Raw genomic sequence first — 54,733 nt, 5'->3', positions numbered from 1 at the left:
GGCCAGGTCGGGCACGTCGTATTCGTAGGTCGCCAAGTGCTCGCGCACCTCGACCGCGTACAGGGCATGGATCGCGGCCAGATCGCTTTCGGCCGCCGGGCGCAGTTGCAACGACGCGGGCGCGGCCGGGCTCAATCGCGGTACCGCTTGAGCAGGTCGGCGTAGGCGTCGATGCGGCGATCGCGCAGGAACGGCCAGATCCGCCGCACGTGTTCGCTGCGGCCCAGGTCGACCTGCGCCATCACGATCTCGGGCTCGGCGGTCTTGGCCTCGGCCAGGTACTCGCCCTGCGGTCCCAGCACATGGCTCGACCCCCAGAACTGGATGCCCGAGGCGCCGATCGGCGAGGGCTCATGGCCCACGCGATTGACGCTGAGCACCGGCAAGCCGTTGGCGACCGCGTGGCCGCGGTGGCTGAGGATCCAGGCCATGCGCTGACGGTCTTTTTCGTCCTGCTGATCGTCCGGGTCCCAGCCGATCGCGGTCGGGTACAGCAGCAGATCGGCGCCGGCCAGCGCCATCAGCCGCGCGCCTTCCGGATACCACTGGTCCCAACACACCAGCACGCCCAGGCGGCCGACCGAGGTGTCGATCGGCTCGAAGCCGATATCGCCCGGGGTGAAATAGAACTTCTCGTAGAAGCCCGGATCGTCCGGGATATGCATCTTGCGGTACTTGCCGGCGATGGAGCCGTCGGTTTCATAGACCACCGCGGTGTTGTGGTACAGCCCGGCCGCGCGGCGCTCGAACAGCGAGCTGACCAACACCACGCCGTGCTGCTTGGCCAACGCGCCCAGGCGCTGGGTGCTCGGGCCGGGAATCGGCTCGGCCAGATCGAATTCGCTCACCGATTCGTGCTGGCAGAAATACGGCCCGTTGTGCAGTTCCTGCAGCAGCACCAGCTTGGCGCCTTGCTTGGCCGCTTCGGCGACGCGGCTTTCGATATTGGCCAGATTGGCCTCGCGCGAGCCGTGGTCGCGGTCCTGGATCAGGGCGACGGGGAGGGTGGTGGGCTTCATCGTCGGGTCGCAATCACGAGCGTGGGGCCGATCATTGTAAAGCCGAAGACCGCGACTGCTCTGTCGCGCGATCGGCCTCGTGCGACGGGCGCCGGATCAGCCGGCGGCTTCGAGCGGACAGTTGCGGGGATCCTCGACGGTCAGGTCCGACGGCGCTGCGTCGGTGCCCTGGTCCAGCACCCGCAGCTCGCAGGTGTGCGGCCGGTGTTGCTCCTGGATGATTTCGTAGCTGTGGCCGGCCTGTGGAATGAAGCTGGCCAGATTGCGGCAGGTGCCGTGGGTCATGTACATGCCCCGCTCGCTCGATTGATCAGGCGGGCCTCCGACGCTGTATTCGTGCAACCCGGCGATAAGGTAGAGCCGTTGGCCGGCGTCGACCACGGCGGTCTTGTTCACGGTCGCGTAGGTGAACATCCAGCCCAGGCGGCCAGTTCCCGCCGATCGCGAGCATTGGCGGTCGCGATAACCGGCGTACACCTGCAGGGAACGAGCGCCCAGGTGCATGGCGCCCCGGCTCATGTTCAAGGTCGCGGTGCCGGCGCCCAGCGATTGCGGCTTGTAGTAGCGCGGGCCGCAGCCGCTGAGCAGGCCGGCCACGGCGAGAGCCAGGCCGGTAGCAAGGATGGTTCGACGCATGAGATCCCCTGAGCCGCGCGCGAATGGAGGGTGGCGTATAGATGCCGGAGAATGTCGCAGTGGTATCCGTTCGCCAAGCCTCGCGGCGGCTTGGGACGTGGATGGCCTGGAGCTAAATGGCCCGTGGCCCGTTACATACAAATCGGCCGCCGAAGCGGCGGCCGATGTCTGTGTTGGCTCAGGACGAGGCGAGACCTCAGCCCGCGACCACGCCCCGTGGCAACTGCATGGTCACGCAATGCAGGCTGCCGTTCTGCCAGATCAGCGGACGGCACGGCACCGGGACGATCTCGCGGTCCGGGAAGGCCTGCGCCAGCACCGCCTGGGCTTCGCCGTCGCGGGCGTCGCCGTAGGCCGGCATCAGCACGGCGCCGTTGACGATGAGGAAGTTGGCGTAACTGGCTGCCAACCTTCGGTTTTCGTCGATGATCGGCTGCGCCCACGGCAATGCGAACAGGCGATACGGCTGGCCATCGCGGGTGCGCAGCGCGGCCAGTTCGGCGGCCATGGCCTGCAGCTCGTCGTAATGCGAATCGGCCGGATCGTCGCAGCCCTGGTAGACGATGGCGTCGACCGCGGCGAAGCGGGCCAGGGTGTCGATGTGGGCGTCGGTGTCGTCGCCCTCCAGATAGCCGTGGTCCAGCCACAGCACCCGGTCCTGCCGCAGCCAGGCCGACAGCTTGGCGGTGATCTCTTCGCGGCTGGCGTCCGGGTGACGCTCGTGCAGGCACTGCCAGGTGCTCAGCAAAGTGCCCGCGCCGTCGGTCTCGATGCCGCCGCCTTCCAAAGCAAAATCAATGCTTTGGCGCTCACTGTTCGCGAAAATTCCCTGATCGCTGAGCCGTTCCACCAGCAGATCGTCCTGGCTGGCGTCGAACTTGCCGCCCCAGCCGGTGAAGCGGAAATCGAGCAGGCGGAAGCCGTCGCCAGCTTTCAGCGTGATCGGGCCGGAGTCGCGCAGCCAGGTGTCGTCGTAGGGCGCGTCGATGAAACGCACCGCGCCCATGTCGATCCGCGCCGAGGACAAGCGCGCGCGGGCATACGCCTGCACGTCGTCGTCGGCCACGCAGATCAGCACGGGCTGGAAGCGGGTGATGGCCGCGACCAGCGCGATGTAGGTTTCCTCGACCTCGCCCAGGCGATCGGCCCAGTCGGTGTCGGCGTTCGGCCACGCGATAAGAACCGCGGATTGGGGTTCCCACTCCGCGGGGAAGCGCAATGCGTTGTTAGTCATAACCTCAAAGGATAGGCGGTTTCGGCCCGACTTCGTTCGCGTCCGCCTTGTTCGCCACCACGTCGATCACCCGGCTCTTCTCGAAGTACACGGTGAAGGCCGGATAGACCCAGCGGTTGATCTGCGGCCACTGCCGCTTCTGACCGCCGCGCGCCTCCAGGCGCTGGGTCGGCTCGCCGTAGCGGGCCTTGACCTGGTCCATGCCTTGACCGCGCACTGGCAGCAGGGCCTTGCCCTCTTGCTGCACGCGCTCGATCAACAGGGTCTCGGCCGAGGCGGCGCCGGACAGGGCGAGCAGGGCAAGCAGGGGTGCAACGGCAATGCGCAGTTTCATGGCAAATCCACCTCGTCAAAGGACGCGGGATTCTAGGCACAAGGTGACGCTTAACGGCAGCGTGCGGCCGTCACGTTTTTGCGAAGCTGGGGGCGAAAGGGGTGGAAGAACGAAGAAAGCCGCCTTGCGGCGGCTTTCGACTTGAACCCGGTACGGCGGTTGGGCCGTCGGCGATTCTTAGCGCTGACGCGCCTTGAAACGCGGGTTCGACTTGCAAATCACGAAGACCTTGCCGCGGCGGCGGACGACTTTGCAGTCGCGGTGACGGGCCTTCGCCGACTTCAGGGAGGACAGGACCTTCATGACAGACCTCGGCAAAAAATAGGTGAAAGAAACGGGGTGGAAAAGTTAGCCCGCGATTGTACCGGATAAATCTTCGTCCGATCAAGCGCTTGCAGTGAAAAAATTCGCTCGGCGTGGGCGGAGCGGGGCGATAGAGCTCAATTCAAGGGACAATTGCGCCGTCGGGGGAGTTCGGTTGCTCGCCCCGGTCGCGTACCGGAGAGCGGCGCGGCGCAGGAATGCGAGGACCGATCCGCCGGTCGGGCCCGGGCCGGCTCAAGCGCCGGGCGGGCCGAAACCGCTTCCAGCCGCCGCATAATAGGCGCCATGAATAATGCATCCTCCGACAGCACCACCATTCCCGTCCTGACCATCGACGGGCCCTCGGGCTCGGGCAAGGGCACCATCAGCCGCCTGGTCGCCCAGCGCCTGGGCTGGCATTACCTGGATTCGGGCGCCCTGTACCGCGCGGTCGGCGTCGCCGCCGGCTGGGCCGACCTGGACCTCGCCGACCCGGCCGCCCTGGTCCGCTGCGCCTTCGACACCCGCATCGGCTTCCGCGACGACCCGTCCGGCGAGCTGCGGGTGCTGGTCAACGAACAGGACGCCACCGACGAGCTGCGCACCGAGACCGCCGGCGCGGCCGCCTCGGCGATCGCCGCGATTCCGGAGGTCCGGGCCGCGCTCAAGGACCGCCAACGCGCATTCAGGCAATCGCCCGGGCTGGTCGCCGACGGGCGGGACATGGGCACGGTGATCTTCCCGGACGCCCCGTTCAAGGTCTTCCTGACCGCCAGCGCCGACGAACGGGCGGAAAGGCGCTATAAGCAGTTGAAAGACAAAGGGGTTTGCGTTACCTTGGACGGTCTGCTGCGGGAGATTCTGGCCCGCGACGCCCGCGATGCCCAGCGCGCGGTGGCTCCGTTGCGACCGGCTGAAGACGCCGTCCGCATCGATACCACCGGTCTGGGAATCGACACGGTAGTCGAACAGGTGCTGGCTTTGTTGCCTGCGCGCTGAACGGCCATCGGCAACGGCGCGAGTCCGTCGTCCGCAGCGGAAGTGCGAAAAAATCTCAGCAACAAAAACCCCGTCGCAATCCTGCGCCGGATCAACCAACAACACATGGTGCGGCTCCATCGCGCCACATAACGGGTGGGTCGACCACGTTCTGCTTGCGTTGCCACGACGGCAACGATGTCAAACGGTGCGGCCCGTGTGTTCAACCGAGATATTCAATCCAATGACCGAATCATTTGCCGAACTGTTCGAAGCCAGCCAGCAATACCTGGCCAAGCTGAAGCCGGGCGCGATCGTCACCGGTACCGTTGTGGAAGTCCGCAGCGACGTGGTGGTGATCAACGCGGGCCTGAAGTCCGAAGGCATCGTGCCGATCGAACAGTTCCGTAACGACGCCGGCGAGATCGACGTTGCCGTGGGCGACGAAGTCAAGGTCGCACTCGACTCGATCGAGAACGGCTTTGGCGAAACCGTGTTGTCGCGCGAGAAGGCCAAGCGCGCGATGGTGTGGGACGAGCTCGAAGAGGCGCTCGAAAAGAACGAGACCATCACCGGCCGCATCAGCGGCAAGGTCAAGGGTGGTTTCACCGTCGACATCAAGGATGTCCGCGGCTTCCTGCCCGGTTCGCTGGTGGACGTGCGCCCGGTGCGCGACTCCGCTTACCTGGAAGGCAAGGAACTCGAGTTCAAGCTGATCAAGCTGGACCGCAAGCGCAATAACATCGTCGTCTCCCGCCGCGCGGTGGTCGAGAGCGAGTACAGCGTCGAGCGCGAACAGCTGATGGAGAAGCTGCAGGAAGGCGCGATTCTCAAGGGCGTGGTCAAGAACCTCACCGATTACGGCGCGTTCGTGGACCTGGGCGGCATCGACGGCCTGCTGCACATCACCGACATGGCGTGGAAGCGCGTGCGTCACCCGTCGGAAGTCGTGGAAGTCGGTCAGGAACTCGACGTGCGCGTGCTCAAGTACGACCGCGAGCGCAACCGCGTCAGCCTCGGCCTCAAGCAGCTGGGCGAGGATCCGTGGGACAACATCGCCCGTCGCTACCCGGCCAACACCCGCGTGTTCGGCAAGGTCAGCAACGTCACCGATTACGGCGCGTTCGTCGAGATCGAGCCGGGCGTCGAAGGCCTGGTCCACGTGTCCGAAATGGATTGGACCAACAAGAACGTCAACCCGTCCAAGATCGTGCAGGTCGGCGATGAAGTTCAGGTCATGGTGCTCGACGTCGATGAAGAGCGTCGTCGTATCTCGCTGGGCATGAAGCAGGTCACCTCGAACCCGTGGGAGACCTTCGCGGCCATCCACAAGAAGGGCGACAAGGTCGAAGGTCAGATCAAGTCGATCACCGACTTCGGCATCTTCATCGGCCTGGACGGCGGTATCGACGGCCTGGTGCACCTGTCGGACATCAGCTGGAACACCACCGGCGAAGACATCGTGCGCAACTTCAAGAAGGGCGACACGCTGGAAGCCGTTGTTCTGGCCGTGGATCCGGAGCGCGAGCGCATCTCGCTCGGCGTCAAGCAGCTCGAGCAGGACCCGATGGGTCAGTACGTCGCCTCCAACGCCAAGGGCTCGATCGTCAAGGGCGTGGTGAAGGAAGTCGACGCCAAGGGCGCCACGATCGAACTGGCCGATGGTATCGAGGGCTACGTCGCCGCGCGCGACATCGCCAAGGAACGCGTCGAAGACGCCTCCACGTACCTCAAGGTCGGCCAGGAAGTCGAAGCCAAGATCATCGGCACCGACCGCAAGGGCCGCAGCATGCAGCTGTCGATCAAGGCGAAGGACGAAGCCGAGCAGCAGGAAGCGCTGTCGGACTACAACCACCGCGCCTCGGAAGCCTCCAGCGGCACCACCAGCCTCGGCGCGTTGCTGCGCGAGCGTCTGGGCGGCAAGTCCGAGTAATCGCGGGCTTTACGTTGTATCGCAATACGGCCGGGATTCGTCCCGGCCGGCGGTATCCGCGTCGCGGTCCGGCCCAGCGCCGGCCGCGATGCGACACCGGGACGGTCCGGCCATGCCGGCCGTCTTCGGTCTGCGGCAGGGGATCGCGGCGTTCCGCGATGTCGCGGGCACTCTTCAACGACCTTCATAAGGCCAGGCAACACTCCGCATGACCAAGTCCGAGCTCATCGAGATCCTTTCGCAGCGTCAGGCCCATCTCAAGGGCGACGATGTGGATCTGGCGGTGAAGGCATTGCTGGAAATGATGGGCGGCGCCTTGTCGGCCGGCGAGCGGATCGAAATCCGCGGCTTCGGCAGTTTTTCGCTGCATTACCGTCCGCCGCGTCTGGGCCGCAACCCCAAGACCGGCGAATCGGTCGCGCTGCCCGGCAAGCATGTCCCGCATTTCAAGCCCGGCAAGGAATTGCGCGAGCGCGTCAGCGGCGTGACGCCGTTGGACGAGGAAAGCTGAAAGGTTCAAGGCAGGAATGAGTGGCGGCTGCGCCGCCTTGAGCAGTGAGGAACCAGCGGCATCGCCGCCGGCCCGCTCTCGATTCCTTCTCTATATAGGTACCGGCCGCACTGGCCGAGGGGGCAGGGCGATCGCGCCTTGACTCACTCCTCACTCCTCCACACTCGTTTCTGGCCCCCACACGCCGCGCGCATGCGCGTCCGTTAAGCTAGGACCGACACGCACGAGACCGTGCAAGACCGTTGGAACCCTCCCCATGCGCGTGATCCGCCTTCTCATCGCCCTGGTCTGCCTCGCGGCAGGGGCGATTCTCGGCGCCCTCAACCGCCAGATCGTCAGCATCGACCTGGGCGTGGGCTTCATCCCGGCCACCTCGCTCGGCATCGCCCTGATCGTGGCGCTGTTGATCGGCGCGCTGATCGGCGGCCTGGCGATCAGCGCCAGCGTGGTCCTGCCGCTGCGCCGCCGGCTGGCCCGCGCGCAGCGCACCGTCGTGGCGCCGCCCACGATCGCCGGCCCCGAGGTCTGAGCATGGAATTCATCAGCCAGTGGTTTTGGTTCTTCCTGTTGCTGCCGATCGCCGCGGTCAGCGGCTGGGTGGTTGGCCGGCGCGGCGGCGAGCGCCACAGCGACAACCAAGTCAGCCGCCTGTCCACCACTTATTTCCGCGGCCTCAATTACCTGCTCAACGAACAGCCCGACAAGGCGATCGAGCTGTTCCTGCATATCGCCGAACTCGATAAGGACACCTTTGAGACCCAGGTCGCGCTGGGCCATCTGTTCCGCCGCCGCGGCGAGGTTGACCGGGCGATCCGGCTGCACCAGGCGCTGGTGCAGCGACCGGGCCTGAGCGATCAACAGAAGGTGCAGGCGCTGCTGGCGCTGGGCGAGGACTACATGCGCTCGGGCTTGCTCGACCGCGCCGAGACCGTATTCAGCGATCTGGTCGCGCTGGACCTGGCGCCGCTGGCGCTGCGCCACCTGATCGGCATCTACCAGTCCGAACGCGACTGGGACAAGGCGATCGAGAACGCCCGGCGCTATGAAGCGGCGACCGGCGAGCCGATGGGCAAGCTGATAGCCCAGTTCGAATGCGAACTGGCCGACCGCCATCGCGCCGCCGGCGACAGCGAGGCCGCGCGCGCCGCGATCAAGCGCGCCTACGAGGCCGACGCCAACTCGGTGCGCGCCGGCATGCTCGAAGGCCGGGTCGAGGTCGAAGCCGGCAACGATCCCGCCGCGATCCGCGCGTTCGAGCGGGTCGCCCGCGCCGATCCGGATTACCTGCCCGAAGTGCTGCCGTCCCTGCTCAGCTGCTACGAGCGCGACGGCGACGCCACCGGCGCGCGCGCGTTCCTGGCCGAAATGTGCGAGCACTACCGCGGCATCGCCCCGGTGCTGGCGCTGACCCGGATGGTCGAGGCCGAGGACGGCGTGCCGGCCGCGCGCGCCTACCTGGCGCGGCAGCTCAAGGACCGCCCGTCGGTGCGCGGCGAAGCGGCGCTGATCGATCTGACCATCGCCGAGAACGCCGATCCGCTGGCGACGCTGCACGATCTCAAGCACATCACCGATCAGTTGCTGGTGCGCAACCCGAGCTACCGCTGCAAGAGCTGCGGCTTCGGCGCGCGCAGCCATCACTGGCAATGCCCGAGCTGCAAGGAGTGGGGCACGATCAAGCCGCTGTTGAACTACGCGGTGGTCTGAAGCATGTGGCAGTGGATCGCGATCTATGCGGCGCTGGGCGCGGCAGGGACCTGGCTTGCGCGCGTGTACGCATTGCGCAGCAACATGATCGACCAGCCCGGCGAACGCCGCAGCCACAGCGAGGCGACCCCGCGCGGCGGCGGTATCGCTATCGTCGCGGCGGTGTTGATCGCCGCGGTCGCGCTGGGCATTCGTTTCCCCTCGCACGCGCCGGTGGTGTGGGCGTTCGCGCTGGGCCTGCTGATGGTCGCGGCGATCGGCTGGGTCGACGACCATAGGCCGCTGTCGCCATGGCTGCGGCTGGGGGTCCATGTGGCCGCGGCGGCGGTGTTCGGTTTCGCGCTTTGGTACGTGCTCGGCGACACGTGGCTGGCGCTGGCCGCGTTCGTGCTCGCGGTCGGTCTGACCAACGTGTGGAACTTCATGGACGGGATCAACGGCCTGGCCGCCTCGCAGGCGGCGCTGGTCGGGTTCGCCCTGGTCGGCCTGGGCGGCACGGTCTGGAACTGGCTGGCGCTGGCCCTGATGGCGGCCTGCCTTGGCTTTTTGCCGTTCAATTTCCCGCGCGCGCGGATCTTCATGGGCGACGTCGGCAGCGGCGCGATCGGCTACGCCGTGGCCGCCTTGACCGTGGTGTCGGCGGGCATGCTGGGGCTGCGTTCACAGGGCGGGCTGGCGACTGGTTTGGTGATGGTCATGATCCCGCTGGCCGCATTCATGATCGATTCCTCGCTGACCCTGCTGCGGCGGGTGAGGCGCGGTGAGCGTTGGTGGACCCCGCACACCCAGCACGCTTATCAGGTCTGGGCGAGGCACATCGGGCACACGCGCGTGACCCTTGCCTATGCGGTTTTCACGCTGCTGGCCTTACTCTCCATGCGGCTTGTGACCGAAGTCCGAATCGGTTTCATGCTGTGTATGGGGGCCGGATGGTATATATCCGGCGCTTTTTTTTGGTGGCTGATCCAGAAGACCGGAACCCGACCCGACGGTCGCAGCCGCTGACGCATACCCAATCAGTACCAGTAATCAGGCGAGGCAAGAATGAGCTCATGGCGTGATCGTCTCAAAAGCGGACTGCCCCGATTGGCGGTGGTCGCGCACGATCTCGCGATGGTCTGGCTGGTCTGGCAAGCGCTGCACAAGCTGCGTTTCGGCATCACCGCCACGCCGCCGCCGTTGCCGCTGTGGTCGACCGAAATCGCCCTGGTGCTGCTCGCGCAGGGTCTGGTGTTCTGGCAGGTCGGCCTGTATCGCGGCCTGTGGCGCTTCGCCGGCGTCCCCGACCTTTGGAATATCTTCAAAGCCTGCATGCTCGGTTTGTTCGCGATCGTGCTCGGCTTGTTCCTGTACAACCGCGTCGAACAGGTTCCGCGCACCGTGCTGGTGCTGTATCCGCTGGTGCTGATGGGCATGCTCGGCGCGCCGCGACTGTTGTATCGCGCCTGGAAGGACAGCCGGATCGACAGCGCCAACGCGGTGTCGGTGCGCATCCTGATCCTCGGCGCTGGCCGCGCCGGCGAGGCGCTGGTACGCGATCTGCGCCGCTTCGGTACCTATCACCCGGTCGGGTTCCTCGACGACGCTGCGCGCCTGCGCGGCAGTAAGGTGCAGGGCGTGCCGGTGCTGGGCAAGGTCGATGACGTCGCCGAGATCGCCCGCGAGACCGCGGCCAAGCTGCTGGTGATCGCGATGCCGTCGGCCGATGCCAATGCGATGCAGCGCATTGTCATGGCCTGCGAGCGCACTGGCGTGCCGTTCCGGATGGTGCCGCGTCTGCAGGACGTGCTTGAAGGGCGTTCGCTGCCGGGCGAGTTGAAGGAAGTCGCGATCGAGGATCTGCTCGGCCGTAAACCGGTATTGCCGGATTGGAAGGCGATTCGCGGCTGGTTGGGCGCGCGCTCGGTGCTCGTCACCGGTGCCGGCGGTTCGATCGGTTCGGAGCTGTGCCGCCAGTGCGCGCGTCACGGCGCCGGCCGCATCGCCCTGATCGAAATCGACGAACTTGCCCTGGTCACCACCGAGACCGCGCTGCGCCGCGATTTCCCCGACGTCGAATTCATTCCGATCCTCGGCGACTGCGGCGACAAGGCCGTCATCGAATACGCGCTCAAGCTGGCCGAACCCGACGCCGCCTTCCACGCCGCCGCCTACAAGCAGGTGCCGCTGCTGGAAGCGCAATTGCGCGAAGCCGTGCGCAACAACGTGCTGGCGACCGAAACCGTCGCGCGCGCCTGCCGCGCCGCTGGTGTGGGCACCTTCGTGCTGATCTCCACCGACAAGGCGGTCGATCCGGTCAACGTGCTCGGCGCGACCAAGCGCCTGGCCGAGATGACCTGCACCTCGCTGGCCGATCAGCGCAAGACCCGCTTCGTCACCGTGCGCTTCGGCAACGTGCTCGATTCGGCTGGCAGTGTGGTGCCGTTGTTCCGCGAACAGATCCGCAGCGGCGGCCCGGTCACGGTCACCGACCCGGAAGTCACCCGTTTCTTCATGACCATTCCCGAAGCCTGCCAGTTGATCCTGCAGGCCTCGGCGATCGGCACCCACGAGGCGATCTACACCCTCGACATGGGCGAGCCGGTGCCGATTCGCTTGCTCGCCGAGCAGATGATCCGTCTGGCCGGCAAGCAGCCGGGCCGCGACGTAGCGATCGTCTACACCGGCCTGCGTCCGGGCGAGAAGCTGCACGAGACCTTGTTCCACGCCGACGAGCGCTATCGCCCGACCGTGCACCCCAAGATCCTGCAGGCCGAGCCGCGCGACGTGTCGACCAGCGCGCTGGAGCACTCGCTGCAACAGCTGCGCGAAGCCTCGATCCGCTACGACCGCGACGCGCTCGCGGTGCTGCTGCGCATCGCGGTGCCGGAGTTCCACCCGGTGGGTGAACACCCTGATTACAAAGAGTCGGCTACGGTGGTGGCATTCCCCGCCCGTAACGCCAGGAAGATTTGATGCCTCCACGTATTCGCAAGGCCGTGTTCCCCGTCGCCGGCCTCGGCACCCGGTTTCTTCCCGCGACCAAGACCGTGCCCAAGGAAATGCTGCCGATCATCGATCGGCCGCTGATCCAGTACGCGGTCGATGAAGCCATCGAAGCCGGTTGCGACACACTGGTGTTCATCACCAACCGCTACAAGCACGCGGTCGCCGATTACTTCGACAAGGCCTACGAGCTGGAACAAAAGCTTGAGCGCTCGGGCAAGTTGGAACAACTCGAACTGATTCGCAACGTGCTGCCGCCCGGCGTGCGCGCGGTGTTCGTCACTCAAGCCGAAGCGCTGGGCCTCGGTCATGCGGTGCTGTGCGCCAAGGACGTGATCGGTAATGAACCGTTCGCGGTGCTGCTGCCCGACGACGTGATCTGGAACCGCGGCCCTGGCGCGCTGAAGCAGATGGCCGACGCGGCCGAAGCCACCGGCGCCAGCGTGATCGCGGTGCAGGACGTTCCGCGCTCGCAGACCGCCAGCTACGGCATCGTCGCGACCGACGGTTTCGCTGCGCGCCAAGGCCGCATCCGCGCGATCGTCGAGAAGCCGGCGCCCGAGGTCGCGCCGAGCAACCTCGCCGTGGTCGGTCGCTACGTGCTCAACCCGGGCATTTTCGAACTGCTGGAAAAGACCACGCCGGGCGCCGGCGGCGAGATCCAGCTGACCGACGCGATCGCGACCTTGCTCGAACGCGAAACCGTCAACGCGTATCGGTTCCAGGGCACCCGCTTCGACTGCGGCACCCACCTGGGCCTGATCGAGGCGACCATCCGCTATGCGCTGGACCACGAAAAGCTCAGTGACGCGGCGCGCCAGTTGATGCAGAACGCGTTGAACGAACTGGGCGTGGAAGACCTAGCCTGAGCCACGTCCACCCGTCCGACTGAGCGAGTCAGCTCAACCACAGCCACACCGCCAACGCCGCCGCGACCAACAGTCCGGCGGCGTTTTGCGCTAAACGGCCCAGCCGTTCGCTGCGCCGCGACCAATCCAGGGCGGCGCGATCGCGCAGCACGTTCACGTCGCGATAGGTCTTCCAGTCGCGCGGCGGAAACCGGCCTTGCGCGCGCGCGGCCGCGCCCATGTGGCGCAGGCCGCGGCCCCATCCCAGCAACGGCAGCACCGGCGCCAGCAGCATGACCACGATCGCCTGAGCCAACCAGCGCCGCGCGTGTTCGGGCGGGCTGGCGACGACCTGATCGCGTACCGTCGTCAGCCACTCATGCCAATGCCACAGGCCGATCGCGCAGACCAGCACGGTCGCGGCGAGCAGCCACAGGCTGCGTCTGCGGTAGGCTAGGTCGGCGCGGTGGATTTCGCGGCTAGGCTGCATGGGTTCGCTGCATTCGTTCAAGGCATCCGTTCAAGGCATCGAGCTGACGGCGGCGCGGCGGGTCCGCGCATTGCGCGCGTTCGGCCGCCCCCATCAAACCGCTGCGCTTCGCCCATGTCCATACCCGCCGAAAACTACTATCGCGCCAGCCTCGATCATCGCCCCGAATGGCCGGCGCTGGAGGGCCGGGCGCAGACCCGCGTGTGCGTGATCGGCGGCGGTTTCGCCGGCCTCAATACCGCGTTGGGTCTGGCCGAGCGCGGCTTGACCGACGTGCTGCTGCTCGACGCGCGGCAGATCGGCTTCGGCGCGTCCGGGCGTAACGGCGGGTTCGTGTTCGGCGGTTTCTCGCGCGGCGAGGACGCGTTGCTGCGCGACCTGGGACCGCAACGCGCGCGCGCCTTGTACACGGGCACCACCGACGCGGTCGAGCTGATCCGCGGCCGCATCCATCGCCATGGCATCGACTGCGATGCGGTCGAGGCGGGGATCGTCTGGGCGAACTGGTTCCGCGATCCGCACGTGCTGCGCTCGCGGCAACAATTGCTGGCCGAACACTTTGGCGTGAACTGGCAATGGTGGTCGCGCGAGCGCGTGCGCGAACGGCTGCGCAGCGAGCGCTATCACGAAGCCTTGTTCGAACCGCAGGCCTTGCACTTTCATCCCTTGAAGTACGCGCACGGCTTGGCGGCGCTGGCCGCGCGCCTGGGCGTGCGCGTGCACGAGCGCAGCCCGGTGCTCGCGCTGGAGCGCGATGGTGCCGGATGGCGGGTACGCACCGAGCACGCCGAGATTCAAGCCGAGCAGGTGGTGCTGGCCTGCGGCGGCTATCTGGCGGGGCTGCGGCGTCGGGTCGATGCGGCGGTGATGCCGATCGCGACCTATGTGATGGTGACCGAACCGCTCGGCGCGCGCCTGCACGAGGCGCTGCATACCAACGCGGCGGTCTACGACACCCGTTTCGCCTTCGATTACTATCGGCCGCTGCCCGATACGCGCCTGCTGTGGGGCGGCCGCATCTCGGTGCGCGATCGCTCGCCGCAGGACGTGAAGCGTTTGCTGTATCGCGATCTGCTCAAGGTGTTTCCGCAACTGAGCGGCGCGCGCATCGATTACGCGTGGTCGGGATTGATGAGTTATGCGCGGCACCAGATGCCGCAGATCGGTCAGGTCGAACCCGGCCTGTGGTTGGCGCAGGCGTTCGGCGGACACGGCGTCGCGCCGACCACATTCGCCGGCGAGCTGCTCGCCGCGGCGATCGCCGACGGCGATCAGCGCTGGCGCGAACTGTCCGATTACGGCCTGGTCTCGGCGATGAAACCCGCCGGCCTGCTGGCGGCGCAGCTGAGTTACAGCTGGGCGCAATGGAAGGACGCGTGGAAAGACATGAGCGAAGGAATCAGACGATGAGCCAGACAACATCCCAACCAACGGCAGCCGAATCCACCGCGACGATCGCGTGGAGCGATTTCGAGAAAGTCGTGCTCTGCGCCGGCACCGTGACCCAGGTCGAGGAATTTCCGCAGGCGCGCAAGCCGGCGTGGAAACTGTGGGTCGACTTCGGCCCGCACGGCATCCGCAAGACCAGCGCGCAGATCCGCCACCTGTACGCCGCTGAAGATCTGGTCGGACGCCAGATCGTCGGGGTGATCAATTTCCCGCCCAAGCAAATCGGGCCGTTCGTGTCGGAGTTCCTGCTGACCGGTTTTCCGACCGACGAGGGCGTGGTGATCACCACGATCGAGCGGCCGGTGGCGAACGGCACCCGGATGGCCTGAGCCGTCAATTACCGGAGTCGGATCCCGGCGGGCAGGGCGGATGGATTAAGTAAATTTAACCCGGCCAACACACAGCGACGGTGCCCGGATTGCTAGCATCTCGCTGCGATCGACCTTGCGGTCGCGTTCTCGGGAGACCTCGCCATGCGCCGTACGCTCGCCGTTTCGCTCGCCACCGTCCTGCTGTCCCTGAGTCTGGGCGCGATCGCCGCGCCGCAGCCCGCGCCCGCCACTCAGCCGACGCCGACGACCAAGTCGACTCCGGCGCCGGCGCCGACCACCAAGCCCGCCGCGGCGCCTGCGACCAAGGCCGCGCCCGCCAAGGCCGCCACCGAGCGTTGTCGCGACGACAAGGGCAAGTTCATCGCCTGCGCGAAGAAGGCCGAGGCCAAGCGGTGTCGCGATGCCAAGGGCAAGTTCACTGCCTGTCCGAAGTAAGTCTTCAGCGCCGGGCCCGTGCGATTGCGCGCGGGCCCGGTCGTTCGTGCTTCACCAGAGCGTGCTTCACGATAGCCGCGCTCCACGACAGTCGCGCTTTCACGACACGACCAATCGCGCGGCGTGGTCGTGATTGATCGTCGTGCTCACATCCGCGGGGTAGCCGTGGCCTAAGCGACCAAGCCTGCCGCTCGCATCGCCGATTCGACGCCTCAGAACAGTCCCGGTATCAACCACCAACTGCGCCGCTTGTATTCCGCCCACTGCGGATAGCGCGACATGCTCGCCTCCTTCATCGCCATGTTCACCGCGAACAGGCCCAGCCAGACCCAGGCCAGCACCACGACCGGCAGCCAATGCCAGACCATCAGCGCGAAACTGCCGTAGATCATGATCTCGCCCAGATAGTTCGGATGGCGCACGTAGCGGAACATGCCGTCGCTGATCAGGCCGCTACGCACGCGCAAGGTGAAGTATTTCTGCGCGTCGGCGGCGATCATGATCGCGCAGCCGAGAATGCACAGGCTGATGCACAGACAAAACCAGATCGCGTCCGGCAACGGATAGTCCGGTTGCGACGCGCCTGAAATCAGCAGCCAGCCAAACACCCAGTACCAGGCCAGCACGCTCGCGAACGCGTTGATACCGCCGCCGATCGTCACCTTGACCTGCCAGCTCGGATCGGGAAACGCCAGGTCCTTGATGATCCAGACCAGACCATAGCTGCCGTGCATCGCCAGATAAATCCACGCGGCCGTCGAAGTGTTGTGGTAGTAGCCGATCAACGCGCCGAGAAATACGAAGGTGCCGGCCTTCTGGAAATTTACGATCCACGCGAGTTTCCACGGGCGCGGGCCGCCGAGAAAATCCTGCGACAAATAGTTGGTAAAACGGCGCATCGCGACGGCCCAGGCGGGCGCGGCGGAAGGCAAGGCCGATTGGCTCATACCGGCTCCTGTGCGAATGGCATCGATGCAAGTGCGGAATATCCCATCACGACGTCTGTATCGAACACAGGGGCGGATGCGGCCAAATGCGAATTACCGATCACAACTGCCGTTCGTATTCGCGTTGTTCCAGCCAGAACAACACGGTACGGACTATCGAGATCAATAGCATCAAGTGGAACAGCACGCTCCACAACAGGCAGGACAAGATGCCTTGAACGCTCAAGATATCGTCCTCGCCGTAGATATCGACGAAGCCCGACCATAGCGCTATCGCAAGCACCACAGGCCCAAGCAACGACGCCAGCTCCCAACGCAGGAAGCTGGCGCCCACACTGGCGAGGATGCCGAACCAGGCCATCGTCGCACTGGGGCCGCCGTTGAACAGCAGCAAGCCCATGGCGCCCGCCCCGTGCCCTGCGAATACGGGCACGGTGCAGTAAGCCAGGATCAACGCAACGGCCACAGCGAACGCGCTGGGTTTGAAGGTCATGGCGACGGCCTCCCTGGCCGTTGCGCGATCGGATGGCTTGAGCTTAGAGCGACTCGAACACGCCCGCCGCGCCCATGCCGGTGCCGATGCACATCGTCACCAGGCCGTACTTCTGCTTGCGACGCTGCAGACCATGCACGATCGTCGCGGTGCGGATCGCGCCGGTCGCGCCGAGCGGGTGGCCGAGCGCGATCGCGCCGCCGAGCGGGTTGACCTTGGACGGGTCGAGTTCGCTGTCGCGGATCACCGCCAGCGCCTGCGCGGCGAAGGCTTCGTTGAGCTCGATCCAGTCGATCTGGTCCTTGGTCAGACCGGCTTGCTTGAGCGCCTTCGGAATCGCCGCGATCGGGCCGATGCCCATCACTTCCGGACGCACGCCGGCGACCGAGAAGCTGACGAAACGCGCGAGCGGGGTCAGGCCGTAATCCTTGACCGCCTGGCCCGAAGCCAGCAACACCGCCGCGGCGCCGTCGCTCATCTGCGAGCTGGTGCCGGCGGTGACGCTGCCGCCGAACTGGCCGTTGCGGAACACCGGCTTGAGCTTGGCCAGCGCTTCCAGCGACGCGTCCGGACGCGGGCCTTCGTCGAGTTCGACCAGGGTCTTGCGCAGCTTGATCAGGTTGCCGGACAGATCGGGTTGATGCGAGATCACTTCATACGGGCTGATTTCGCTGGCGAACTCGCCGGCCTGCTGCGCGGCGATGGCCTTCTGGTGCGAGGCCAGCGCGAACGCGTCCTGATCTTCGCGCGAGATCTTCCATTCCTCGGCGACCTTCTCGGCGGTGATGCCCATGCCGTAGGCGATGGCGACGTGGTCGTCGTTGAACACCGACGGCGACAGCGCGACCTTGTTGCCCATCATCGGCACCATCGACATCGACTCGGTGCCGCCGGCCAACATCAGATCGGAATTGCCGAGGCGAATCTCGTTGGCCGCCAGCGCCACGGCCTGCAGGCCCGACGAGCAGAAGCGGTTGATGGTTTGGGCTGCGATGGTGTTGGGCAGGCCGGCCAGCAGCACGCCGATGCGCGCCACGTTCATGCCTTGCTCGCCCTCGGGCATGGCGCAGCCGATGATCGCGTCGTCGATGCGGTTGACGTCGATGCCCGGCGCCTGCGCGATCACCGACTTGAGCACATGCGCGAGCATGTCGTCGGGACGGGTATTGCGGAACACGCCGCGCGGGGCCTTGCCGACCGGGGTGCGGGTGGCGGCGACGATGTAGGCTTCTTGAACTTGCTTCATGTGCTTTCTCCGAAAGCGGGATTCGGGATTCGGGATTAGGGATTCGGGATTAGGGGAGAGGATTCGGAATTCGCTTTTGCGAATCCCGAATCTCGAATCACCAATCTCAGTTCCTCAACGGCTTGCCGGTCTTGAGCATGTGCGCGATGCGCTCCTGGGTCTTGGGCATCTGCGCCAAGGCCACGAAGTGTTCGCGCTCGAGCTTGAGCAGCCATTCCTCGTCGACCAGCGCGTTGCGGTCGACTTCGCCGCCGCAGATCACGGTGGCGATGCGGGTCGCGATTTCGTAGTCGTGCGGCGAGATGAAGCGGCCTTCGAGCATGTTGACCAGCATCATCTTGAAGGTCGCGATGCCGACGTCGCCGGCGACTTGGATGCGACGCGCCGGCAGCGGCGGGCGGTAGCCGCTTTCGGCCAACGCGCGCGCCTGGGCCTTGGCCACGTGCAGCAGTTCGAAGGCGTTGAACACCACGCGGTCGCCGTCGCGGGCGAGCTTGAGTTCGCGCGCTTCGAACGCCGAGGTCGAGACCTTGCCCATCGCCACGCTTTCGAACGCGGTCTTGAGTTCGGCGAACACGTCGCCGCCCGGACCTGCGGCTTCGGACGCGCGCACCGCGAATTCCTTCAGGCCGCCGCCGGCCGGCAGCAGGCCGACGCCGGCCTCGACCAGGCCGATGTAGCTTTCCAGCGCGAACACGCTGCGCGCCGAATGCATCTGGAATTCGCAACCGCCGCCCAGCGCGAGACCGCGCACCGCCGCGACCACCGGCACCAGCGAGTACTTGATGCGCTGGCTGGTGGCCTGGAAGTTGGCGACCATCGCGTCGAAACCCTTCAGATCGCCGGCCTGCAGCAGGCCCAGCGCGCCGGACAGATCCGCGCCGGCCGAGAACGGCTCCTTCGGCTGCCAGATCACCACGCCCTTGAACTTCTTCTCGGCGATGCCGATCGCTTCCTGGATGCCGTTGAGCACATGGTCGTTGACCGTGTGCATCTTGGTCTTGAAGCTGATCACCGCGATGTCGTCGCCGTCGTCGGCCCACAGGCGGATGCCGTCGTTCTCGAACACGGTCTGGCCCTGCGAGAACTTCTCGCCGATCAGCGCGTCGGGGAAGCGCTGGCGCGCATACACCGGGTTGGACGAACGCGGCACCTGAGCGCCGCGGCCCGGGCTGTAGCTGCCGTCCTTGTTATGCACGCCGTCGCGGCCGTCGAACACCCAGTTCGGCAACGGCGCGTTGGCCATAGCCTTGCCGGCGACGATGTCCTCGGCGATCCAATCGGCGACCTGCTTCCAGCCCGCGGCCTGCCAGGTTTCGAACGGGCCCAGCGACCAGCCGTAGCCCCAGCGCATGGCGAAATCGACGTCGCGCGCGGTGTCGGCGATCGACTCCAGATGGAAGGCGCTGTAGTGGAAGCTGTCGCGGAACACCGCCCACAGGAACTGCGCTTGCGGGTTGGTGCTGGCGCGCAACGCGGCGAATTTCTTGGCCGGATCTTTTTCTTTCAGCAGCGCGGCGATGTCGGCATCGAGTTCGCCGGCCGCGACGCGGTAATCCTGCGCCTTCAGATCCAGCACCAGGATGTCCTTGCCCTTCTTGGTGTAGAAACCGGCGCCGGCCTTCTGGCCCAGCGCGCCTTTCTCGACCAGCGCGGTCAGCCACTTGGGCGACTTGAAGTAGGAATGCCACGGATCGTCGGGCAGGGTGTCGCCCATGGTCTTGATGACGTGGGCCATGGTGTCCAGGCCGACCACGTCGGCGGTGCGGTAGGTCGCCGACTTCGGACGGCCGATGGCCGGGCCGGTCAGCGCGTCGACCGTGTCGAAGCCCAGGCCGAATTGCTCGGTGTGGTGCATCGCCGCCAGCATCGAGAACACGCCGACGCGGTTGCCGATGAAATTCGGGGTGTCCTTGGCGATCACCACGCCCTTGCCCAGGGTCGTGGTCAGGAAGGTCTCGAGGCCTTCGAGCACGGCCGCGTCGGTGGTCTTGGCCGGGATCAGCTCGGCCAGATGCATGTAGCGCGGCGGGTTGAAGAAGTGAACGCCGAGGAAGCGGTGACGCAGTTTTTCCGGCAGCACTTCGGCGAGCTTGTTGATGCCCAGGCCCGAGGTGTTGGAGGCCAGCACGGCGTGGTCGGGCACGTGGTCGGCGATCTTCTTGTACAGGTCCTGCTTCCAGTCCATGCGCTCGGCGATCGCTTCGATCACCAGGTCGCAGTCGCGCAGCAGTTCCAGGCCGGTGTCGTAGTTGGCGGCGGTCAGGCGCTCGGCCAGGGCCTTGCTGGCCAGCGGCGCCGGGCTGAGCTTGGCCAGGTTGGCGATGGCCTTGTCGACGATGCCGTTGGGCGCGTCTTCCTTGGCGGCCAGGTCGAACAGCACCGTGTCGACGCCGGCATTGGTGAGGTGCGCGGCGATCTGGGCGCCCATGACGCCGGCCCCGAGGACCGCGGCGCGACGGACTAGCAATTGGTTGGACATCGTCTACAACTCCTTGAAGGAATTCGAGAATCTTGGGACGTGGCGAGGGGAGGGACGTGCTCGGCGAGAATGTGCTTCTCGCGAGCGGGCGGGTTTACCGGGCCGGGGCACTGGGCACTCCGGCGGCGTCGGTCCCCGCCGGGACCGGCGCCTGCGTCGCTCAGCTCTTGAAGCCGGCGGCGGCGAAACGGATCAGTTCGCGGGCGGCGCGTTCACGATGCGCCGCCTCGGTGACACCGGCGGGACGCTTGATCAGGCCGAAGTCGGCCATGGCGTAGGTCAGCGAACCGGCCAGGAAATCCAGGCGCCAGTACAGCTCTTCCTTGCTCAGCCCCGGCACCGCTACGGCGATGGCCTTGGCGAACTCGCGCAGCACGTGGCCGTAGTGGTCGGACAGGAACTTGCGCAGGCTGTCGTTCTTCTCGGCATAGGCGCGGGCGATCACCCGCACGAAGGCGCCGCCGCCGTTGCGGTCCTGGGCCAGGGCCAGGGCGGGCTGGACGAACGCGGCCAGGATCGGCTCGAGCTCGCCCGGATGCGCGTCCACCGCGGCCTTGAGCGCGCTCATGCGCTGCTCGGTCATCTCGTCCATGCGCCGGCGGAACACCTCGTTGACCAGGTTTTCCTTGCTGCCGAAGTGGTAGTTGACCGCGGCGATGTTGACGTCGGCGCGGCTGGTGACCTGACGCAGCGAGGTGCCGGTGAAGCCGAACTGGGCGAACAGCTCTTCGGCGGCGCCGAGGATGCGGTCCTTGGTCGAGAAATGAGCGGTGGTGGTCATGCGGTCGGTCGGACTCCGGGAGCAGGGGATGGCCTTGGTACCGGCCTGGGCGCCGGTCTTAAAGCGGCGGCATGAATCAAACGCTTGTTTGATGCTAGTCCGGAGGGTGCGGGCGCGTCAATCGTGACCGCCGAGATTCGGGATTCGCGATTCGGGATTCGCCAAAGCAGGCCGGCCCGCGGCTTACGTTTGCCGCTGGCGAATCCCGAATCCCCACTCCCGAATCCCCGCCTTTACATGTAGAATTACGGGAGCCATATCGGCTAAACCCGCGTCCTGTCGCGGGTTTTCTGTTATTCTCAGGGCCGACCGTAAGCGGCCCGCCTACCCGGAGACTTTCCATGGCGCTGGAGCGCACCCTGTCCATCATCAAGCCCGACGCCGTCGCCAAGAACGTCATCGGCGAGATCTATTCCCGTTTCGAAAAGGCCGGCCTGAAGGTCGTCGCTTCCAAGATGAAGCAGCTGTCGAAGCAGGAAGCCGAAGGTTTCTACGCGGTCCACCGCGAGCGCCCGTTCTTCGCCGCCCTGGTCGAGTTCATGATCAGTGGTCCGGTGGTGATCCAGGCGCTGCAGGGCGAGAACGCCGTGCTCAAGCACCGCGACCTGATGGGCGCCACCAATCCGAAGGACGCCGCGCCGGGCACCATCCGCGCCGACTTCGCCGACAGCATCGACGCCAACGCCGTGCACGGTTCGGACAGCCTGGAGAACGCCGCGATCGAGATCGCGTACTTCTTCCCGGCCACCGACGTGTACGCGCGCTAAGCCGCACGTACATCGAGTAATGCAGTGAACGATATCCGCGACAACGCCAACGACCTTCCGCTGCTCGGCGACACGCCCTCGACGGAACCCGTTGCGCGCGCGCCGATCGCGATCACGCAAGTCGACGGTTCAAGCGTCGACCGCTCGAACAGTGAAAGCACGAACGTTGAAAGCGCGAAGGCGCCGGCTTCGGCCGGCGTCTTCGTGCCCGACAACGGCAAGACCAATCTGTTCGATCTCGACCGCACCCAGCTCGAGGATTTCTTCGAGCAGACCCTGGGCGAGAAGCGCTACCGCGCGCATCAGGTGATGAAGTGGATCCATCACCGCTACGTCACGGATTTCCACGACATGACCGACCTGGGCAAGGTGCTGCGCGCCAAGCTCGAAGAGCACGCGCAAGTGCGCGCGCCGATGGTCATTTTCGACAAGCCTTCCACCGACGGCACCCACAAGTGGCTGCTCGGCATGGACGCCAAGAACGCGATCGAGGCGGTGTTCATTCCCGACAAGGGCCGCGGCACGCTGTGCGTGTCCTCGCAGGTCGGTTGCGCCTTGAACTGCCAGTTCTGTTCGACCGCGACCCAGGGCTTCAACCGCAACCTGTCGACCGCCGAGATCATCGGCCAGGTCTGGGTAGCGGCGCGTCACCTCGGCAACGTCCCGCATCAGCAGCGCAAGCTCACCAACGTGGTGATGATGGGCATGGGCGAGCCGCTGATGAATTTCGACAACGTCGTGCGCGCCATGAGCATCATGCGCGACGACCTGGGCTACGGCCTGGCCAACAAGCGCGTGACCCTGTCGACCGCCGGCATGGTGCCGATGATCGACAAGCTCGGCGAAGTCAGCGACGTGTCGCTGGCGGTGTCGCTGCACGCGGCCAACGACGAGCTGCGCAGCGAACTGGTGCCGCTCAACAAGAAATACCCGATCGAACAACTGATGGAAGCCTGCGTGCGCTATGCGCTGCGCAAGCGCGGCACCTCGGTGACGTTCGAATACACCCTGATGAAGGGCGTCAACGACCAGCCGACCCACGCGCGGCAACTGGTGCGCTTGCTGCGCCAGTTCGACAACGCGGTGCAGATGAAGGACGCGGCCAAGGTCAACCTGATCCCGTTCAACCCGTTCCCGGGCACCCGTTTCGAGCGCCCCGACGAAGTCGCGATCCGCGCGTTCCAGAAGCTGCTCAACGACGCCGGCATGATCGCGCCGGTGCGCCGCACCCGCGGCGACGACATCGACGCGGCTTGCGGGCAGCTCAAGGGCCAGGTCATGGACCGCACCCGGCGCCAGGCCGAATTCCGCAAGCAACTGCAGGCCCAGGGCCTGAGCCAGCCCGACGGGAGCGTCGGCGATGCCGCGGCTTGATTCCGTGCTGTCCGGTCTGAGCCACCGCAACGCCCCGGCCCGCGGACGTGTGCTGCGCCTGTTGGCCCTGCTGACGCTGATCGTGTTCGCCACCGTCGCCTGCAACCGGCTGAGCTTCATCCGCCCGAAGATGGACCGCAAAGGCTTCAAGCAGACCGCGGTGGAGTACGACGTCGGCGATCGGCGCAAGGGCGTCGACGGCGCGGCCGCCGCGCAGGGCCGGGTCCAGTCGGCCCAGCGTTACCTGGAATCCGGTGACCGCGACAAGGCGCGCTCGGAACTCAAGCAGGCGTTGCAGATCGATTCCAAATCGGCCGAGGCCTACAGCCTGATGGCGGTCATGGCCGAGATGGACGGCAAGACCGCCGACGCCGGCGGTTACTACCGCAAGGCCGCCGAGTACGCGCCTGATCGCGGCGCCGCGCTCAACAATTACGGCGTGTGGCTGTGCGACAACAACCGCGCGGCCGAGGCGATGAGCTATTTCGACCGCACCCTGGCCGATCCGCGCTACGGCAGTCCGGCGGTGGCGCTGGCCAACAGCGGCGCCTGCGCCGACAAGCTCGGCCAGAACGATCGCGCCGACCAGGACCTGCGCCTGGCGCTGTCGCTCGATCCCAAATCCACACTCGCGCTGAGCGCGATGGCCAAGCGTCAGTTGCGCCTGGGCAAGGCCTTCGAAGCGCGGGCGTTTTCTGAACGGCGACTGGCCATTGAGCCTATTTCAGCTGAAGCGCTGATGACTGCGTCACAGATCGAACAAAAACTCGGCGACACGGCTGCCGCCGCGAGATACGTTCAGCGAATGAGGGCGGAGTTCCCTGACACGCAGGGCTCCGGAATAGGGGATGGCGGTAAGTGATGATGCAGTCGAACGAATTCGCGCCTGAAGGCAGCGGAAGCTGCGGCGCGCGTCTCAAGCAGGCCCGCGAAGCCGCGGGGCTGTCCGTGGAAGACGTGGCCGCGCGGCTGAAAATGCCGGCGCGCGTCGTGTATTCCCTGGAAAACGACGACATCGCCAGCATGGGCGCGCCGGTGTTCGTGCGCGGGCAGTTGCGCAGCTATGCGCGACTGGTCGGCATCGACCTGGAAAGCCAGCTCAGCGGCACGTCGGTCGCTTCGACCGCGCCGTCCGAACTCGTCAGCCACACCCACACCCCGCGCTATCGCCGCGTGTTCGAACAGACCACGCGCCGCGCCGTCTACATCGTCATGACCGCGGCCATCGCGGTGCCGATCTGGATCGCGACCCGTCATCCGGCCAGCAATTCCACCGTGCAGTCGCTGGACATGGCGGCGGTCGCGCCGGGCACGGCCAACACCGCGTTGCCGGCCGCGCAGCCGTCGTCGGCCACCCCGCCGCAGCGCACCCCGGTCACCGCCTCGATCATGCCGTCCCCGGCCGCGGCCGCGCCGGCTAAGACCTTGGTGCTGAAGTTCAGCGGCGACAGCTGGGTGCAGATCGTCGGCGTCGACGGCAGCAAACTGGAAGAAGGCATCCTCGGCTCCGGCCAGGAGCGCAGCTACGGCCCGGGCGAAGTCGCCAGCGTGCGTCTGGGCAACACCGCCGCGGTCGAAGTCAGCGCCGCCGGCCAACCGCTTGATCTGGCGCCGTTCAGCCGCGCGAACGTCGCGCGCTTTACGCTATCCTCTGACGGTTCCCTCGCGCCAGTCTCCGACTGATCCGCGCCGCGGGTCCGCGAACACCTTCATCGGCCCGACGCTGCATCGAGTGCGGCATCGGGCCGGTCCATTACGGCCCATCCTCGCGCGTTGCGCGGCGTTGGGGCGTTCAAGTCAGCTTAGCGACGGCGCATCATGGCGATAGACGACCTGCTCGACGAACACGAACAAAGCGAACGCGTACTGGCGTGGTTGCGCGCCAACGGCGCCGGCCTGATCGGTGGCATCGCCCTCGGTCTGGCCGCGATCGGCGGCTGGAAGTGGTGGGGCAACCACCAGCTCGAAGAACACGGCAAGGCCGCGGCGCAGTTCCAGGCCGCCGCCGACGCGGTCGAAGCCAAGGACAAGACCGCCGCGGCCAAGGTCAAGGCGCTGCCGGCCGGGACCTACCAGACCCTGGCCCAGCTCGACCTGGCCAAGTCGCAGGTCGATAGCGACCAGCGCGACGCCGCGATCGCGACCCTGCGCAGCATCAAGACCGAAGACGCGGCGATCGCCGAGATCGTCAACCAGCGTCTGGCGCGTCTGCTGATCGACGCCAAGCAGCCGGCCGAAGCGGTCAAGCTGCTCGGCAAATCGACCTCGCCGATGGCGATCGAGGTGCGCGGCGACGCGCAGTTCGCGCTCGGCAAGAGCGATCTGGCCCGCAACGACTACAGCGCCGCGCTCGGCAAGCTCGACGAGGCTTCGCAGCGTCGCCGTCTGCTCGAACTCAAGCTCATTGAAGCCGGCGGCACGCCGGCCAAGCCCGAGGCCAAATCTTGAAGATGAAGCAAGCTCAGAAGACCGGTCGCAACCTGCGTCCGGCCGTTCGCGTCGCCGCGGTGGTGCTGTGCGCGTTCGCGCTGGCCGGCTGCTCCACGGTCAAGGGTTGGTTCGGCGGCAAGAAGAAGGACGACGGCAAGCCCAACGAGCCGGCCGAACTCAGCGATTTCACCGCCAGCGTCAAGGTCGACAAGATCTGGTCGACCAACGCCGGCAAGGGCGAGGACCGCATCGGCGTGCGCCAGGGCCCGGTCGTGGCCGATGGCCGCGTCTACGCCGCGGCGATCAAGGGCGGCGTGCACGCCTACGATCTGCAGACCGGCAAGCAGGTCTGGGAATACATCCCCAAGCGCAAGGACAAGGACAAGAAGGACAAGGACATCAGCCTGTCCGGCGGCCCCGGCGCGGGCGATGGCCTGGTCGTGATCGGCGGCCTGGACGGCGAAGTGATCGCGCTCGACGCCGCCACCGGCGCCGAGAAGTGGACCGCCAAGGTCACCAACGAAGTCATCGCCGCGCCGGCGATCGGCCTGGGCATGGTGTTCGTGCGCTCCAACGACGGCCGGGTAACCGCGTTCGACGCCGCCAGCGGCGAGCGTCGCTGGTTCTGGACCCATGAAGTGCCGATGCTGTCGTTGCGCGGCAACGGTTCGCCGACGCTCGGCCCGGGCTTCGTGTTCGTCGGCAACGACGACGGCACGATCAGCGCGCTGGCCGCCAGCGACGGCCGTCCGACCTGGGACCAGCCGGTCGCGCAGCCTGAAGGCCGCAGCGAACTCGACCGCATGGCCGACGTCGACGGCACCCCGGTGCTGGACGGCACCGTGCTGTACGCGAGCAGCTTCAAGAAGCAGACCGTCGCCATCGATGCGCCGAGCGGCCGTCCGATCTGGGTCAGCGAACACGGCGGCGCGGGCCGCGTCGGCGTGGCCAGCGATCGCCTGATCGTCAGCGACCCGACCGGCACCGTCTACGGTCTGGACCGTTCGAGCGGCAGCGCGCTGTGGTCGCAGCCCTCGCTGGCGCGCCGCAACCTGACCGGCGCGGCCGTGCAGGGCGATTACGCGGTGGTCGGCGATTTCGACGGCTACATCCACTGGATGAAGCTCGACACCGGCGAGTTCGCCGCGCGCGAGCGCGTCGGCGGCAAGTCGCTGCGGGCCGCTCCGGTGGTCGCCGACGGCGTGCTGATCGTGCAGAACGTCAAGGGCGAACTGACGGCGTTCAAGCTGCAGTGAGGCCGGGATTCGAGATTTGGGATTCGGGATTGGCAAGAGCCCAGGGCTAGTCGCCTGCGATATTGGCTAGTGGACCCGCCTGAGGAATCACGCGGCCCGGATCGGCTGAGCCGACCCGGGCCGTTCGATATTGAGGGCTTCATTGCCCGCTGTGGGCCGTAAAGCCGTGGGTTTTAGTTTCACCGATTGTCCTGGCTGCGGCGAATAAGAGCTTGTACAAGCCACGCAGCCGCTAACCCCGAGTTTTAAGCCGCGAAGCCCCGTGCCTGGGCTGTTTTACCGACGCCTTGCCGGCCGCTCTGGCACTATGTACGCCACATCGATTCAACAACCCTGGTCGCAGCCAGTGGGCGCAACGCCCCTCCACGCTGCGCGGTTGCGAATCCCGAATCTCCAATCCCGAATCCTGGCTCCTCAAACATGCTTCCCCTAGTCGCCCTCGTTGGCCGTCCCAACGTCGGAAAATCCACACTGTTCAACGCGCTCACGCGTACCCGCGACGCGCTCGTCCATGACGAGCCCGGCGTCACCCGCGATCGCCACTACGGCGTGTGCCGGCCCGAAGGCCAGCGCCCATTCGCGATCGTGGACACCGGCGGCATGGCCGGCGTGGACGAAGGTCTGGCCGGCGCGACCGCGCGCCAGGCCCGTTCCGCCGCCGAGGAGGCCGATCTGGTCCTGTTCGTGGTCGACGGCCGCGAAGGCGCGTCCGCGCTCGACGACGAAATCCTCGCCTGGCTGCGCAAGACCGCGCGGCCGACCCTGCTGGTGGTCAACAAGACCGACGGCCTCGACGCGCGTCAGGCGATCAACGATTTCGCCCGTTACGGCATCCGCGACGCGATCGCGGTGTCGTCGGCGCATCGCCAGGGCATCGACGAACTGCTGGCGGAGGTCTACGGCCGTCTGCCCGAAGAGGGCACGACCACCGAGCTCGACAACGATCCCAAGCGCATGCGCGTGGCCTTCATCGGCCGCCCGAACGTGGGCAAGTCGACCCTGGTCAATCGCCTGCTCGGCGAAGAACGCATGATCGCCTCCGAAGTGCCGGGCACCACCCGCGATTCGGTCGCGATCGACATGGAGCGCGACGGCCGTCTGTACCGCCTGGTCGATACCGCCGGCGTGCGGCGCAAGGCGCGGGTCGAGGAAGCGGTCGAGAAGTTCTCGATCATCAAGACCCTGCAGGCGATCGAAAACTGCCAGGTCGCGGTGGTCATGCTCGACGCCGGCGAAGGGGTGACCGATCAGGACGCCAGCGTGCTCGGCTACGCGCTCGACTCCGGCCGCGCCCTGGTGGTGGCGGTCAACAAGTGGGACGGGCAGACCGAATACCAGCGCCAGCAGACCGAAAACCTGCTCAAGCGCAAGCTCGCCTTCGTCGAATGGGCCGAACCGGTGCGGATCAGCGCCAAGCACGGCTCCGGCCTGCGCGAGCTGTTCTCCGCGATCCATCGCGCGCACGCCTCGGCGACCACCGAGATCGGCACCAGCGAAGTCACCAAGGCGATGGAAGTCGCCTACGAAACCAACCCGCCGCCGGTGGTGCGCGGGCACGTGGCCAAGCTGCGCTTCGCCCATCCGGCCGGCTTGAACCCGCCGACCTTCGTCGTCCACGGCACCCGCCTGCGTACGCTCAGCGACAGCTATAAGCGCTATCTGGAAAACTTCTTCCGTAAGCGCTTCAAGCTGGTCGGCACGCCGGTGCGCTTCATCTTCAAGGACAGCAGCAACCCGTACGAAGGCAAGAAGAACGTGCTGACCGAGCGGCAGGTGGCGAAGAAGAAGCGTCTGATCCGGCATGTGAAGCGCGGCAAGTAAGGCGCGTCGCGCCCATGTCGGTCGAGCGCGCACGTCCGATGAAGCTGCTGGGCCTGTGCGGCAGCCTGCGCGCGCAGTCCTTCAGCGCCGGTTTGTTGCGCGCGGCTCGCGCGCTGGCGCCGGCTGAGGTCGCGTTCGAACGCGAGAGCGAATTGCCGCTGTTCAACCCCGATCTGGAATCGCGGCCCCCGCAGGCCGTGGCGGCGCTGTGGCAGGCCGTCACCGACGCCGAGGCGATCATCGTCGTCAGCCCGGAATACGCCCACGGCGTCACCGGCACGATCAAGAACGCACTCGACTGGCTGGTCGGGCATCCGCCGTTCGGGGGCAAACCCGTGGCGGCGTTCAATCCCGCGTTCCAGTCGCATCACGCCGACGACGCGCTCAAGGAAATTCTTTGCACCATGTCGGCCGATTTGATCGACGCCGCGTGCGTGCGCATTCCCGTGATCGGTTCGGGCGTGACCGTGTCCGAGATCGCGAACACGCCACGGTTCGCGTCCGCGTTGGAGGCGGCATGGGGCGAGATCGTCGCGCACGTCCGACAGGCGCGGCAGCGGCAGGCCGAACTCGCTGCAAGCGCGCCGTAGCGTCGGCGGCGCACGACGACACCGGCACGACGACACCGCGTTTGCGGCCGTGGAGGCACAATGCGCTCAGGTCCGCCGCCGCGAGTCGCTACCCGCCTCATGTCCGTCCTGCGCAACGATCTCAGCCTGGGCCTGCTCGCCGGCGGCCGCGCTTCGCGCTTGGGCGGACTCGACAAAGCCTGGTTGCAACGCGACGGCGAAGCGCAGGTGCTGCGCTTGGCGCGCGTGTACTCACCGCAGGTCGCGCAGGTGTGGGTCAGCGCCAATCGCGATCACGCGCGTTATGCCGCGCACGGTCTGCAAGCGCTCGCCGATGCCGAGCCCGACCTGGGGCCGCTCGGCGGTCTCGCTGCGCTGGTCGGTGCCTGCGCGACGCCATGGTTGTTCACCTTGCCGGTCGATGCGGTCAACCTCGACGAACACCTGTTGTCGGCACTGATCGCCGCGCAAACCGGGCAGGGTGCGTACGCGATCGACGACGACGGCGTGCAGCCCTTGTTCGCGTTGTGGCCGGTCGCGCCGCTGCGCGCAGCCCTCGCCGTGGCCTTGCGACGCCGCGCGCTGGCCGTGCGCGCGCTGCAGGCCGCACTCGGCATGGCCGCGCTGCGTCTGGATGGCCTACGCTTCGGCAATCTCAATACGCTCGACGATCTGGCCGCGGCCGGGTTTCAGGCCGACTCCCAGGCCGGTCCGGAGCGCTGCGATCCGCCGACGGATCAGCACTGAACCATCCTTGCCGGCGGCGACCGCCTCTCCCTCAATCCACATGTCTTCGATGAGTCCCCAGCCATGAGCGATTTCCCCACCGGCCTGCTGTTCGACGACGCCATGGCGATCGTCGCCGAGGTCGCCGCCGCGCATCGGCTCGCCACCGAGTCCCTGTCGTTGCCGCGTTGCCACGGCCGCGTGCTCGCGCAGGATGTGGACGCGCCGCTGTCGCTGCCGCCGTTCGACAACAGCGCGATGGACGGGTTCGCCCTGCGTCACGCCGATCTCGACGGCGACGACACCGCGCTGGTCCTGGTCGGCGAACAATTCGCCGGTCTCACCGCCGGCTTGAGCCTGGGCGCGGGCCAATGCGTGCGCATCACCACCGGCGCGCCGTTGCCGGCCGGCGCCGACACCGTGGCGATCAAGGAAAACGTGCGCATCGACGGCGATCGCGTATGGGTGCCGGCGACGGCGCTCGGCCAGAACGTGCGCTACGCCGGTGAAGACGTGCGCGAAGGCGAGCGCGTGCTGCGCGCCGGGCAGCTGCTCACGCCCGCGCGGGTGTCGCTGGCGGCCTCGCTGGGGCTGGCCTCGCTGGAAGTGCGGCGCAAACCCACGGTCGCGGTGTTCACCAGCGGCGATGAACTGGTCGAACCGGGCATGCCGCTGGCGCCGGGGCAGATCTACGACAGCAATCGCGATCTGCTGATGGGGCTGCTGCGCGCCGACGGTCTGGAACCGACCGCGTGGCCGCGCTTGCCTGACGATCCCAAGCAGGTCGAGATCGCGTTGCGCGACGCCGCCTGCGCGTTCGATCTGGTGTTCACCTGCGGCGCGGTGTCGGCCGGCGAGAAGGACCACATCCCCGCGGTGCTCGGCGAATTCGGCGCGATCCATTTTTGGAAAGTGAAGATGCGCCCGGGCATGCCGCTGCTGTTCGGCAGCATGGACCAGGCGCGCATGCTGGGTTTGCCGGGCAATCCGGTGTCGGTGATGGCGACCTACCTGAGCTTCGGCCGCGCCCTGATCGACGGGCTGCAAGGCCGCGCCGAACCGCGCCCGGTGTGGCGCGCGCGGCTGGTCGGATCGATCGAGAAAACCCATCCGCGGCGCGAATTCATCCGCGCGCGCCTGCTCAGCGACGACGACGGGGTATTGCGGGTCGATCCCAATCCGGCCACCGGCTCGCACCGGCTGCGCGCGGCGGCCGATTCCGATGCGCTGATGGTGGTGCCGGAGGGGCCGCAGCGGTTGCAGGAGGGGACGGTGATGGAGGTGATGCCGTATGCCTTGGGTTGAAAATTGCTTGCCGGCCCTCACCCCAACCCCTCTCCCGCAGGCGGGAGAGGGGCTTTAGAGAGCTTTAGATAGCTTCGCGTGTCTAAAGCCCTCTCCCGCTCGCGGGAGAGGGTTGGGTGAGGGCAGGCGCAACAGTCCGTCGCATCCCACGCCCGCCGGCCCCACCGCAACCGGCGATAATCCATCCATGAGCATCGAACACCTTTCCCCCGCGCAAGCGCGCGCGCGCCAGCAGGCCGGCGCGATCCTGATCGACGTGCGCGAGCCGCACGAACGCGCCGCCGGCCAGGCCGAGCACGCGCTGGGCATCGTCAAGGACGCGCTGGAAGCCGACCCGCAAGCGCATCTGCCCGACCGCGACGCCGCCATCGTGCTGATCTGCCAATCCGGCGCGCGTTCGCTGCGCGCCGCGCAGGCCTTGCTCGATGCCGGTTACGCCCGGGTCGCCTCGGTCGAAGGCGGCACCGCGCGCTGGATCGCCGACGGCCTGCCGCTGGCGGTGCTGGAGCAGTCCGACGAACAACGCGACTTCTACGACCGCTATTCGCGCCACCTGCGTCTGCCCGAAGTCGGCGAAGCCGGCCAGCGCAAGCTGCAGGCCGCGCGCGTGGCGATGGTCGGCGCGGGCGGGCTGGGTTCGCCGGCCGCGTTCTATCTGGCCGCGGCCGGGATCGGCACCCTGGTGCTGGCCGACGACGACGTGGTCGATCGCAGCAATCTGCAACGGCAGATCCTGCACACCGAGGGCCGGATCGGCGTGTCCAAGGTCGAATCGGCGCGGATCGCGTTGAACGCGCTCAACCCGCGCGTGCGGGTGGAAACCTTCGCCGAGCGGATCAGTTCCGACAACGTCGAGCGCCTGATCGGCGACGCCGACGTGGTGTTCGACGGCGCCGACAATTTCCCGGTGCGCTATCTGCTCAACGACGCCTGCGTGAAACTGGCCAAGCCACTGGTGTACGGCGCGATCCACCGTTTCGAAGGCCAAGTCAGCGTGTTCGATGCCGGCCGCCATCGCGGCCAATGCCCGTGCTACCGCTGCCTGTTTCCGGAACCGCCGCCGCCGGAGGCCGCGCCCAACTGCGCCGAGGCCGGCGTACTCGGCGTGCTGCCGGGCGTGGTCGGGCTGATCCAGGCGACCGAAGTGGTCAAGCTGATCCTCGGCCTGGGCGAATCGCTGGCCGGACGCCTGCTTCACTTCGACGCATTGGCGATGCGCTTCCGCGAAACCCGCCTGCGGCCCGATCCCGATTGCCCGGTGTGCGCGGCCGATCGCGCGTTTCCGGGTTACATCGACTACCAAGCGTTCTGCGCTTCGAGTTAATAGTGAGTGGAGAGGAGTGAGGAGTGAGTAAGAGCATCGTTCGCCGCGCTCCGGCTCTTACTCACTCCTCACTCCTCTGAACTCGTTCCTCTAGCTCCCTCAGTCCGCCGCGATCGCCTCGATCTCCACCATCCAGCCTTCCTCGTACAACTCGGCGATCACCACCGTCAGCGCCGGCGAATGCTCGCCCAGCACTTCATGGCGGATTTCGTAATTGCGCTTGCGCATGCGTCGGTCGGTCAAAAAAGTGGTGACCTTGACCAGGTTGCTGAAATCCATCCCGGCCGCTTCGAGCTGGCGTTCGACGTTGGCCCAGGCGCGGCGGCATTGGCCGTCGAAATCCTTGGGCAGGATGCAGGCATCGCATTGCGGCAACTGGCCGCTGATGAACAACAGGCGCTTGAAACCGGTGATCTGGTGCGCCTGCGAGTAAGACACTTCGGTGGGATGGATCACTTGGCGTTCCATGTCGCACCTCGGGTTGATGGATCAGTGGATGAAATCCCTCAAAGCCTGACCGTACTGCGGGTACTGGCCGATGTTGTGATGATCGGCGCCGTTCAACTGGATCACGTCCAATCCGTGCGGACGCGTTTGCAACGAGTGGATCAGACGCTGGGTGTTGGCCGGCGGGATCACGTCGTCGGCGCTCGCGCGCACGACCAGGATCGGGCCGAAATAACCGCGCAGATGCGCGACGGAGTCGTAGCGGTCGCGGACCAGCCAGCGCGTCGGCAGCCAGTTGTAATGCGCTTGCGCGGTTTCGCTGAGGCTGTCAAACGGCGTCACCAACGCCAGGCGCTCGACCGGGCGCTGGCCGGCGACATAACTGGCGACGCCGCTGCCGAGGCTGCGGCCGATCACCGCGATGGGTTGCTTGGGATGTTCGCGCGCGACCTGATCGAACATCGCCAATGCGTCGGCGAACAGCTTGGCTTCCTCGGGCTGGCCCTCGCTGGCGCCGAAGCCGCGGTAGGACACCAGGTAGATGGTGCGATCGGGGAACCATTGCGCCAGCGACTCGCGCATGTTCTCGATGCGTTCGGCGTTACCGCCGAAATAGATCAGGGCCTTTTCGCGGCCCGCGTTGAGCCGCCAGCCGCGCAGCACCACGTCGCCGCGATCGACCGTGTAATCGGTCATGTCCGAGCCAAGACGGGTGTTCTGCGGGAAATACATCAGCTCGCGCTGCTTGAAGTACAGCCAGCCGCAGATGCTGAGATAACCGGCCGCGGCGACGCCGGCGAGCACGGTGACGGATTGGAGCAGACGGGGGTTGCGAGCCATCGATGCGAGAGCCTTCCTTGCGGGGCGGGGGAGCGCCGACTGCGGTCGCACAAACCGTGTGCCGCAGTGCGTTGTTGCGACGATAACCCGCGACGGTGCTGTCTCGCCAGCGCTGGCGCGATCACACTGTTTGCACGGAAGATGACTAGGCTGGAAACAGGCGGGCTCATTGGGGTCGTGCCGAGAAACCCTGCGGCCGCCCAGCATCGCGGCCGCATCGCCACCCGGAGATCGCCGATGTACCGCTGCGCTTTGTTGGTTTTGCTGAGTCTGTCGGCAACGTTGTGGCCGCTGCGGCCCGCGCTCGCCGCCGACGCCTGTCCCACATTGCGCGACCAGGGCGCGGCCGCGGACGCGGCCACCCGCATCGCGGCGGCGGCCTGCACCGAGAACCTGCTGTGGTTCCGGCCCTTTATCGACACCCAGGGCCGGCTCGCCAGCGCGGTGGTCAGCGAAGCGGAGACCTCGCGCCTGCAGGACGGCGCCACCGAAACCTGGCGTCGCACCGCCAGCTATTGGCGCGACACCGGCCTGCTGCAGCGCATGAGCGGTTTCGCCGGCGCCGAGCAATGCTTCGATCCCTACGGCAGCGGCTATTCGGCGGTGGCCTGCCGCGCCTTCCTGATCGACAACCCGTGGTCGGCGGCGTTCATTTCCTACGTGATGATGAAAGCGTCGGTGCCCGGGTTCCGGCCGTCGGCGAGTCATTACGACTATGTGCGCGACGCGTATCGCAGCGCCGATCAAAGTCCGTTCCAGTTCCTCGATCCGGCCAGCGCGACCGCTTCGCCCGGCGATCTGCTGTGCGCGGTGCGTTCGAGCAATCGGGTCTACGGCTTCCAGGGCCTGAGCGCCGCGCTCGACGCCGCCAACGGTTCGCTCAACATGCATTGCGACGTGGTCGTCGCGGTCAATCCGGGCAACGACGGCAAGGCCTATCTGATCGGCGGCAACGTCCAGCAGGGCGCGACCATGCGGCTGATGGCGGTCAACCGCAACGGCCAGTTCTGGCCGCTGCCGCTGCGCAGCGAAACCCAGGTCGAGTGTTCGCCCGACACCGCTTCGGCCTGCGACATGAGCAAGCTCGACTGGGCGGTGCTGCTCAAGCTCAAGTCCGAATCCGCCTTGGCCCAGCTCGCGCCGCCGACGCCGTTGTTCGCCCCGCAGGCCGCGCCGGCGTCGTTGCAGCCGTCGGGTTGCTGCGTGCAGTGCGTGGTGGGTTCGGGCGTGCCGCGTTGTCCGAATCCGAATACGCCTGGGATTCGGCCGGAGCAGAACTGACGCGCGTCTCTTCGATCGCCCCCTGTAGGAGCGGCGTAAGCCGCGACCGCGACATCGCAACCACGGCGTCGGTTTCGTCGTAGCCGCGATGTCGCGGTCGCGGCTCGCGCCGCTCCTACAAGGAGATACCCACGTCGCTCAGCCGTGTTGTTTCTGCGCCGCCTCGAACGCCGCCAGCTGCTCCGGCGTCGCCTCGCGCTGGAACTGCGCCTTCCATTGCGCGAACGGCATGCCGTGCTCAGCCGTGTTGTTTCTGCGCCGCCTCGAACGCCGCCACCTGCTCCGGCGTCGCCTCGCGCTGGAACTGCGCCTTCCATTGCGCGAACGGCATGCCGTAGATCGCTTCGCGCGCCTCGTCCTTGCTCATATCGATGCCGCGCGCCTGCGCCGCCTCGCGGTACCAGTCGCCCAGGCAGTTGCGGCAGAAGCCGGCCAGGATCATCAGGTCGATGTTCTGCACGTCGCTGCGCTCGTGCATGAGGTGAGCGAGCAGGCGGCGGAACGCGGCGGCCTGGATCGCGATGGTTTCGTGGTCCTGCGGCGCGGAATCGACGGGCGGGGCGGGATGGCTCATGGCGGTGTCTCGTTCGGAGCTGGAGGGACGGGATGGCGGCGCGGCGGCCGCGAGCGACGCCGGCCGGCGCCGATTCGGCGGCGCAGTGACGGAATTCGCGCGAAAGAATGGGGGATAATGCGCGGCCCCGACTCTAGCGCAGCGCCGACGACCCCGCATGACGCCTTCTTCGCACCCGGCCCGCATCCTCGACGGCAAGCGCATCGCCGAGGACCTGCTCGACAACCTCAAGGCCCAGGTCGACGCGCGCGTCGCCGCCGGCCTGTCGCGGCCCGGTCTGGCGGTGGTGCTGGTCGGCAACGATCCGGCCTCCAGCGTGTACGTGCGCAACAAGCGCCGCGCCGCGCAGAAGGTCGGCATCCGCGCGATCGACTACGACCTGCCGGCCGATACCGGCGACGAGCAACTGCTGGCGCTGATCGACCGGCTCAACGCCGACCCCGAGGTCCACGGCATCCTGGTGCAGCTGCCGCTGCCCGACCGCCGCGACGCCACCGCGCTGATCCACCGCATTGACCCGAAGAAGGACGTCGACGGCTTCCATCCCGAGAACGTCGGTCATTTGGTGCTGCGCCAGTTCGGCCTGCGTCCGTGCACGCCGCGCGGCATCACCACCTTGCTGGGCTACACCGACCGGCCGGTGCGCGGGCAGAGCGCGACCGTGGTCGGGGTCAGCAACCACGTCGGCCGGCCGATGGCGCTGGAACTGCTGATCGCCGGCTGCACCGTCACCAGCTGCCACAAATTCACCCCGCCTGAGGTGCTGGAGGCCTCGGTGCGCGGCGCCGACATCCTGGTGGTCGCCGCCGGCCGCCCGAGCCTGATCCCGGGCGAATGGGTCAAGCACGGCGCGGTGGTGATCGACGTGGGCATCAACCGCCTGGACGACGGCCGCCTGGTCGGCGACATCGGTTTCGACGCCGCCGCCCAGCGCGCCAGCTGGATCACCCCGGTCCCGGGTGGGGTGGGGCCGATGACGGTGGCGACGTTGATGCAGAACACGTTGGAGGCGGCGGAGGCGGGGGATCGGGGTTAAGAGGCCTTTGACCCGACCGGTTACAGTCGGTTGTCGCTTTATTGACCGTTACTCCCGCTTTTCTCGCACTGCCGCTTTTGCTCGTCATTCCCGCGAAGGCGGGAATCCAGAGACTTCAGCGTCCTCTACCCAGTCCGTCATTCCCGCGAACGCGGGAGTCCAGCGACTTCAAACCGGAAAGACACTGGATTCCCGCGTTCGCGGGAATGACGAGCAAGAAGAAGTCTGGAAAATACCGGCTGAAGTCTCTGGATTCCCGCCTTCGCGGGAATGACGAGCAAAAAAGCGCGCGGATGAGGCCACGGCCGCTGGCGGCCCGCTCACCCAAAGCCCCGCTAAACCCTCCGCCAAACCCCGCCAGCAGAACGCCCCTTTCCGCCCTTAACCCCAGCGCCGGACCCCCGGTTCGGGTTAGAATGGCGCGCTTCATCCTCCCGGGCCCGCCCATGCTGCGCATCCAGGCTGAAGCGCTTACTTACGACGATGTGTCTCTCGTCCCCGCGCATTCGATCGTCCTGCCTAAGGACGTAAACCTCTCCACCCGCCTGACCCGCGACCTGTCGATCCGTCTGCCGATCCTGTCGGCCGCGATGGACACCGTCAGCGAGGCCCGCCTTGCGATCGCACTGGCACAGCTCGGCGGCATCAGCATCATCCACAAGAACATGAGCCTGGAAGCCCAGGCCGCGCAGGTCGCCAAGGTCAAGAAGTTCGAGGCCGGGGTGATCCGCGAACCGTTCACCGTGGGGCCGGAAACCACCATCGGCGAAGTGCTCAAGCTGACCCGCGCGCGCAACATCTCCGGCGTGCCGGTGGTCGACGGCGGCCAGCTGGTCGGCATCGTCACCAGCCGCGACATGCGCTTCGAGACCAAGCTCGACGATCCGGTCCGCCACATCATGACCAAGCGCGATCGCCTGATCACCGTGCACGAAGGCGCCAGCGACGACGAAGTGCTGCAGCTGCTGCACAAGCACCGCATCGAAAAGATCCTGGTGGTCAACGACGGCTTCGAGCTGCGCGGCCTGATCACGGTCAAGGACATCCAGAAGAAGACCGACAACCCCAACGCCGCCAAGGACAGCGCCGAGCGCTTGCTGGTGGGCGCGGCGGTCGGCGTCGGCGGCGATACCGAAGCGCGCGTGGAAGCCCTCGCCGCGGCCGGCGTGGACGTGGTCGTGGTCGATACCGCGCACGGCCATTCGCAGGGCGTGCTCGATCGCGTGCAGTGGGTCAAGAAGCGCTTCCCGCAGTTGCAGGTGATCGGCGGCAACATCGTCACCGGCGAAGCGGCGTTGGCGTTGATGGATCACGGCGCGGATGCGGTCAAGGTCGGCGTCGGTCCGGGTTCGATCTGCACCACCCGCGTCGTCGCCGGTGTCGGCGTGCCGCAGGTGACCGCGGTGGCGATGGTCGCCGAAGCCTTGAAGGATCGCATTCCGCTGATCGCCGACGGCGGCATCCGCTATTCGGGCGACATCGGCAAGGCGCTGGTCGCGGGCGCATCGACGGTGATGGTCGGTGGCTTGTTCGCCGGCACCGAGGAAGCGCCGGGCGAGATCGAACTGTTCCAGGGCCGCAGCTACAAGAGCTACCGCGGCATGGGCAGCCTGGGCGCGATGGAGCAGGGCTCGAAAGACCGCTATTTCCAGGACGCCTCCGACGCCGACAAGCTCGTGCCCGAAGGCATCGAAGGCCGTGTGCCGTACCGCGGTTCGCTCGGCGGCGTGGTCCACCAACTCGCCGGCGGCCTGCGCGCGACGATGGGCTACGTGGGCTGCGCGACCATCGAGGAGATGCGCAAGAAGCCGAGCTTCGTGCGCATCACCAACGCCGGCGCGCGCGAGAGCCATGTGCACGATGTGCAGATCACCAAGGAACCGCCGAACTATCGCGCCGGCTGATGCCGGCGCGCGGGATTAGGGATTTGGGATTCGAGATTCGGTAAGCCGATTCGTTTCCCATCCCCAGCGTTCCGCTTTTACGAATCCCGAATCCCCATTCCCGAATCCCGGCCCCAATGACCGATATCCATAACGACAAGATCCTGATCCTCGACTTCGGCGCGCAATACACGCAGCTGATCGCGCGACGCATCCGCGAACTGGGCGTGTACTGCGAGATCTGGGCCTGGGATCACGACCCGGCCGAAATCGAAGCGTACGGCGCCAAGGGCATCATCCTGTCGGGCGGCCCCGAGTCGACCACCGAGCACGGTTCGCCGCGCGCGCCGCAGCAGGTGTTCGACGCCGGCCTGCCGATCCTGGGCATCTGTTACGGCATGCAGACCATGGCCAAGCAGCTCGGCGGCGAAACCGAAGCGGCCGATCAGCGCGAGTTCGGTCATGCCGAAGTGTCGCTGGTCGCGCACGATCGCTTGTTCGACGGCTTGAAGGATCATCCCGGCTCGCCGCCGCGCCTGGACGTGTGGATGAGCCACGGCGATCACGTGTCGAAGGCGCCGGACGGTTTCGTCGTCACCGCCAAGACCGACCGCATCCCGGTCGCCGCCTTCGCCGACGATGCGCGCGGCTGGTACGGCGTGCAGTTCCATCCCGAAGTCACCCACACCAAGCAGGGCCAGACCCTGCTGCGCCGCTTCGTGGTCGACATCTGCGGCTGCCAGACCTTGTGGACCGCCGCGCACATCATCGACGACCAGATCGCACGCGTGCGCGAGCAGGTCGGCCAAGATGAGGTGATCCTCGGCCTGTCCGGCGGCGTCGATTCCTCGGTGGTGGCCGCGCTGCTGCACAAGGCGATCGGCGATCAGCTGACCTGCGTATTCGTCGATACCGGCCTGCTGCGCTTCAACGAAGGCGACCAGGTGATGGCGATGTTCGCCGAGCACATGGGCGTCAAGGTCGTGCGGGTCAACGCCGCCGACCGTTACTTCGAAAAACTCGCCGGGGTCAGCGACCCGGAAGCCAAGCGCAAGATCATCGGCAACCTGTTCGTCGAGATCTTCGACGAAGAGTCGCAGAAGCTCGCCAACGCCAAATGGCTGGCGCAGGGCACGATCTACCCGGACGTGATCGAGTCCGCCGGCAGCAAGACCGGCAAGGCCCACGTCATCAAGAGCCACCACAACGTCGGCGGCCTGCCCGAGCACATGAAGCTCGGCCTGGTCGAACCGTTGCGCGAATTGTTCAAGGACGAAGTGCGCCGCCTGGGCGTCGAACTCGGCCTGCCGCGCGAGATGGTCTATCGCCATCCGTTCCCGGGCCCGGGCCTGGGCGTGCGCATCCTCGGCGAAGTGAAGCGCGAATACGCCGACCTGCTCGCGCAGGCCGATCACATCTACATCGACGAACTGCGCAAGGCCGGCCTGTACGACAAGACCAGCCAGGCCTTCGCGGTGTTCCTGCCGGTCAAATCGGTCGGCGTGGTCGGCGACGCGCGCGCCTACGAATGGGTGATCGCGCTGCGCGCGGTCGAGACCATCGACTTCATGACCGCGCACTGGGCGCATCTTCCGTACGACTTCCTCGGCACGGTCTCGAACCGGATCATCAACGAACTGCGCGGCGTGTCGCGGGTGGTTTACGACATCAGCGGCAAGCCGCCGGCGACGATCGAGTGGGAGTAAGTTCGGCCCTTTGAGAGGTGCGGCGTATGTCCGGGTCGGGCAAGCGCGAGACGGCGGCGATCGAGCAGGTCGCCGAATACTTCGGTGCGATCCGGGAGCGGGGCGACGGCGACGTCGCCCGATGGCTATCTGAGGCTTGACGCAAAACGCATCGCCATCGATGTCGCGGTGATCGAACCTGTGGTCGCGGGACACGGCGACGATGCTGTGCCCCGTCTGCGCTTCGACAAGGTCGCGTTGCGTTTGATCTCGCGTTTGCAGGCCGCGCTTTCGCCGCAAGTCGCCGATGGGCAGGTGGTGATGCTCGCTGTCACCGCGCCGATTCGCCTGCCGTCGAAGACCGCAGAAGAGCTGGAATCCAACATCAGCGAATGTCTCCGACGGGGACCCGTGCAGGTCGAGATCGGCGAGACCATCTGCGGCAATCAGACCCGGGTCCGGTTCGCTAGGGGCGGCGCGAGGCCGGCGTCGAAAGTGATCGGTTTCGTGCACAACCCCGACACCGATCCGCGGGTGCTTTTCGATCTGGCCGCGGCCTTGCTCAACTACATCGGCGCGGCGGCCGTTAAGCATCCGACCGAATCTTTCGGCGGCGAGCGCTGGCTCGTGATCGCCGATGAACGGGACCCCGCGTGGATCGCGACGTACCGTCACGTCTATTCGCAGCTAGGCGTTTCCAGCGAATTCAGCAAGATGCTCGTGGTGTTTGCCGACGGGCAGGTCGAAACGCTGAACGCTTGAACACACCGCGTTTGCGCCGCCGCGGCGACGCATGCGCCGGGCTGTGACAACTGACGCGGTTCCCGCGCGTCGACCGGGCTAGGGTTCGACTCAGTCGTCGCGCCCGTATCGGGCGCCGCCGTCAAGGACGCAAGGATGTCCGCCACGGAATGGATCGGCAGGTTGCTCGGCAGCGATTCGCGTCCAGGCGATGCGTTTGTCGATGGTTGGCGTGTCCGCGCCCGTGCCGCGATCGGCGATAGCCCCGATAACACCGATAGCCTCGCTTCGGCGTGCACGGCGCCCGCTGCGTTTTCCATTGCGTTCGGTCGTGCTCGCGCGCGAATGCCGGCATGCGTGCCGCATCGTCGGCGCGTACGCGGCGCAGCCGAACCCGTTCGCGCGAACCCGCCTATTCGACGAGCGTCCGGCGCACCCGCATTGGCCGCGGAAGGAGCCGCGGTAACCCACGCGCGACGGCGNTCGCCGTCGGCGTCCCGGGCGACTGGAGCAAGGACTGCCTCGGCCGCCTCGCCACGTTGGAGAGAACGATGATCAGGAAGTCTCGTGCCAAGTTGGTGCTTGCGTGCTTCGCGTTTGGGTTGGGCCTGAGCTTCAGCCTCAGCGCGTTCGCGATTCCTTGCTGCAGCAATTGCGATCCGAACGATCCCGATTCGCGCTGCTGGGCGATCTGCTCGGACAGTTGCTGATTCCGGGCAGGCGGGAAGGGGCGGGCGACCGCCTCGTTCCGTGCCGCGTCGTCCGATCGCCGACGGACCCTTCCATTGGGTCCGTTCGTGCGCGAGGGCGTGCAAGAGCGCCGCGCCGCCGCAGGCAGCGCGCGGCGCAGCCGAGGTCGTTCGCGCGAACCCGCGTGTTCGACGCGCGTCCGGCGAACCCGCATTGACCGCGGAAGGAGCCGCGGCAACCCACGCGCGACGGCANNNTCGCCGTCGGCGTCCCGGGCGACTGGAGCAAGGACTGCCTCGGCCGCCTCGCCACGTTGGAGAAAACGATGATCAGGAAGTCTCGTGCCAAGTTGATCCTTGCGTGCTTCGCGTTCGGACTGGGCCTCAGCGTCAGCCTCAGCGCGGTCGCGCGTCCGTGCTGCAGCAGTTGCGATCCGGACGATCCGGATTCGCGTTGCTGGGCGATCTGTTCGCCCGGCTGCTGACCGCGGTAAAGCGGGAAGGGGCGGGCGACCGCCTCTTTTCGTGCCACGTCGTCCGATCGATGGGTCGGTATCGAGGCCCGTACGCGATCCGGTGGCGATCTGATCGCGAGTTGGCCGCAAGCTGGCCGCGATGTGGCGACGCTCGTGATCTTGCCGTCGCTTGCCGCCTGCGTCGGTGAGTGCGTGTTCGATGCAAAGTCTGCCGTTGCGTGGCTGGCGGACGTGCTTTCCGCGCTACCGCGCGACGAACGCGCTAGCCCGGGCAGCGAAATGTGAGGCGCCAAGCCCCGCCTTGGGCCCTCGGCCATTAGGACCGCCCCTGTCCGCAAGGCGGCGTAATCTGCGCTCGAACCGGCCGACGGCCGCGCTCCCGCCCCGGCGTTCGACGCCGACCATCCCCCAATCGCGATCCGCATGTCGATTCGCTCCCGCCCGGTTCGTCGTTCCAGACAAGGGCGGCCGAATCCGTGTGCCGTGCGCGCGGAACCTGCGCCGTCCGACTTGCCCAGGAGAGAACGCTGATGTCGAAAACTCTGCCGATCGCCGCCGCTCTGTTGGCTCTGCCGCACTTGCTGGCGGTCGCGGCGTCGCGCAACGACGCGGCGGTGCATGCCGACAGCGCCTGCTCGGCGCAGGCGCAGCGCAGCGTGGTTCCGTTCGAGCGCTGCCGGTGCGTCGATTCCGTCGGTCGCGACGGTGTGCGCGGCGCGGGCCTGGCGATGCGCTACTACTCGCAGCGTTGAGCGCCTGAGTCGCGCGCCGGTCAGCCCGCGGGCCAGGCACGCAGCGCGGTGCGCAGCACGTCCCTTAACTCAGCCGCGTTCGCACCGTCGCGGGCCTGGATCGACAGACCCTGGACCACGGTAGCCAGGAATTTGGCCAATCGCTCGGCATCGCAATCGGCGGCGACGTCGCCTTCGCGCTGGCCGCGTTCGATGCGGGCACGAAAGCCGGCTTCGATCGAGCGGCGGTGCGCGGCGATTTCCTCGCGCAAGGGCGCCGACGTGCCGACGCTGCCTACCTCGGCCGCGACCAGCATGCAGCCGCTGCGCTGCCCGCAGCCGGCGAAGCCGTCGCCGATGGTGTAGAACAAGCGCTCGAACGCCTCGCGCGCGCTCAGCCCGGGCGCCTGCAGACCGGCAGCGTGGCGCTGGCGGAACTGCTGCAGGTAGCGTTGCAGCGCCTCGCGGAACAATTGCTGCTTGCTGCCGAAGGCCGCGTACAGGCTGGGCGGGGCGATGCCCATGGCCGCGGTCAGATCGCTGAGCGAGGTCGCCTCGAAGCCCTGACGCCAGAACAACTGCATCGCGGTTTCCAGGGCCTGCTCGCGATCGAACGCGCGCGGCCGTCCGCGCGGCCGGCGCGGAGGCGTTTCGGCGGCCGCATCGTCGGCTTCGGGTGGTGCCGAATCTGCAACATCTATTTCCATAGCGATCGATACTAAATTCATTGACCGGTCCGGGACAAGCGCTCAGACTCGGTCGCGGCCCTCGCCGCCGGCTAGATACGCTTGGCCGTCGCGGCCTGCACGGCCCTCGCCATCGTCTGTTTCCCCGTCATGCAAACAGGACCTCCCCATGAGCTTCTCGCTCTACGACATCTCGGTGCCGGCCTTCACCCGCGGCCTCGACACGCTGTCTCACCTGCTCGACAAGGGCGCCGCCTACGCCGACGAGCAGGGCATCGACCCTTCGCAATTGATCGGCGGGCGTCTGGCGCCCGACATGTACACCTTGATCGGCCAGGTGCAGTCGGCCAGCGACGCGGCCAAGTTCGGCGCCGCGCGCCTGGCCGGCATCGCCCCACCGAGTTTCGCCGACGAGGAAACCACCCTCGACGAGTTGCGCGCGCGCATCGCCAAGACTCAGGAGTTCCTGCGCAGCGTCACCCCCGACAGCATGGACGGCCAGGAAGAACGCGAGATCGTGATCCGCCCGGGCGGCCGCGAACTCAAGTTCGTCGCCCGCGACTACATCCGCGGCTTCGTCCTGCCGAACTTCTATTTCCACCTGACCACGGCCTACGGGATCCTGCGCCACCAGGGCGTGCCGCTCGGCAAGCTCGACTACCTGCGCGGCGCGGCGTCGCCGGCCTGAGTTGTGATGATCGGGGCCGGCGACGGCTCCGATCAGTACGTCCCAAGCGGTATCGCGGTCGCCAGTCGGCCGGAATCGCGACCCGGGTTCGGGTTCGCGACGTCTTGTGATTTAGCATGTCGCCCTTGGCGCGCCGGAACGGGTCCGGCGCCGTCCGGGCGATCCGCACAGAGGACGTGACGTGAAAAGACTGCTGATGCTGGTGCCGCTGCTGCTGGCCGGTCTGGCGTTCTGGTACTTCGACCTGGCGCGCCGCATCGACGAAGCCGCCGTGCGCGACTACTACAACCAACAGATGCAGGCCTACTACCGCTTCGACGGCGACTGGTTCTGCACCAGCATGACCGACGACTACGAAGTCGTCGAAATCACCTACACCGGCAAGCAGCGCAAGGACGAGCGCCTGAACAAGGCCGAGTCGTGCAAGCGCACGCGCGAGACGGTCGCCGAACTGGTCGAAATCCGCGATGCCAAGATCGGCCTGCCGCTGCCGTCGTGGACGATCGAGGTGAAGAACATCGAAGTGGCCGACGACCGCCACAGCGCGACCGTGCAGGCCGAAGGCCGGATGACCGTCGGCGCGCGCGACCTGGGCGTGACCAAGTGGACCGAGCGGCTGATCCGTCGCAACGGCCGGGTCTTCAGCGAGCGCTCCGACTCGACCGCCTGGGTCGAAGAATGAGCGATGACGTCGTGAGCGATCAGGCATCGATCGACGAACGCTGGATGCGCCACGCGCTGGCGCTGGCCGATCGCGCCGAGCGCGAGGACGACGAGATCCCGGTCGGCGCGGTGCTGGTGTCGGCCGACGGCGCGGTGCTCGGCGAAGGCTGGAACCGCAACATCCGCAGCCACGATCCTAGCGCGCATGCCGAGATCGTCGCCTTGCGCGAAGCCGGCAGTCGGATCGGCAATCACCGCCTGATCGGCACGACCTTGTACGTGACCCTGGAGCCGTGCGCGATGTGCGCGATGGCGATGGTGCATGCGCGGGTCGCGCGGGTGGTTTACGGCGCCAGCGATCCCAAGACCGGCGCGGCCGGCAGCGTATTCGATCTGCTGACCGATCCGCGCCATAACCATCGCGTCGCGGTGCAGGGCGGGGTGCTGGGCGAGGAGGCGGGCACGCGGCTGACTACGTATTTCCGGCGCAAGCGCGGCAAGCCGGTCTGATCGAAGTGCCGTGGTTGGCGATAAAGCCCGGGTGATGGCGCCATGGCATCGGTCGCGGCGGCCGATGGTTCGCCGCGCCGGAGCGGAAAGCAGCGGGACTGAAGCTCCTTGCGGAACGCCCGCGCAGTGCCGATGACCCGTGCCGTTTCAAGGCATCAGGCAGGCTTCCCGGGTTTGCCGCGTCTTCAATGCGACCCGTGGCTCAACGCAGCAGGTCGAGCGCCTTGTGCGCGTCGTCGACGAATCGGCGCGACTCCTGCGGAGAGTTCAAGTACGTCGCCAAGTGCGCCACGACCTGGCGGGGGTCGTGGCGGGTCTCGAAGGCTTCCTGGCAGAGCATGCCGGCGATCGGCCCCAGGTAGTTCACCGCCACCTGTTCGATCGCGTCGCGCACTCGCTTGTCCACCCGCGCCGCCGGCGGCGGCGGCTCAGGCGCGCGGGCGCTCGCCGCGGCGATCGCCGCGGTCGTTTCCGAACGCCCGGCCAGCTCCTGTTCGAATCCGCCGAGCAGCCACTTCATCGACGCGGGATTCAAGGCCATCTTGTTGCCGTAGGACGGAATGTCGTTGGGCTGGAAACGCAGCTTCGCGGTCGACACCATCGACAAGCCTTGCACGGCCTCGTCGTTGCGCAGCATGCGGAACGTCACTTCCTTCACCTGGCCGTTGTGCAATCGGATGATGCCCGAGTGCAGTTCCTCGGTGACGAGGAACACGAAGCCGGAGGCCTCTATCTGCACCAGCGCATTGAGTTCGCGCAGCACTTCGATCAGCGGTCGGAACTCATGGCTCATGATGTCGGATACCTGGCATCGTACGATTGGTCGGGATTCGTCGCTTCAGCCTCGCTCGCTTCGGCGCTGCTCGACTCAGCGTTGCTTGGCGAGTTTTTCCATCGCCACGCGGACGCTGTAGGACAAGCGTGAAATCGCGCGCGCGAGCTTGCCGATTTCGTCTTTCAGATCCGCCTCGCTGATGGTGTGGTTCCACTTGCCGACGCTGAGTTCCTCGGCGACCACGGTCAGGCGCTGGATCGGACGCAACACCCGGTTCTGGATCAGGGTCCATTGCAGGCCCAGCAGCAGCGAACACACCAGCAGGCCGATGCCGCCGATCCACAACGACTGGCGCACGATCACATGCTCGACGTCGCTCTTGGGATAAGCGGACACGAGGGTGAAGCCCCAATCGGGCACTTCCTGCCGGGTCACCACCCAGTCCTGCGGATTCTGGCTGGCGATGCGTTCGATCTCCGCCGCGTCGGTGGTGGCGCCGGTCTTGGAATGGAAACGCAACTTGCCCTTGCCGTCGAACACCGCCATGAAGCCCGACTCCAGCACCTGGCTGGCATCGATCACCGCGGTCAATGCCTTCAGGTCGGTCTTGTAGCCGACGTACCACACGCCGATCGCGCGCTGAGTGTCGTTGCCGGCGAAGATCGGCTCGTAGCCGGTGACGTACGGCGTGCCGAGGATATCGACCACCCCGTAGAAGGCTTCGCCCTTGCGCATGAACGGAATGACTTGGCCGGTGGGATCGAGTTGGGTGCCGACGGCGCGGCTGCCGTCGTCCTTGCGCACATTGGTGGCCACGCGCACGAAGTTGTCGCCGTCGCGGGCGAACAGCGTGGCGGTGCCTTCGGCCAAGGCGGTGACACCGTCGACCAGGGCGAAGTTATTGGCTTGCGAAACGCCACCGAGCACCAAGTCGTTGCTGTTGCGGCCGCCGACGACTACGCGCCCGCCGACGCTCGGCGGGCCGAGGCGGCGGCCTTCGCTGCGCAGCAGGCGCATGGCGTCGCGGGTGCGGTCGAGCATCACCGAACGGGTGACCGCGAACAGGCTTTGCAGCGCGTAGGTGCGACGGTCGATCGATTGCGCGGCATCTTCGCGGACATGGCTTGCTTGGTTCATGGCCAGCGCGATGGTCAACGCGACGACGAACACCAGCACCAGAGCGAGCACAGGCAGCAGCAGGCGCACCCGCAACGAGTGAAGATTCATTGAGTTTTTCCCCTGGACCGCATTGATGAATGTGTGCGATTCGAAACGAGATGAAGCGGGTGATGCGCACGGCGCTCAAGGCGTCATGAACGCGGCCACGTTCGAAAGACGGCGACAAGATAGCGGTATCGTTTTTCGTTTCACAATCAGATGTTTGTTCAGATCAATCGGATCGCGGACGCGGCGAAAATTTTTACCGGCATATGTTTTATGTAATTAAAATAGTTGTGCGCGTGCGTTATTTGCGCATCTTTCGTGAGAACAGGCGGCGACTGATCGCGTGCAACGCGAGCTTTGTGTCGCTCGCAGGTACGGTTTTTGCGAACGTGCGCATCGCCGATGGCCTGGCCGGCTCATGGGGGATTAATGTCCGGCGACGCGCTGCTTCATGGCGCTAAACATCCATGTGCCGGCCATGGATGCAGGCGAGGCGCTGTTCGCAGCTTCAACGGTCGGAGACAATGGGTGCTTGCCTGGCGTCTGAAACGATTCCATCGCCAGGGGCCAGCGGCTGCAAAAGAGTGGCCTTTGCACTAGGCCGTGGTCTCGCCGTTTGCCGTCTGAGGTTGGGACGGCGCGGAGTGCAGCGCGGGTGGTGGCAAGTCAGGCCGTTTCGATACGCGCTAATGCACGAGTTTTACGCAAGAAAATCTGCATCGGCGGCGATGCGGCCGAATTGAAATTTGTGATGGACTTCGAACTTTTTGCGGGCGATGCAGGTCAACTGCGCAGGCCGGCGTCGGCGGCCCGAGGCGCGCTTGTTAGTTGCGCTTGCCGGTGCGTTGATCGCGATCGAACTCGCGCTTCACTTCGGCGTCGAGCATGCTCACGCTCATGCGCGCCTCGCGGCCCAGGTTGATCGAGGCCGCCAGCACCAGCAGAACGCCGCACATCGCAAGGCCGGTGGGCACGCCGGTGATGCGGTAATCGGTGAACTGGTCAATGCCGATCGACAGGCTGGTGGCGACGAACGCGGTCATCGCGCCGTACAACAGCTGCAGGCAGGTGAGGATCAACCGCACCCGGCGGCGGTGCAGGATGATCCGCGCTTCCAGGTAATCGCGCGCGTGTTCGTCGATCGTGTCCTCGAGCAGCGCCAACTGCTGGCGCATGCGATCGACCACGCGCGCGAGCCGGTTGTTGGACGACACCAGCAACGAAGCGGTCGCGGTCAGGAAGAAGGCCGGCGTGATCATCGCCGAGACCACGGTGTAATGGGTGCTCAGTTGCAGCGGATCGGCCATGGCGGGGTCCATGTTGCGGGCGTTCGATGCGTTCGGATCGACATGATGACGCAACGGCGCCGTGCGCGAACGCAGGTGGGTGGAGCGGATCGTCGGCTCAGGGCAGCGGCGGCCGGTTGGCCCAGCGCTTCATCGCGCTGGCATGGCCGTGATCCATTTCCTCGTTGACCGCCTCGACCGCGAGCGAGGACTCGCGCGCGAGCAGCAGGCTGGCGGCGAACATCGACAGCACGCCGAACGCGGCGAGCACGGTGGGCACCAAGCCGAGGCGATAGCCCAGCACCGCGTCGCCGGCGACGGTCAGGCTGGTGCCGACGAAGAAGCTGATCGCGGTGTACAGCAGCTGGCTGCCGCGCAGGATGATCCGGCTGCGCTTCTTCTGGCGCAGGATGTGGCGCTCGATCAGGTCGCGTTCCTCGGCGTCGTCGCTGTCGGCCAGTTCCTTGAGCAGCACCCGGGCGCGGTCGATCACCCGCGCCAGCCGGTTATTGGCCGACAGCAGCAGCGAGGCGGTCGCGGTCAGGAAGAACGCGGGAGCCAGCATCGCGGTCAGGATCGCGTAGTGGGCGAGGGTGGCGTTCTGGCTCATCGCGGTGGGGTCGTCGGGCGGGGGCGTGGGCTATGATGCCGCGACCTGGGCACGACGGCGAGGCTATGACCGAGAAAAATGGACCCGAGCACCGGCTGATCTGGATCGATCTGGAGATGACCGGGCTCGACACCGACCGCGATTCCATCCTGGAAATCGCCACCGTCGTCACCGACGCGCAGCTCAACGTGCTGGCCGAAGGGCCCGAGCTGGCGATCGCCCATCCGCTCGAACGCCTGCAGGCGATGGACGAATGGAACCGCAACCAGCACGGCAAGTCCGGGCTGTGGAAGCGGGTGCTCGAAGCCGGCGTGCCGATGGCCGAGGCCGAGACGCGGACCGTGGATTTCCTGGCCCAGTGGGTGTCGCCGAACACGTCGCCGATCTGCGGCAATTCGATCTGCCAGGACCGCCGCTTCCTGCATCGCTGCATGCCGCGCCTGGAGCGCTACTTCCACTACCGCAACCTCGACGTCAGCACGATCAAGGAACTCGCGCGGCGCTGGGCGCCGGACGTGCTGGCGGGGCTGAGCAAGGACAGCAAGCACACCGCGCTGAGCGACGTGATGGATTCGATCGCCGAGCTCAAGCATTACCGCGCGGCGATGGGCAAGCTCGGCGGCTTGGGCTGAGCGGATGGGCTTGCGAGCCATCGGCGCGTATCCGCGAACGCCATGGCGCCATGCGCCCTGGCCGGGCGCGCAGGCTCAAGTCATCGCTCGATTGGCTTAGGTCGGCATCGATAGCGAAAGTCGCTGGATTCCCGCGTTCGCGGGAATGACGATCCGACAGGACGCGGCTTCGACAAATAATGCGCTCAACACCCGCCCGCCATTCCCGCGAACGCGGGAATCCAGCGACTTTCGTACAAATCACCAGGCGCTTGCCGCTTACGCCTTAGGCTTCGCCACCGGCTTCGGCACGTCGCCGTCGTCGGCGATCGACTTGGTCAGCAACTCCGCGATCGGCCGTCCATCGGCATCGTGGTGATACACGTGCAGATCGCGCTGCGGATACGGGATGTTGAGGCCCTTGCCGATCAGTTCGTTGCGGATGCCTTCGGTGAGATCGCTCTTGGTCCGCATCAGGTTCGCGGTCTTGACCCAGGCGCGTAGCTCCAGGTTGACGCTGCTTTCGGCCAGCGCGGTGACCAGCACTTCCGGCGCCGGATCGGGCAACACGTTCGCGTGCGCATTAGCCAGAGCCAGCAGGGTTTCCTTGGCGGTCTTGAGATCGTCGTCGTAGCCCACGCCGACGGTGAGGTCGATGCGGCGCTTCGGGTTGGCGGTGAAATTGACGATGACCGCGGTGGTGATCAGGCTGTTGGGCAGCACGATCACCCGGTTGTCGATGGTGCGCAGGCGGGTCTGAAACACCCGGATCTGCTCGACCGTGCCCTCCACGTTCGCGGCCTGCACGTAGTCGCCGGCGCGGAACGGACGCAGCACGATCAGCATCACGCCCGAAGCGATGTTGGACAGCGAGTCCTTCAGCGCCAGGCCGATCGCCAGGCCCGCGGCGCCGAGCACCGCGAGCACCGAGGTCATCGGCACGCCGACCTGCTGCAGCGCCGCGACCGCGACGATCACGATCATTGCCGCATAGGCGATATTGCGCAGGAAGCCGCGCAGGGTGACTTCCATGTTGGCGCGGGTCATGACCCGCTCCAACGCCCGCGACAGCCACTTGGCCACCCACAGGCCGATCAGCAGGATCGCCAGCGCGCCGAGCAGGGTCAGGCCCTTGGTCTGCGCCCAGGCGGTCAGCTTGTCGATGTCGAAGCCGGCCTCAAGTCCCAGCAGGGACTTGGGCACGACGGTCTGCGCGATCTCCTGCTTCGCCATGCCGCGCTCAGGCCTGCTTGGCCTTGGCCTTCGCCAGGCGCAGCCAGGTGTCGACCACCGTGTCGGGATTCAGCGACACCGACTCGATGCCCTGATCCATCAGCCATTCGGCCAGATCGGGATGATCGCTCGGGCCCTGGCCGCAGATGCCGACGTACTTGCCCTTGGCGCGCGCGGCCGAGATCGCCATCGCCAGCAGCTTCTTCACCGCCGGATCGCGTTCGTCGAACAGGTGGGCGACGATCGCCGAGTCGCGGTCCAGGCCCAGGCTGAGCTGGGTCAGGTCGTTGGAACCGATCGAGAAGCCGTCGAAGATGTCGAGGAATTCGTCGGCCAGCAAGGCGTTCGACGGCACTTCGCACATCATGATGATCTTCAGGCCGTTCTCGCCTTGCTTGAGACCGTTCTTCTCCAGCACCTCGACCACGCGACGGCCTTCGTCGAGCGTGCGCACGAACGGGATCATGACCCAGCAATTGGTCAGGCCCATCTGTTCGCGCACCTTCAGCACCGCCTGGCATTCCAGCGCGAACGCGTCGGTGAAGCTCGGATCGACGTAACGGCTGGCGCCGCGGAAGCCGATCATCGGGTTCTCTTCATGCGGCTCGTAGCGCGAGCCGCCGATCAGGTTGGCGTATTCGTTGGACTTGAAGTCCGACAGACGCACGATCACCGGATGGGGCGCGAACGCGGCGGTGATGGTGGCGATGCCCTCGGCCAGGCGATCGACGTAGAACTGCACCGGGTCGACGTCGTAACCGGCGATCTTCTCGTCGATCTTCTTCTTGGTCGCCGCGTCCTGCGAGGCGTATTCGAGCAACGCCTTGGGATGGATGCCGATGTGGCTGGCGATGATCATCTCCAGCCGCGCCAGGCCCACGCCGGCGTGCGGCAGCATCGCGAAGTCGAACGCGCGCTCGGGGTTGGCGACGTTCATCATCACCTTGAGCGGCGCCGGCGGCATTTTTTCCAGGTCGGCGACGTGGCGCTCGAACGGCAGTTCACCGTTGTAGATGAAACCGGTATCGCCTTCGGCGCAGCTGACGGTGATGACTTCGCCGTCCTTGATCGTGTCCAGCGCATTGCCGGTGCCGACGACCGCCGGCACGCCGAGTTCGCGCGCGATGATCGCCGCGTGGCAGGTGCGGCCGCCGCGGTTGGTGACGATCGCGGCCGAGCGCTTCATCACCGGCTCCCAATCGGGATCGGTCATGTCGGCGACCAGCACGTCGCCGGGCTGGACCCGGCTCATGTCGTCGAGGCTGCGCACGATGCGCGCCACGCCCGAACCGATCCGCTGCCCGATCGCGCGGCCTTCGCAGATCACTTCGCCGCGCTTTTCCAGCTGGTAACGCTCGATCTGGGTCGCCTTGCCGCGCGACTTCACCGTTTCCGGGCGCGCCTGCACGATGAACAGCTTGCCGCTGACGCCGTCCTTCGCCCACTCGACGTCCATCGGGCGGCCGTAATGCTTTTCGATCACCAAGGCTTGTTTCGCAAGCTCATGCACGTCGGCATCGTTGATCGAGAACTTGGAACGCAGTTCCGCCGGCGTGTCTTCGGTGCGCACGCGTTCGCCGGGCGTATCCGAATACACCATGCGCAACTGCTTGGCGCCGACGCTGCGGCGCAGGATCGCCGGCTTGCCCTGGGCCAGGGTGGGCTTGTAGACGTAGAACTCGTCCGGGTTGACCGCGCCTTGCACGACCATTTCGCCCAAGCCGTAGCTGGAGGTGATGAACACGACGTCGCGGAAGCCCGATTCGGTGTCCAGGGTGAACAGCACGCCGGAGGAACCGACGTTGGAACGCACCATCAACTGCACGCCGGCCGACAGGAACACGTCTTCGTGCTTGAAGCCGTGATGCACGCGGTAAGCGATGGCGCGGTCGTTGTAGAGGCTGGCGAAGACTTCCTTGACCTTGCGCACCACGTCGTCTTCGCCGGTGACGTTCAGGAAGGTTTCCTGCTGGCCGGCAAACGACGCGTCGGGCAAGTCTTCGGCGGTGGCCGAGGAGCGCACCGCGACGGCCACGTCGCCGCCGCCGTTCTCGGCGCACAACTGGCGGTAGGCGGTGCGGATGTCCTGGTCCAGGTCGGGCTGCAGCGGGGCCTCGATGACCCAGCCGCGGATCTCGCCGCCGGCTTGGGTCAGCGCCGGGACGTCTTCCACGTCCAGCGTGGCCAGCTTGTCGAAGATGCGCTGGTGCAGGTTGTTATGGGCGATGAAGGCCTTGAAGGCCTCGGACGTGGTGGCGTAGCCGCCCGGGACCGAGACGCCGAGGTTGGCGAGGTTGCCGATCATCTCGCCGAGCGAGGAGTTCTTGCCGCCTACGCGGGCCAGATCGTTGAGGCGCAGCGCGTGCAGCCAGAGGATGTTCTCGTTCAAGGCACACTATCTCCGAGGGGGGCGAGGACGCGTCCGACGCGGCCAAGCGGATATGATCGCCCGGGTGTCGGGTGCATACAAGCTTGATCCGGCGGGGTTTTTCGTATTGGTGCAGCTTTCTGACGAGGTTATCGATGGCAGGGACCCGACCGGTTTTCTACGTTTCCGACGGCACCGGCATCACCGCCGAGACGATCGGCCACAGCTTGCTCACCCAGTTCACCGAAACCCGTTTCGTGACCGATCGCATATCGTTCGTCGACAGCGTCGAGCGCGCGCAGGAGGTCGCGGCCAAGATCCGCGAGGCCGCCGTGTCCTACGGTGTACGCCCGGTGGTGATCAACTCGTGCATGGACGGCGATGTCGGCGCGGCCCTGGCCGAGAGCGGGGCGCTGATGCTGGACGTATTCGCGCCGTTCATCGAACCGCTGGAGCGCGAATTTCAGGAGTTGCGCCAACGCCGGATCGGCCAGGCCCACGGCATCGCCGATTTCGACACGTATCACCGCCGTATCAATGCGATGAACTTCGCCCTGACCCACGACGACGGCCAGAGCGTGGACTACAACGAGGCCGACCTGATCCTGGTCGCGGTGTCGCGCGCCGGCAAGACCCCGACCTGCGTTTACCTGGCCCTGCATTACGGGGTCCGCGCGGCTAACTACCCGCTGACCGAGGAAGACCTCGAGCACGACCGCCTGCCGCCGCGGTTGCGGCCGTACCGCAACAAGCTGTTCGGCCTGACCATCGACCCGGTCCGGCTGCAGCAGATCCGCCAGGAACGCCGGCCCAACTCGCGTTACGCCCAGTTCGAGACCTGCAAGCGCGAGGTCGCCGCGGCCGAGATGATGTTCCGCGCCGAACGCATCTCGACCCTGAGCACCACCCATACCTCGATTGAGGAGATCGCCAGCAAGGTGCTGACGACGCTTGGGATTCATCGCGAGATGTTTTGATTTCGGGAATCGGGAATCGGGAATCGGGAATCGGGAATCGGGAATCGGGAATCGGGAATCGGGA

The 54,733-nt window shown here is 66.5% G+C and carries 57 protein-coding genes (1 of these 57 cut by a window edge); 34 read left to right on the top strand and 23 right to left on the bottom strand.

What is annotated here, in order from left to right; translation table 11 throughout:
• The 6 genes from ASD86_RS05390 to ykgO all read right to left on the bottom strand — a co-directional run.
• On the bottom strand, positions 1 to 135 hold the 5' portion of the coding sequence (locus ASD86_RS05390) for a GNAT family N-acetyltransferase (protein ID WP_056107897.1). Its footprint begins 429 nt before the window's first position; 135 of the gene's 564 nt are visible here — the first part of the coding sequence; its start codon is at positions 133 to 135; its stop codon lies beyond the left edge, outside the window.
• Positions 132 to 1,019: a carbon-nitrogen hydrolase gene (locus tag ASD86_RS05385; protein ID WP_056107894.1), complete on the bottom strand. Its 888-nt coding sequence runs from the start codon at positions 1,017 to 1,019 to the stop codon at positions 132 to 134. Before ASD86_RS05385 ends, ASD86_RS05390 begins: the two co-directional genes overlap by 4 nt.
• A gap of 96 nt (positions 1,020 to 1,115) precedes the next feature.
• Positions 1,116 to 1,655, bottom strand: coding sequence for a hypothetical protein (locus tag ASD86_RS05380; protein WP_056107892.1), 540 nt, complete (start codon positions 1,653 to 1,655; stop codon positions 1,116 to 1,118).
• Between the two features lie 196 nt (positions 1,656 to 1,851).
• Positions 1,852 to 2,889, bottom strand: coding sequence for an agmatine deiminase family protein (locus ASD86_RS05375; RefSeq protein WP_056107889.1), 1,038 nt, complete (start codon positions 2,887 to 2,889; stop codon positions 1,852 to 1,854).
• 4 nt (positions 2,890 to 2,893) lie between these two features.
• Positions 2,894 to 3,223: a hypothetical protein gene (locus ASD86_RS05370; protein WP_036103150.1), complete on the bottom strand. Its 330-nt coding sequence runs from the start codon at positions 3,221 to 3,223 to the stop codon at positions 2,894 to 2,896.
• Positions 3,224 to 3,400: 177 nt separating this feature from the next.
• Entirely contained in the window at positions 3,401 to 3,526 is a 126-nt protein-coding gene (ykgO, locus tag ASD86_RS05365) for a type B 50S ribosomal protein L36 (RefSeq protein ID WP_010342887.1), read from the bottom strand.
• Between the two features lie 306 nt (positions 3,527 to 3,832).
• Here ykgO and cmk point away from each other — a divergent pair, with 306 nt between their 5' ends.
• The 8 genes from cmk (at position 3,833) to galU (ending at position 12,509) form a co-directional block, all read left to right on the top strand.
• Positions 3,833 to 4,525 carry a (d)CMP kinase gene (cmk, locus tag ASD86_RS05360; RefSeq protein ID WP_056107886.1) on the top strand — a complete coding sequence of 231 codons (693 nt, stop codon included), beginning with the start codon at positions 3,833 to 3,835 and terminating at the stop codon, positions 4,523 to 4,525.
• A gap of 223 nt (positions 4,526 to 4,748) precedes the next feature.
• A complete protein-coding gene (gene rpsA, locus ASD86_RS05355) occupies positions 4,749 to 6,437 on the top strand; it encodes a 30S ribosomal protein S1 (RefSeq protein WP_036103144.1) in 1,689 nt (562 codons plus the stop codon).
• A gap of 208 nt (positions 6,438 to 6,645) precedes the next feature.
• Positions 6,646 to 6,948, top strand: coding sequence for an integration host factor subunit beta (locus ASD86_RS05350; RefSeq protein ID WP_036103140.1), 303 nt, complete (start codon positions 6,646 to 6,648; stop codon positions 6,946 to 6,948).
• 256 nt (positions 6,949 to 7,204) lie between these two features.
• On the top strand, positions 7,205 to 7,477 hold the full coding sequence (locus ASD86_RS05345; RefSeq protein ID WP_056107884.1) for a lipopolysaccharide assembly protein LapA domain-containing protein: 273 nt from the start codon (positions 7,205 to 7,207) through the stop codon (positions 7,475 to 7,477).
• Positions 7,478 to 7,479: 2 nt separating this feature from the next.
• The gene (lapB, locus tag ASD86_RS05340) at positions 7,480 to 8,655 is read left to right on the top strand and encodes a lipopolysaccharide assembly protein LapB (RefSeq protein ID WP_056107881.1); all 1,176 of its coding nucleotides are present in this window, start codon (positions 7,480 to 7,482) and stop codon (positions 8,653 to 8,655) included.
• Positions 8,656 to 8,658: 3 nt separating this feature from the next.
• Entirely contained in the window at positions 8,659 to 9,660 is a 1,002-nt protein-coding gene (locus ASD86_RS05335; RefSeq protein WP_056107878.1) for a hypothetical protein, read from the top strand.
• A gap of 39 nt (positions 9,661 to 9,699) precedes the next feature.
• On the top strand, positions 9,700 to 11,610 hold the full coding sequence (locus tag ASD86_RS05330) for a nucleoside-diphosphate sugar epimerase/dehydratase (RefSeq protein ID WP_056107875.1): 1,911 nt from the start codon (positions 9,700 to 9,702) through the stop codon (positions 11,608 to 11,610).
• Positions 11,610 to 12,509 (top strand): UTP--glucose-1-phosphate uridylyltransferase GalU, encoded by a 900-nt coding sequence (galU, locus tag ASD86_RS05325; protein WP_056107872.1) that lies wholly within the window; start codon positions 11,610 to 11,612, stop codon positions 12,507 to 12,509. The genes ASD86_RS05330 and galU overlap by 1 nt, the downstream gene beginning before the upstream one ends.
• Before the next feature lie 28 nt (positions 12,510 to 12,537).
• Here the strand turns inward: galU and ASD86_RS05320 are convergent, their stop codons facing one another.
• Complete coding sequence (locus tag ASD86_RS05320) at positions 12,538 to 12,978, bottom strand: hypothetical protein (RefSeq protein ID WP_157476187.1); 441 nt, start codon at positions 12,976 to 12,978, stop codon at positions 12,538 to 12,540.
• Positions 12,979 to 13,092: 114 nt separating this feature from the next.
• Here ASD86_RS05320 and ASD86_RS05315 point away from each other — a divergent pair, with 114 nt between their 5' ends.
• The 3 genes from ASD86_RS05315 to ASD86_RS27375 all read left to right on the top strand — a co-directional run bounded on the left by ASD86_RS05315 (position 13,093) and on the right by ASD86_RS27375 (position 15,194).
• Positions 13,093 to 14,388 (top strand): FAD-binding oxidoreductase, encoded by a 1,296-nt coding sequence (locus ASD86_RS05315; protein WP_056107865.1) that lies wholly within the window; start codon positions 13,093 to 13,095, stop codon positions 14,386 to 14,388.
• Positions 14,385 to 14,756 carry a tRNA-binding protein gene (locus tag ASD86_RS05310; protein WP_056107862.1) on the top strand — a complete coding sequence of 124 codons (372 nt, stop codon included), beginning with the start codon at positions 14,385 to 14,387 and terminating at the stop codon, positions 14,754 to 14,756. Before ASD86_RS05315 ends, ASD86_RS05310 begins: the two co-directional genes overlap by 4 nt.
• A 144-nt stretch (positions 14,757 to 14,900) precedes the next feature.
• A complete protein-coding gene (locus tag ASD86_RS27375; RefSeq protein ID WP_056107858.1) occupies positions 14,901 to 15,194 on the top strand; it encodes a hypothetical protein in 294 nt (97 codons plus the stop codon).
• A gap of 212 nt (positions 15,195 to 15,406) precedes the next feature.
• Here the strand turns inward: ASD86_RS27375 and ASD86_RS05300 are convergent, their stop codons facing one another.
• The 5 genes from ASD86_RS05300 to ASD86_RS05280 form a co-directional block, all read right to left on the bottom strand.
• Positions 15,407 to 16,141: a DUF1295 domain-containing protein gene (locus tag ASD86_RS05300; protein ID WP_200957209.1), complete on the bottom strand. Its 735-nt coding sequence runs from the start codon at positions 16,139 to 16,141 to the stop codon at positions 15,407 to 15,409.
• A gap of 100 nt (positions 16,142 to 16,241) precedes the next feature.
• Positions 16,242 to 16,634, bottom strand: a complete 393-nt coding sequence (locus ASD86_RS05295; RefSeq protein ID WP_056107855.1) for a hypothetical protein — start codon at positions 16,632 to 16,634, stop codon at positions 16,242 to 16,244.
• A gap of 43 nt (positions 16,635 to 16,677) precedes the next feature.
• Positions 16,678 to 17,880 (bottom strand): acetyl-CoA C-acyltransferase, encoded by a 1,203-nt coding sequence (locus tag ASD86_RS05290; protein WP_056107852.1) that lies wholly within the window; start codon positions 17,878 to 17,880, stop codon positions 16,678 to 16,680.
• A 106-nt stretch (positions 17,881 to 17,986) separates the two neighbouring features.
• Positions 17,987 to 20,362: a 3-hydroxyacyl-CoA dehydrogenase/enoyl-CoA hydratase family protein gene (locus ASD86_RS05285; RefSeq protein WP_056107849.1), complete on the bottom strand. Its 2,376-nt coding sequence runs from the start codon at positions 20,360 to 20,362 to the stop codon at positions 17,987 to 17,989.
• Positions 20,363 to 20,522: 160 nt separating this feature from the next.
• Positions 20,523 to 21,143: a TetR family transcriptional regulator gene (locus tag ASD86_RS05280; protein WP_056107846.1), complete on the bottom strand. Its 621-nt coding sequence runs from the start codon at positions 21,141 to 21,143 to the stop codon at positions 20,523 to 20,525.
• A 341-nt stretch (positions 21,144 to 21,484) separates the two neighbouring features.
• Here ASD86_RS05280 and ndk point away from each other — a divergent pair, with 341 nt between their 5' ends.
• The 11 genes from ndk to moeB all read left to right on the top strand — a co-directional run bounded on the left by ndk (position 21,485) and on the right by moeB (position 32,715).
• Entirely contained in the window at positions 21,485 to 21,910 is a 426-nt protein-coding gene (gene ndk, locus ASD86_RS05275) for a nucleoside-diphosphate kinase (RefSeq protein ID WP_056107843.1), read from the top strand.
• Positions 21,911 to 22,114: 204 nt separating this feature from the next.
• Positions 22,115 to 23,284 (top strand): 23S rRNA (adenine(2503)-C(2))-methyltransferase RlmN, encoded by a 1,170-nt coding sequence (gene rlmN / locus ASD86_RS05270; protein ID WP_056109067.1) that lies wholly within the window; start codon positions 22,115 to 22,117, stop codon positions 23,282 to 23,284.
• Positions 23,271 to 24,146: a type IV pilus biogenesis/stability protein PilW gene (pilW, locus tag ASD86_RS05265; RefSeq protein ID WP_082578090.1), complete on the top strand. Its 876-nt coding sequence runs from the start codon at positions 23,271 to 23,273 to the stop codon at positions 24,144 to 24,146. The genes rlmN and pilW overlap by 14 nt, the downstream gene beginning before the upstream one ends.
• The gene (locus tag ASD86_RS05260) at positions 24,146 to 24,967 is read left to right on the top strand and encodes a RodZ domain-containing protein (RefSeq protein WP_056107836.1); all 822 of its coding nucleotides are present in this window, start codon (positions 24,146 to 24,148) and stop codon (positions 24,965 to 24,967) included. The genes pilW and ASD86_RS05260 overlap by 1 nt, the downstream gene beginning before the upstream one ends.
• Before the next feature lie 135 nt (positions 24,968 to 25,102).
• Positions 25,103 to 25,732 carry a tetratricopeptide repeat protein gene (locus ASD86_RS05255; protein WP_056107833.1) on the top strand — a complete coding sequence of 210 codons (630 nt, stop codon included), beginning with the start codon at positions 25,103 to 25,105 and terminating at the stop codon, positions 25,730 to 25,732.
• 2 nt (positions 25,733 to 25,734) lie between these two features.
• On the top strand, positions 25,735 to 26,970 hold the full coding sequence (gene bamB, locus ASD86_RS05250) for an outer membrane protein assembly factor BamB (RefSeq protein ID WP_056107830.1): 1,236 nt from the start codon (positions 25,735 to 25,737) through the stop codon (positions 26,968 to 26,970).
• A 420-nt stretch (positions 26,971 to 27,390) separates the two neighbouring features.
• Positions 27,391 to 28,791: a ribosome biogenesis GTPase Der gene (gene der / locus ASD86_RS05245; RefSeq protein ID WP_056107825.1), complete on the top strand. Its 1,401-nt coding sequence runs from the start codon at positions 27,391 to 27,393 to the stop codon at positions 28,789 to 28,791.
• Between the two features lie 14 nt (positions 28,792 to 28,805).
• Entirely contained in the window at positions 28,806 to 29,381 is a 576-nt protein-coding gene (locus tag ASD86_RS05240; RefSeq protein ID WP_056107821.1) for an NADPH-dependent FMN reductase, read from the top strand.
• Positions 29,382 to 29,480: 99 nt separating this feature from the next.
• Entirely contained in the window at positions 29,481 to 30,107 is a 627-nt protein-coding gene (locus ASD86_RS05235; protein WP_056107818.1) for an NTP transferase domain-containing protein, read from the top strand.
• Between the two features lie 63 nt (positions 30,108 to 30,170).
• On the top strand, positions 30,171 to 31,391 hold the full coding sequence (gene glp / locus ASD86_RS05230) for a gephyrin-like molybdotransferase Glp (RefSeq protein WP_056107815.1): 1,221 nt from the start codon (positions 30,171 to 30,173) through the stop codon (positions 31,389 to 31,391).
• A 187-nt stretch (positions 31,392 to 31,578) separates the two neighbouring features.
• Positions 31,579 to 32,715 carry a molybdopterin-synthase adenylyltransferase MoeB gene (gene moeB, locus ASD86_RS05225; RefSeq protein WP_056107812.1) on the top strand — a complete coding sequence of 379 codons (1,137 nt, stop codon included), beginning with the start codon at positions 31,579 to 31,581 and terminating at the stop codon, positions 32,713 to 32,715.
• A 99-nt stretch (positions 32,716 to 32,814) separates the two neighbouring features.
• On the opposite strand, the gene ASD86_RS05220 is transcribed toward moeB, so the two are convergent.
• Together ASD86_RS05220 and ASD86_RS05215 are read right to left on the bottom strand one after the other, a co-directional pair.
• Positions 32,815 to 33,183, bottom strand: a complete 369-nt coding sequence (locus ASD86_RS05220; protein ID WP_056107809.1) for a RidA family protein — start codon at positions 33,181 to 33,183, stop codon at positions 32,815 to 32,817.
• A 21-nt stretch (positions 33,184 to 33,204) separates the two neighbouring features.
• Positions 33,205 to 34,002 (bottom strand): alpha/beta fold hydrolase, encoded by a 798-nt coding sequence (locus ASD86_RS05215; RefSeq protein WP_235567680.1) that lies wholly within the window; start codon positions 34,000 to 34,002, stop codon positions 33,205 to 33,207.
• A 237-nt stretch (positions 34,003 to 34,239) separates the two neighbouring features.
• On the opposite strand from ASD86_RS05215, the gene ASD86_RS05210 reads away from it, so the two are divergent.
• Positions 34,240 to 35,283: a DUF2272 domain-containing protein gene (locus tag ASD86_RS05210; protein ID WP_056107806.1), complete on the top strand. Its 1,044-nt coding sequence runs from the start codon at positions 34,240 to 34,242 to the stop codon at positions 35,281 to 35,283.
• 138 nt (positions 35,284 to 35,421) lie between these two features.
• Here the strand turns inward: ASD86_RS05210 and ASD86_RS28170 are convergent, their stop codons facing one another.
• Both ASD86_RS28170 and ASD86_RS28165 read right to left on the bottom strand, forming a co-directional pair.
• A complete protein-coding gene (locus ASD86_RS28170) occupies positions 35,422 to 35,514 on the bottom strand; it encodes a DUF1244 domain-containing protein (protein WP_082578088.1) in 93 nt (30 codons plus the stop codon).
• 7 nt (positions 35,515 to 35,521) lie between these two features.
• Positions 35,522 to 35,857, bottom strand: a complete 336-nt coding sequence (locus tag ASD86_RS28165) for a DUF1244 domain-containing protein (RefSeq protein WP_056107802.1) — start codon at positions 35,855 to 35,857, stop codon at positions 35,522 to 35,524.
• Positions 35,858 to 36,014: 157 nt separating this feature from the next.
• On the opposite strand from ASD86_RS28165, the gene folD reads away from it, so the two are divergent.
• From folD to ASD86_RS05180, 6 genes are all read left to right on the top strand, one after another.
• Positions 36,015 to 36,893 (top strand): bifunctional methylenetetrahydrofolate dehydrogenase/methenyltetrahydrofolate cyclohydrolase FolD, encoded by an 879-nt coding sequence (gene folD / locus ASD86_RS05200; RefSeq protein ID WP_056107800.1) that lies wholly within the window; start codon positions 36,015 to 36,017, stop codon positions 36,891 to 36,893.
• Positions 36,894 to 37,339: 446 nt separating this feature from the next.
• Positions 37,340 to 38,797: an IMP dehydrogenase gene (gene guaB, locus ASD86_RS05195; protein ID WP_036103682.1), complete on the top strand. Its 1,458-nt coding sequence runs from the start codon at positions 37,340 to 37,342 to the stop codon at positions 38,795 to 38,797.
• A gap of 116 nt (positions 38,798 to 38,913) precedes the next feature.
• Positions 38,914 to 40,482: a glutamine-hydrolyzing GMP synthase gene (gene guaA / locus ASD86_RS05190; protein WP_056107797.1), complete on the top strand. Its 1,569-nt coding sequence runs from the start codon at positions 38,914 to 38,916 to the stop codon at positions 40,480 to 40,482.
• Between the two features lie 84 nt (positions 40,483 to 40,566).
• Complete coding sequence (locus ASD86_RS05185; protein WP_157476185.1) at positions 40,567 to 41,223, top strand: hypothetical protein; 657 nt, start codon at positions 40,567 to 40,569, stop codon at positions 41,221 to 41,223.
• Positions 41,224 to 42,149: 926 nt separating this feature from the next.
• A partial coding sequence (locus tag ASD86_RS26435; RefSeq protein WP_235567679.1) for a hypothetical protein occupies positions 42,150 to 42,376 on the top strand: 227 nt, incomplete at its 5' end.
• Positions 42,377 to 42,897: 521 nt separating this feature from the next.
• A complete protein-coding gene (locus ASD86_RS05180) occupies positions 42,898 to 43,119 on the top strand; it encodes a hypothetical protein (RefSeq protein WP_056107791.1) in 222 nt (73 codons plus the stop codon).
• A 20-nt stretch (positions 43,120 to 43,139) separates the two neighbouring features.
• On the opposite strand, the gene ASD86_RS05175 is transcribed toward ASD86_RS05180, so the two are convergent.
• Positions 43,140 to 43,826 carry a TetR/AcrR family transcriptional regulator gene (locus ASD86_RS05175; protein WP_082578087.1) on the bottom strand — a complete coding sequence of 229 codons (687 nt, stop codon included), beginning with the start codon at positions 43,824 to 43,826 and terminating at the stop codon, positions 43,140 to 43,142.
• 127 nt (positions 43,827 to 43,953) lie between these two features.
• On the opposite strand from ASD86_RS05175, the gene ASD86_RS05170 reads away from it, so the two are divergent.
• The 3 genes from ASD86_RS05170 (at position 43,954) to tadA (ending at position 45,645) form a co-directional block, all read left to right on the top strand.
• On the top strand, positions 43,954 to 44,472 hold the full coding sequence (locus ASD86_RS05170) for a DUF1993 domain-containing protein (RefSeq protein WP_056107789.1): 519 nt from the start codon (positions 43,954 to 43,956) through the stop codon (positions 44,470 to 44,472).
• 181 nt (positions 44,473 to 44,653) lie between these two features.
• Positions 44,654 to 45,154 carry a hypothetical protein gene (locus ASD86_RS05165; protein ID WP_157476181.1) on the top strand — a complete coding sequence of 167 codons (501 nt, stop codon included), beginning with the start codon at positions 44,654 to 44,656 and terminating at the stop codon, positions 45,152 to 45,154.
• Positions 45,151 to 45,645, top strand: coding sequence for a tRNA adenosine(34) deaminase TadA (gene tadA / locus ASD86_RS05160; protein WP_056107783.1), 495 nt, complete (start codon positions 45,151 to 45,153; stop codon positions 45,643 to 45,645). Before ASD86_RS05165 ends, tadA begins: the two co-directional genes overlap by 4 nt.
• A gap of 202 nt (positions 45,646 to 45,847) precedes the next feature.
• On the opposite strand, the gene ASD86_RS05155 is transcribed toward tadA, so the two are convergent.
• The 4 genes from ASD86_RS05155 to ASD86_RS05140 all read right to left on the bottom strand — a co-directional run bounded on the left by ASD86_RS05155 (position 45,848) and on the right by ASD86_RS05140 (position 49,480).
• Positions 45,848 to 46,438 (bottom strand): hypothetical protein, encoded by a 591-nt coding sequence (locus ASD86_RS05155; RefSeq protein ID WP_056107779.1) that lies wholly within the window; start codon positions 46,436 to 46,438, stop codon positions 45,848 to 45,850.
• A gap of 75 nt (positions 46,439 to 46,513) precedes the next feature.
• On the bottom strand, positions 46,514 to 47,647 hold the full coding sequence (locus ASD86_RS05150; RefSeq protein ID WP_056107776.1) for a Cache 3/Cache 2 fusion domain-containing protein: 1,134 nt from the start codon (positions 47,645 to 47,647) through the stop codon (positions 46,514 to 46,516).
• A gap of 761 nt (positions 47,648 to 48,408) precedes the next feature.
• Complete coding sequence (locus ASD86_RS05145) at positions 48,409 to 48,891, bottom strand: DUF2721 domain-containing protein (RefSeq protein WP_162253617.1); 483 nt, start codon at positions 48,889 to 48,891, stop codon at positions 48,409 to 48,411.
• Positions 48,892 to 48,988: 97 nt separating this feature from the next.
• The gene (locus ASD86_RS05140) at positions 48,989 to 49,480 is read right to left on the bottom strand and encodes a DUF2721 domain-containing protein (RefSeq protein ID WP_056107771.1); all 492 of its coding nucleotides are present in this window, start codon (positions 49,478 to 49,480) and stop codon (positions 48,989 to 48,991) included.
• A gap of 65 nt (positions 49,481 to 49,545) precedes the next feature.
• Here ASD86_RS05140 and orn point away from each other — a divergent pair, with 65 nt between their 5' ends.
• Entirely contained in the window at positions 49,546 to 50,112 is a 567-nt protein-coding gene (orn, locus tag ASD86_RS05135; RefSeq protein ID WP_056107768.1) for an oligoribonuclease, read from the top strand.
• A gap of 258 nt (positions 50,113 to 50,370) precedes the next feature.
• Here orn and ASD86_RS05130 read toward each other — a convergent pair whose 3' ends face one another.
• Both ASD86_RS05130 and ppsA read right to left on the bottom strand, forming a co-directional pair.
• Entirely contained in the window at positions 50,371 to 51,324 is a 954-nt protein-coding gene (locus ASD86_RS05130; RefSeq protein WP_056107765.1) for a mechanosensitive ion channel domain-containing protein, read from the bottom strand.
• Positions 51,325 to 51,331: 7 nt separating this feature from the next.
• Positions 51,332 to 53,713 (bottom strand): phosphoenolpyruvate synthase, encoded by a 2,382-nt coding sequence (ppsA, locus tag ASD86_RS05125; protein ID WP_056107762.1) that lies wholly within the window; start codon positions 53,711 to 53,713, stop codon positions 51,332 to 51,334.
• 134 nt (positions 53,714 to 53,847) lie between these two features.
• Between ppsA and ASD86_RS05120 the strand changes: the two genes are divergently transcribed.
• Positions 53,848 to 54,669 (top strand): pyruvate, water dikinase regulatory protein, encoded by an 822-nt coding sequence (locus ASD86_RS05120; protein ID WP_036103082.1) that lies wholly within the window; start codon positions 53,848 to 53,850, stop codon positions 54,667 to 54,669.
• Positions 54,670 to 54,733: the final 64 nt, after the last annotated feature.

It is taken from the genome of Lysobacter sp. Root690, from assembly GCF_001427785.1.
Taxonomy (GTDB): Bacteria; Pseudomonadota; Gammaproteobacteria; order Xanthomonadales; family Xanthomonadaceae; genus Lysobacter.
This window is presented reverse-complemented; position numbering and strand designations above follow the sequence as displayed.

Bases quoted from the DNA above. Each gene is read 5' to 3' on its own strand.
- ASD86_RS27375 (WP_056107858.1), top strand. From the start codon at position 14,901: ATGCGCCGTACGCTCGCCGTTTCGCTCGCCACCGTCCTGCTGTCCCTG.
- glp (WP_056107815.1), top strand. From the start codon at position 30,171: ATGAGCGATTTCCCCACCGGCCTGCTGTTCGACGACGCCATGGCGATC.
- ASD86_RS05285 (WP_056107849.1), bottom strand. From the start codon at position 20,362: ATGTCCAACCAATTGCTAGTCCGTCGCGCCGCGGTCCTCGGGGCCGGC.
- ASD86_RS05140 (WP_056107771.1), bottom strand. From the start codon at position 49,480: ATGAGCCAGAACGCCACCCTCGCCCACTACGCGATCCTGACCGCGATG.
- ASD86_RS05170 (WP_056107789.1), top strand. From the start codon at position 43,954: ATGAGCTTCTCGCTCTACGACATCTCGGTGCCGGCCTTCACCCGCGGC.
- galU (WP_056107872.1), top strand. From the start codon at position 11,610: ATGCCTCCACGTATTCGCAAGGCCGTGTTCCCCGTCGCCGGCCTCGGC.
- rpsA (WP_036103144.1), top strand. From the start codon at position 4,749: ATGACCGAATCATTTGCCGAACTGTTCGAAGCCAGCCAGCAATACCTG.
- ASD86_RS05330 (WP_056107875.1), top strand. From the start codon at position 9,700: ATGAGCTCATGGCGTGATCGTCTCAAAAGCGGACTGCCCCGATTGGCG.
- tadA (WP_056107783.1), top strand. From the start codon at position 45,151: ATGAGCGATGACGTCGTGAGCGATCAGGCATCGATCGACGAACGCTGG.
- ASD86_RS05385 (WP_056107894.1), bottom strand. From the start codon at position 1,019: ATGAAGCCCACCACCCTCCCCGTCGCCCTGATCCAGGACCGCGACCAC.
- ASD86_RS05345 (WP_056107884.1), top strand. From the start codon at position 7,205: ATGCGCGTGATCCGCCTTCTCATCGCCCTGGTCTGCCTCGCGGCAGGG.
- bamB (WP_056107830.1), top strand. From the start codon at position 25,735: ATGAAGCAAGCTCAGAAGACCGGTCGCAACCTGCGTCCGGCCGTTCGC.
- ASD86_RS05145 (WP_162253617.1), bottom strand. From the start codon at position 48,891: ATGGCCGATCCGCTGCAACTGAGCACCCATTACACCGTGGTCTCGGCG.
- pilW (WP_082578090.1), top strand. From the start codon at position 23,271: ATGCCGCGGCTTGATTCCGTGCTGTCCGGTCTGAGCCACCGCAACGCC.
- ASD86_RS05320 (WP_157476187.1), bottom strand. From the start codon at position 12,978: ATGCAGCCTAGCCGCGAAATCCACCGCGCCGACCTAGCCTACCGCAGA.
- ASD86_RS05220 (WP_056107809.1), bottom strand. From the start codon at position 33,183: ATGGAACGCCAAGTGATCCATCCCACCGAAGTGTCTTACTCGCAGGCG.
- ASD86_RS05130 (WP_056107765.1), bottom strand. From the start codon at position 51,324: ATGGCGAAGCAGGAGATCGCGCAGACCGTCGTGCCCAAGTCCCTGCTG.
- ASD86_RS05380 (WP_056107892.1), bottom strand. From the start codon at position 1,655: ATGCGTCGAACCATCCTTGCTACCGGCCTGGCTCTCGCCGTGGCCGGC.
- ASD86_RS05300 (WP_200957209.1), bottom strand. From the start codon at position 16,141: ATGAGCCAATCGGCCTTGCCTTCCGCCGCGCCCGCCTGGGCCGTCGCG.
- folD (WP_056107800.1), top strand. From the start codon at position 36,015: ATGACGCCTTCTTCGCACCCGGCCCGCATCCTCGACGGCAAGCGCATC.
- moeB (WP_056107812.1), top strand. From the start codon at position 31,579: ATGAGCATCGAACACCTTTCCCCCGCGCAAGCGCGCGCGCGCCAGCAG.
- guaA (WP_056107797.1), top strand. From the start codon at position 38,914: ATGACCGATATCCATAACGACAAGATCCTGATCCTCGACTTCGGCGCG.
- ASD86_RS28170 (WP_082578088.1), bottom strand. From the start codon at position 35,514: ATGCCGTTCGCGCAATGGAAGGCGCAGTTCCAGCGCGAGGCGACGCCG.
- ndk (WP_056107843.1), top strand. From the start codon at position 21,485: ATGGCGCTGGAGCGCACCCTGTCCATCATCAAGCCCGACGCCGTCGCC.
- der (WP_056107825.1), top strand. From the start codon at position 27,391: ATGCTTCCCCTAGTCGCCCTCGTTGGCCGTCCCAACGTCGGAAAATCC.
- ASD86_RS05260 (WP_056107836.1), top strand. From the start codon at position 24,146: ATGATGCAGTCGAACGAATTCGCGCCTGAAGGCAGCGGAAGCTGCGGC.
- ASD86_RS05155 (WP_056107779.1), bottom strand. From the start codon at position 46,438: ATGAGCCATGAGTTCCGACCGCTGATCGAAGTGCTGCGCGAACTCAAT.
- ASD86_RS05175 (WP_082578087.1), bottom strand. From the start codon at position 43,826: ATGAATTTAGTATCGATCGCTATGGAAATAGATGTTGCAGATTCGGCA.
- ASD86_RS05180 (WP_056107791.1), top strand. From the start codon at position 42,898: ATGTCGAAAACTCTGCCGATCGCCGCCGCTCTGTTGGCTCTGCCGCAC.
- ASD86_RS05375 (WP_056107889.1), bottom strand. From the start codon at position 2,889: ATGACTAACAACGCATTGCGCTTCCCCGCGGAGTGGGAACCCCAATCC.
- ASD86_RS05315 (WP_056107865.1), top strand. From the start codon at position 13,093: ATGTCCATACCCGCCGAAAACTACTATCGCGCCAGCCTCGATCATCGC.
- ASD86_RS05215 (WP_235567680.1), bottom strand. From the start codon at position 34,002: ATGGCTCGCAACCCCCGTCTGCTCCAATCCGTCACCGTGCTCGCCGGC.
- ASD86_RS05235 (WP_056107818.1), top strand. From the start codon at position 29,481: ATGTCCGTCCTGCGCAACGATCTCAGCCTGGGCCTGCTCGCCGGCGGC.
- ASD86_RS05335 (WP_056107878.1), top strand. From the start codon at position 8,659: ATGTGGCAGTGGATCGCGATCTATGCGGCGCTGGGCGCGGCAGGGACC.
- guaB (WP_036103682.1), top strand. From the start codon at position 37,340: ATGCTGCGCATCCAGGCTGAAGCGCTTACTTACGACGATGTGTCTCTC.
- ASD86_RS05255 (WP_056107833.1), top strand. From the start codon at position 25,103: ATGGCGATAGACGACCTGCTCGACGAACACGAACAAAGCGAACGCGTA.
- ASD86_RS05295 (WP_056107855.1), bottom strand. From the start codon at position 16,634: ATGACCTTCAAACCCAGCGCGTTCGCTGTGGCCGTTGCGTTGATCCTG.
- lapB (WP_056107881.1), top strand. From the start codon at position 7,480: ATGGAATTCATCAGCCAGTGGTTTTGGTTCTTCCTGTTGCTGCCGATC.
- cmk (WP_056107886.1), top strand. From the start codon at position 3,833: ATGAATAATGCATCCTCCGACAGCACCACCATTCCCGTCCTGACCATC.
- ASD86_RS05290 (WP_056107852.1), bottom strand. From the start codon at position 17,880: ATGAAGCAAGTTCAAGAAGCCTACATCGTCGCCGCCACCCGCACCCCG.
- ykgO (WP_010342887.1), bottom strand. From the start codon at position 3,526: ATGAAGGTCCTGTCCTCCCTGAAGTCGGCGAAGGCCCGTCACCGCGAC.
- ASD86_RS05370 (WP_036103150.1), bottom strand. From the start codon at position 3,223: ATGAAACTGCGCATTGCCGTTGCACCCCTGCTTGCCCTGCTCGCCCTG.
- orn (WP_056107768.1), top strand. From the start codon at position 49,546: ATGACCGAGAAAAATGGACCCGAGCACCGGCTGATCTGGATCGATCTG.
- ASD86_RS28165 (WP_056107802.1), bottom strand. From the start codon at position 35,857: ATGAGCCATCCCGCCCCGCCCGTCGATTCCGCGCCGCAGGACCACGAA.
- ASD86_RS05210 (WP_056107806.1), top strand. From the start codon at position 34,240: ATGTACCGCTGCGCTTTGTTGGTTTTGCTGAGTCTGTCGGCAACGTTG.
- ASD86_RS05120 (WP_036103082.1), top strand. From the start codon at position 53,848: ATGGCAGGGACCCGACCGGTTTTCTACGTTTCCGACGGCACCGGCATC.
- ASD86_RS05310 (WP_056107862.1), top strand. From the start codon at position 14,385: ATGAGCCAGACAACATCCCAACCAACGGCAGCCGAATCCACCGCGACG.
- ASD86_RS05350 (WP_036103140.1), top strand. From the start codon at position 6,646: ATGACCAAGTCCGAGCTCATCGAGATCCTTTCGCAGCGTCAGGCCCAT.
- ASD86_RS05240 (WP_056107821.1), top strand. From the start codon at position 28,806: ATGTCGGTCGAGCGCGCACGTCCGATGAAGCTGCTGGGCCTGTGCGGC.
- ASD86_RS05280 (WP_056107846.1), bottom strand. From the start codon at position 21,143: ATGACCACCACCGCTCATTTCTCGACCAAGGACCGCATCCTCGGCGCC.
- ASD86_RS05150 (WP_056107776.1), bottom strand. From the start codon at position 47,647: ATGAATCTTCACTCGTTGCGGGTGCGCCTGCTGCTGCCTGTGCTCGCT.